Origin of the sequence: Marinobacter guineae (assembly GCF_002744735.1) — a bacterium.
GTDB lineage: Bacteria > Pseudomonadota > Gammaproteobacteria > Pseudomonadales > Oleiphilaceae > Marinobacter > Marinobacter guineae.
In genome coordinates, this window is record NZ_KZ319342.1 from 1 (window position 1) to 56,927 (window position 56,927).

General features: G+C 57.0%; 51 protein-coding genes and 2 tRNA genes. 33 read left to right on the forward strand and 20 right to left on the reverse strand.

The genetic code is table 11. The features are described 5' to 3' along the window. Nucleotides 1-42 precede the first annotated feature (42 nt). A complete protein-coding gene (gene vapC / locus CLH62_RS17600; RefSeq protein ID WP_099619519.1) occupies nt 43-444 on the reverse strand; it encodes a type II toxin-antitoxin system VapC family toxin in 402 nt (133 codons plus the stop codon). Beyond that, nucleotides 441-635 carry a type II toxin-antitoxin system VapB family antitoxin gene (locus tag CLH62_RS17605; protein ID WP_099619520.1) on the reverse strand — a complete coding sequence of 65 codons (195 nt, stop codon included), beginning with the start codon at nt 633-635 and terminating at the stop codon, nt 441-443. The genes vapC and CLH62_RS17605 overlap by 4 nt, the downstream gene beginning before the upstream one ends. 183 nt (nt 636-818) lie before the next feature. Here CLH62_RS17605 and CLH62_RS17610 point away from each other — a divergent pair, with 183 nt between their 5' ends. The 3 genes from CLH62_RS17610 (at nt 819) to CLH62_RS17620 (ending at nt 1,923) form a co-directional block, all read left to right on the forward strand. Continuing rightward, complete coding sequence (locus tag CLH62_RS17610; RefSeq protein WP_228152897.1) at nt 819-1,220, forward strand: reverse transcriptase domain-containing protein; 402 nt, start codon at nt 819-821, stop codon at nt 1,218-1,220. 155 nt (nt 1,221-1,375) lie between these two features. Further along, a complete protein-coding gene (locus CLH62_RS17615) occupies nt 1,376-1,633 on the forward strand; it encodes a type II toxin-antitoxin system Phd/YefM family antitoxin (RefSeq protein WP_099619521.1) in 258 nt (85 codons plus the stop codon). After that, complete coding sequence (locus CLH62_RS17620) at nt 1,621-1,923, forward strand: type II toxin-antitoxin system RelE/ParE family toxin (RefSeq protein ID WP_099619522.1); 303 nt, start codon at nt 1,621-1,623, stop codon at nt 1,921-1,923. The genes CLH62_RS17615 and CLH62_RS17620 overlap by 13 nt, the downstream gene beginning before the upstream one ends. 91 nt (nt 1,924-2,014) lie before the next feature. On the opposite strand, the gene CLH62_RS17625 is transcribed toward CLH62_RS17620, so the two are convergent. Then, nucleotides 2,015-2,947, reverse strand: coding sequence for a formate/nitrite transporter family protein (locus CLH62_RS17625; protein WP_099619523.1), 933 nt, complete (start codon nt 2,945-2,947; stop codon nt 2,015-2,017). A gap of 232 nt (nt 2,948-3,179) precedes the next feature. Between CLH62_RS17625 and CLH62_RS17630 the strand changes: the two genes are divergently transcribed. Next, nucleotides 3,180-3,722 (forward strand): flavin reductase family protein, encoded by a 543-nt coding sequence (locus tag CLH62_RS17630; protein ID WP_099619524.1) that lies wholly within the window; start codon nt 3,180-3,182, stop codon nt 3,720-3,722. Nucleotides 3,723-3,762: 40 nt separating this feature from the next. Here the strand turns inward: CLH62_RS17630 and amrS are convergent, their stop codons facing one another. Next, the gene (gene amrS, locus CLH62_RS17635; protein WP_099619525.1) at nt 3,763-4,860 is read right to left on the reverse strand and encodes an AmmeMemoRadiSam system radical SAM enzyme; all 1,098 of its coding nucleotides are present in this window, start codon (nt 4,858-4,860) and stop codon (nt 3,763-3,765) included. Between the two features lie 131 nt (nt 4,861-4,991). Between amrS and amrB the strand changes: the two genes are divergently transcribed. Genes amrB through CLH62_RS17655 form a run of 4 tightly spaced genes read left to right on the forward strand, consistent with a single transcriptional unit; the run spans nt 4,992 to nt 9,615 of the window. Further along, nucleotides 4,992-5,801 (forward strand): AmmeMemoRadiSam system protein B, encoded by an 810-nt coding sequence (gene amrB / locus CLH62_RS17640; RefSeq protein WP_099619526.1) that lies wholly within the window; start codon nt 4,992-4,994, stop codon nt 5,799-5,801. Beyond that, a complete protein-coding gene (gene amrA / locus CLH62_RS17645; protein WP_099619527.1) occupies nt 5,794-6,354 on the forward strand; it encodes an AmmeMemoRadiSam system protein A in 561 nt (186 codons plus the stop codon). The genes amrB and amrA overlap by 8 nt, the downstream gene beginning before the upstream one ends. Next, entirely contained in the window at nt 6,354-8,756 is a 2,403-nt protein-coding gene (locus CLH62_RS17650; protein WP_099619528.1) for a Lon protease family protein, read from the forward strand. The genes amrA and CLH62_RS17650 overlap by 1 nt, the downstream gene beginning before the upstream one ends. After that, nucleotides 8,749-9,615, forward strand: coding sequence for a universal stress protein (locus CLH62_RS17655; RefSeq protein ID WP_228152898.1), 867 nt, complete (start codon nt 8,749-8,751; stop codon nt 9,613-9,615). The genes CLH62_RS17650 and CLH62_RS17655 overlap by 8 nt, the downstream gene beginning before the upstream one ends. Nucleotides 9,616-9,695: 80 nt before the next feature. On the opposite strand, the gene ftsH is transcribed toward CLH62_RS17655, so the two are convergent. The 3 genes from ftsH to ggt are packed head-to-tail and all read right to left on the reverse strand — an operon-like array spanning nt 9,696 to nt 13,657. Beyond that, nucleotides 9,696-11,606, reverse strand: coding sequence for an ATP-dependent zinc metalloprotease FtsH (ftsH, locus tag CLH62_RS17660; protein ID WP_099619529.1), 1,911 nt, complete (start codon nt 11,604-11,606; stop codon nt 9,696-9,698). Further along, entirely contained in the window at nt 11,603-11,851 is a 249-nt protein-coding gene (locus tag CLH62_RS17665) for a YkoF family thiamine/hydroxymethylpyrimidine-binding protein (protein WP_099619530.1), read from the reverse strand. Before CLH62_RS17665 ends, ftsH begins: the two co-directional genes overlap by 4 nt. Nucleotides 11,852-11,893: 42 nt before the next feature. Then, nucleotides 11,894-13,657, reverse strand: coding sequence for a gamma-glutamyltransferase (ggt, locus tag CLH62_RS17670; protein WP_099619531.1), 1,764 nt, complete (start codon nt 13,655-13,657; stop codon nt 11,894-11,896). A gap of 143 nt (nt 13,658-13,800) precedes the next feature. Between ggt and purU the strand changes: the two genes are divergently transcribed. The 12 genes from purU (at nt 13,801) to pyrF (ending at nt 28,255) form a co-directional block, all read left to right on the forward strand. Further along, the gene (gene purU / locus CLH62_RS17675) at nt 13,801-14,655 is read left to right on the forward strand and encodes a formyltetrahydrofolate deformylase (RefSeq protein ID WP_099619532.1); all 855 of its coding nucleotides are present in this window, start codon (nt 13,801-13,803) and stop codon (nt 14,653-14,655) included. 126 nt (nt 14,656-14,781) lie between these two features. Beyond that, a complete protein-coding gene (gyrA, locus tag CLH62_RS17680; protein ID WP_099619533.1) occupies nt 14,782-17,415 on the forward strand; it encodes a DNA gyrase subunit A in 2,634 nt (877 codons plus the stop codon). A gap of 50 nt (nt 17,416-17,465) precedes the next feature. Further along, nucleotides 17,466-18,548: a 3-phosphoserine/phosphohydroxythreonine transaminase gene (gene serC, locus CLH62_RS17685; RefSeq protein WP_099619534.1), complete on the forward strand. Its 1,083-nt coding sequence runs from the start codon at nt 17,466-17,468 to the stop codon at nt 18,546-18,548. A gap of 2 nt (nt 18,549-18,550) precedes the next feature. Continuing rightward, nucleotides 18,551-19,648 carry a prephenate dehydratase gene (gene pheA, locus CLH62_RS17690; protein ID WP_099619535.1) on the forward strand — a complete coding sequence of 366 codons (1,098 nt, stop codon included), beginning with the start codon at nt 18,551-18,553 and terminating at the stop codon, nt 19,646-19,648. 41 nt (nt 19,649-19,689) lie between these two features. Continuing rightward, on the forward strand, nt 19,690-20,814 hold the full coding sequence (gene hisC, locus CLH62_RS17695; protein WP_099619536.1) for a histidinol-phosphate transaminase: 1,125 nt from the start codon (nt 19,690-19,692) through the stop codon (nt 20,812-20,814). A 1-nt stretch (nt 20,815) separates the two neighbouring features. After that, a complete protein-coding gene (locus tag CLH62_RS17700; protein ID WP_099619537.1) occupies nt 20,816-23,044 on the forward strand; it encodes a bifunctional prephenate dehydrogenase/3-phosphoshikimate 1-carboxyvinyltransferase in 2,229 nt (742 codons plus the stop codon). Then, nucleotides 23,044-23,724, forward strand: coding sequence for a (d)CMP kinase (cmk, locus tag CLH62_RS17705; RefSeq protein ID WP_099619538.1), 681 nt, complete (start codon nt 23,044-23,046; stop codon nt 23,722-23,724). Before CLH62_RS17700 ends, cmk begins: the two co-directional genes overlap by 1 nt. Before the next feature lie 130 nt (nt 23,725-23,854). Beyond that, entirely contained in the window at nt 23,855-25,549 is a 1,695-nt protein-coding gene (rpsA, locus tag CLH62_RS17710; RefSeq protein ID WP_099619539.1) for a 30S ribosomal protein S1, read from the forward strand. A 134-nt stretch (nt 25,550-25,683) separates the two neighbouring features. After that, nucleotides 25,684-25,980, forward strand: a complete 297-nt coding sequence (locus tag CLH62_RS17715; protein ID WP_007154691.1) for an integration host factor subunit beta — start codon at nt 25,684-25,686, stop codon at nt 25,978-25,980. 60 nt (nt 25,981-26,040) lie between these two features. Next, nucleotides 26,041-26,343 carry a LapA family protein gene (locus CLH62_RS17720; RefSeq protein WP_099619540.1) on the forward strand — a complete coding sequence of 101 codons (303 nt, stop codon included), beginning with the start codon at nt 26,041-26,043 and terminating at the stop codon, nt 26,341-26,343. Further along, a complete protein-coding gene (gene lapB, locus CLH62_RS17725) occupies nt 26,343-27,512 on the forward strand; it encodes a lipopolysaccharide assembly protein LapB (RefSeq protein ID WP_099619541.1) in 1,170 nt (389 codons plus the stop codon). Before CLH62_RS17720 ends, lapB begins: the two co-directional genes overlap by 1 nt. Before the next feature lie 32 nt (nt 27,513-27,544). Then, on the forward strand, nt 27,545-28,255 hold the full coding sequence (gene pyrF / locus CLH62_RS17730) for an orotidine-5'-phosphate decarboxylase (RefSeq protein ID WP_099619542.1): 711 nt from the start codon (nt 27,545-27,547) through the stop codon (nt 28,253-28,255). Nucleotides 28,256-28,808: 553 nt separating this feature from the next. Here pyrF and CLH62_RS17735 read toward each other — a convergent pair. Both CLH62_RS17735 and CLH62_RS17740 read right to left on the reverse strand, forming a co-directional pair. Beyond that, nucleotides 28,809-28,884, reverse strand: a tRNA-Asn gene (locus tag CLH62_RS17735). Between the two features lie 70 nt (nt 28,885-28,954). Continuing rightward, nucleotides 28,955-30,139: a pyridoxal phosphate-dependent aminotransferase gene (locus tag CLH62_RS17740; RefSeq protein WP_099619543.1), complete on the reverse strand. Its 1,185-nt coding sequence runs from the start codon at nt 30,137-30,139 to the stop codon at nt 28,955-28,957. A 182-nt stretch (nt 30,140-30,321) separates the two neighbouring features. Here CLH62_RS17740 and uvrB point away from each other — a divergent pair, with 182 nt between their 5' ends. Then, the gene (gene uvrB, locus CLH62_RS17745; RefSeq protein WP_099619544.1) at nt 30,322-32,382 is read left to right on the forward strand and encodes an excinuclease ABC subunit UvrB; all 2,061 of its coding nucleotides are present in this window, start codon (nt 30,322-30,324) and stop codon (nt 32,380-32,382) included. A 171-nt stretch (nt 32,383-32,553) separates the two neighbouring features. Here uvrB and rimI read toward each other — a convergent pair whose 3' ends face one another. After that, nucleotides 32,554-33,666: a ribosomal protein S18-alanine N-acetyltransferase gene (gene rimI / locus CLH62_RS17750; RefSeq protein WP_099619545.1), complete on the reverse strand. Its 1,113-nt coding sequence runs from the start codon at nt 33,664-33,666 to the stop codon at nt 32,554-32,556. 201 nt (nt 33,667-33,867) lie between these two features. On the opposite strand from rimI, the gene CLH62_RS17755 reads away from it, so the two are divergent. Continuing rightward, nucleotides 33,868-35,367, forward strand: coding sequence for a RimK family protein (locus tag CLH62_RS17755; protein WP_099619546.1), 1,500 nt, complete (start codon nt 33,868-33,870; stop codon nt 35,365-35,367). A gap of 11 nt (nt 35,368-35,378) precedes the next feature. On the opposite strand, the gene CLH62_RS17760 is transcribed toward CLH62_RS17755, so the two are convergent. After that, entirely contained in the window at nt 35,379-36,539 is a 1,161-nt protein-coding gene (locus CLH62_RS17760; protein WP_099619547.1) for a cation diffusion facilitator family transporter, read from the reverse strand. A 407-nt stretch (nt 36,540-36,946) separates the two neighbouring features. Between CLH62_RS17760 and CLH62_RS17765 the strand changes: the two genes are divergently transcribed. After that, entirely contained in the window at nt 36,947-37,966 is a 1,020-nt protein-coding gene (locus CLH62_RS17765; protein ID WP_099619548.1) for a quinone-dependent dihydroorotate dehydrogenase, read from the forward strand. Between the two features lie 171 nt (nt 37,967-38,137). Here CLH62_RS17765 and rmf read toward each other — a convergent pair whose 3' ends face one another. Next, nucleotides 38,138-38,350, reverse strand: a complete 213-nt coding sequence (gene rmf, locus CLH62_RS17770) for a ribosome modulation factor (protein WP_099619549.1) — start codon at nt 38,348-38,350, stop codon at nt 38,138-38,140. 301 nt (nt 38,351-38,651) lie between these two features. Here rmf and rlmKL point away from each other — a divergent pair, with 301 nt between their 5' ends. After that, on the forward strand, nt 38,652-40,844 hold the full coding sequence (gene rlmKL, locus CLH62_RS17775) for a bifunctional 23S rRNA (guanine(2069)-N(7))-methyltransferase RlmK/23S rRNA (guanine(2445)-N(2))-methyltransferase RlmL (protein ID WP_228152899.1): 2,193 nt from the start codon (nt 38,652-38,654) through the stop codon (nt 40,842-40,844). A 5-nt stretch (nt 40,845-40,849) separates the two neighbouring features. On the opposite strand, the gene CLH62_RS17780 is transcribed toward rlmKL, so the two are convergent. Together CLH62_RS17780 and CLH62_RS17785 are read right to left on the reverse strand one after the other, a co-directional pair. Then, nucleotides 40,850-41,458: an outer membrane beta-barrel protein gene (locus CLH62_RS17780; protein WP_099619550.1), complete on the reverse strand. Its 609-nt coding sequence runs from the start codon at nt 41,456-41,458 to the stop codon at nt 40,850-40,852. 107 nt (nt 41,459-41,565) lie between these two features. After that, nucleotides 41,566-42,051, reverse strand: coding sequence for a hypothetical protein (locus CLH62_RS17785; RefSeq protein WP_099619551.1), 486 nt, complete (start codon nt 42,049-42,051; stop codon nt 41,566-41,568). 118 nt (nt 42,052-42,169) lie between these two features. Here CLH62_RS17785 and CLH62_RS17790 point away from each other — a divergent pair, with 118 nt between their 5' ends. Next, the gene (locus CLH62_RS17790; protein WP_099619719.1) at nt 42,170-43,459 is read left to right on the forward strand and encodes a M18 family aminopeptidase; all 1,290 of its coding nucleotides are present in this window, start codon (nt 42,170-42,172) and stop codon (nt 43,457-43,459) included. Between the two features lie 55 nt (nt 43,460-43,514). On the opposite strand, the gene CLH62_RS17795 is transcribed toward CLH62_RS17790, so the two are convergent. After that, nucleotides 43,515-43,590, reverse strand: a tRNA-Asn gene (locus tag CLH62_RS17795). A 72-nt stretch (nt 43,591-43,662) separates the two neighbouring features. On the opposite strand from CLH62_RS17795, the gene CLH62_RS17800 reads away from it, so the two are divergent. Then, nucleotides 43,663-44,628: a YheT family hydrolase gene (locus CLH62_RS17800; protein WP_170005827.1), complete on the forward strand. Its 966-nt coding sequence runs from the start codon at nt 43,663-43,665 to the stop codon at nt 44,626-44,628. A 7-nt stretch (nt 44,629-44,635) separates the two neighbouring features. Here CLH62_RS17800 and CLH62_RS17805 read toward each other — a convergent pair whose 3' ends face one another. Further along, nucleotides 44,636-45,265, reverse strand: a complete 630-nt coding sequence (locus tag CLH62_RS17805) for an arylesterase (protein ID WP_099619552.1) — start codon at nt 45,263-45,265, stop codon at nt 44,636-44,638. Between the two features lie 61 nt (nt 45,266-45,326). Between CLH62_RS17805 and CLH62_RS17810 the strand changes: the two genes are divergently transcribed. After that, entirely contained in the window at nt 45,327-46,046 is a 720-nt protein-coding gene (locus tag CLH62_RS17810) for an ABC transporter ATP-binding protein (protein ID WP_099619553.1), read from the forward strand. After that, complete coding sequence (locus CLH62_RS17815; protein ID WP_099619554.1) at nt 46,046-48,532, forward strand: ABC transporter permease; 2,487 nt, start codon at nt 46,046-46,048, stop codon at nt 48,530-48,532. Before CLH62_RS17810 ends, CLH62_RS17815 begins: the two co-directional genes overlap by 1 nt. Before the next feature lie 21 nt (nt 48,533-48,553). Here the strand turns inward: CLH62_RS17815 and CLH62_RS17820 are convergent, their stop codons facing one another. The 4 genes from CLH62_RS17820 to CLH62_RS17835 form a co-directional block, all read right to left on the reverse strand. After that, on the reverse strand, nt 48,554-49,324 hold the full coding sequence (locus CLH62_RS17820) for a substrate-binding periplasmic protein (protein ID WP_099619555.1): 771 nt from the start codon (nt 49,322-49,324) through the stop codon (nt 48,554-48,556). A gap of 180 nt (nt 49,325-49,504) precedes the next feature. Next, nucleotides 49,505-50,692, reverse strand: coding sequence for an iron-containing alcohol dehydrogenase (locus CLH62_RS17825; RefSeq protein ID WP_099619556.1), 1,188 nt, complete (start codon nt 50,690-50,692; stop codon nt 49,505-49,507). Continuing rightward, nucleotides 50,692-51,237: a hypothetical protein gene (locus CLH62_RS17830; protein ID WP_099619557.1), complete on the reverse strand. Its 546-nt coding sequence runs from the start codon at nt 51,235-51,237 to the stop codon at nt 50,692-50,694. The genes CLH62_RS17825 and CLH62_RS17830 overlap by 1 nt, the downstream gene beginning before the upstream one ends. An 80-nt stretch (nt 51,238-51,317) precedes the next feature. Next, nucleotides 51,318-52,595, reverse strand: coding sequence for a M48 family metalloprotease (locus tag CLH62_RS17835; RefSeq protein ID WP_099619558.1), 1,278 nt, complete (start codon nt 52,593-52,595; stop codon nt 51,318-51,320). A 196-nt stretch (nt 52,596-52,791) separates the two neighbouring features. Here CLH62_RS17835 and CLH62_RS17840 point away from each other — a divergent pair, with 196 nt between their 5' ends. The 5 genes from CLH62_RS17840 to CLH62_RS17860 all read left to right on the forward strand — a co-directional run bounded on the left by CLH62_RS17840 (nt 52,792) and on the right by CLH62_RS17860 (nt 56,822). Continuing rightward, nucleotides 52,792-53,544: a DUF599 domain-containing protein gene (locus CLH62_RS17840; protein ID WP_099619559.1), complete on the forward strand. Its 753-nt coding sequence runs from the start codon at nt 52,792-52,794 to the stop codon at nt 53,542-53,544. 6 nt (nt 53,545-53,550) lie between these two features. Continuing rightward, the gene (locus CLH62_RS17845; protein WP_099619560.1) at nt 53,551-54,021 is read left to right on the forward strand and encodes a PaaI family thioesterase; all 471 of its coding nucleotides are present in this window, start codon (nt 53,551-53,553) and stop codon (nt 54,019-54,021) included. After that, on the forward strand, nt 54,018-54,452 hold the full coding sequence (locus CLH62_RS17850) for a PaaI family thioesterase (protein ID WP_099619561.1): 435 nt from the start codon (nt 54,018-54,020) through the stop codon (nt 54,450-54,452). Before CLH62_RS17845 ends, CLH62_RS17850 begins: the two co-directional genes overlap by 4 nt. 249 nt (nt 54,453-54,701) lie before the next feature. Next, nucleotides 54,702-56,597: a molecular chaperone HtpG gene (gene htpG / locus CLH62_RS17855; protein ID WP_099619562.1), complete on the forward strand. Its 1,896-nt coding sequence runs from the start codon at nt 54,702-54,704 to the stop codon at nt 56,595-56,597. Between the two features lie 6 nt (nt 56,598-56,603). Beyond that, on the forward strand, nt 56,604-56,822 hold the full coding sequence (locus CLH62_RS17860; protein ID WP_099619563.1) for a DUF2835 domain-containing protein: 219 nt from the start codon (nt 56,604-56,606) through the stop codon (nt 56,820-56,822). Nucleotides 56,823-56,927 lie beyond the last annotated feature (105 nt).

Here is a 56,927-nt window from a genome sequence, read left to right on the forward strand (position 1 = left end):
TTCCGCCGCATAGCGGCTCCAAACCGGCGCGTGAGCCGGGCGTTATGTTCCTCTCAGAGCAGGCTCAAGTCCAAGGTGATCAACAAAAGGGATAAAGTCGCGATCCAAAAACAGCAGGGGTAGCTCCTTCTCTATGCAGAACGTAGCGATGATCACGTCGGCAGTTTTTCTGATCGTGATGCCCCTTTTACGAAGCACTCGATAATTGTCGGCGCACTTGACTGCCATATCTTTGCCAAACATTTCATATTGATCCAGCGCAAGCAGGCTTTGTTTGGTCTGACGGTATTGTTTGTCGTTGCCGATGCCTTGCAGGATTTCCAGAAATATGAGGTCACCGATAGCGACTGAACCTTGCACTATCGAGGCATCCAGCAGGTCAGTTTGCGGGTTTTTGACTCCGTTGAAATAGTCGATCCAGACGCTGGTATCCACCAGTATCATCGGGCGCTCCGCATTTCATCCAGATTGCCTTCCCACTTGATTTTGCCTCGCAGCTTTCGAATTTCCTGCTGCTTGCTCAGCTGGACCAAAAGTTTCAGACCTTGCTCAACGGCCTCTTTTTTGGTTTCGTAGCCGGAGACTTTGAGGGCTTCGGCCATCAACTGGTCGTCAATGACAATGTTCGTTCTCATGTTGCACCTATGTGTATGGTTTTCGATTTCTATACACAATCTAGCACTTCAGGGAGAGCATAACAATCGGCTGCACAGCGACCGGATTTCTCGCCGCTTTGCGGCTCCAAACCGGCGCGTGAGCCGGGCGTGTGTGCCGGGCATGGCACAGAACTAGGGAGCGGAGCGCCGGGCATCGACGGCATGACCGTGGATGAGCTGCCAGATTATCTGCGCCACCACTGGCTGGAGATTCGGCACCAATTGCTCCAGCAAACCTACCGACCAAAACCGGTCCGGCGGGTCACCATTCCCAAACCAAACGGCGGTTCCCGCCCGCTGGGTGTCCCGACAGTGCTGGACCGCTTTATCCAGCAGGCGCTTGCCCAGGTTATCCAGAAGGATTGGGAACCCCGCTTCCACCCACACAGCTATGGCTTTCGTCCGGGGCGCTCTGCGCATCATGCGGTCCGATACGGACAGCGCTGCGCTTGGGAAGGTCGTAACTGGGTGGTGGATCTGGCCTGGAACACCGCCAAACCGGCCCACGGCCCGGCTGTGCCGGAGCTATGGACTGCCAGAACTGGCAGTGCGGTAACGGGTTGAATCAAGTCACTGAATCGCCGTGGTAGGTGATCCGTATGCCCGGTGGTGTGGGAGGAGGGGCATCGTGAGGTGCCTCCCTATCCCGATTAGTTGTGATTGCCTCACCTGAAAAGTGATACTATAGTGTCACTATTAGTCTGATTCAGGGTGAGCCCATGAAAGTTGAGCTTGTTACGAACCTCAAGCGCCATGCCACAAAGATTCTGGCAGATCTGCGCTTGTCTAAAGAGCCGATATTGATCACGGAGCATGGTCAGCCATCCGCATACCTTGTCGATGTGCAGGATTACGAGTTTATGCAGCGCCGACTTGAGCTGCTTGAGGGGCTTTCACGGGGAGAGCGTGCTGTACTTGAGGGAAGAACGTACAGCCAAAATGAGGCCAGGGAGAAAATGAGTAAATGGCTGAAGTAATCTGGACGGAGCCCGCCCTTCAAGAACTGGATGCGATCGCTGAGTACATTGCTCTGGATAATCCTGCAGCCGCAAGTCATCTGGTCCAGGAAGTTTTCGATAAGGCCGAGCGTTTGGAAGATTTTCCCCAATCCGGACGGAATCCTCCAGAGCTCCCTGATTCGGTATACAGGGAGGTAGTGGTTCCACCGTGTCGCATTTTTTATCGTGAGGATGAGAAGCGGGTTCTCGTCCTCTATGTCATGCGAGAGGAGCGGCAGCTTCGTGCATACATGCTTGGGAACAGCTAACCAGGCGCGTCACTCGGATGCCTTTGTGTCCGCTTCGCTACGTCAAAGTCACCGGTGCGCTTCGGCGTTAAATGTCAAAGCAGTGGCCGATTTACATTTCTTCATGAACCTGGCCATAGGCCAGCATCGCGAACAAACCTGTACCGCCGAGAATGTTGCCGATGAGTACCGGGGAGATATGGTAGATCAAGGCGGTAAAGATATTCATTTCCCCACTGAGCACCAAAGTGAAAATTTCGTTTGACCCGGCAATCACATGGGTAAAGCCACCCGCCGCGATCAGCCAGGTAAATATGACAATAACCAGCACTTCGGAACTCTTCGCCGAAGGCAGCATCCACACCAGAGCAGCTATGAAAAAGCCCGATGGAATACCCCGCAAAAGCGTCTCGGACGGGGTCAGCGTAGCCAGGTGGTGCGATATCTCCAGGATCGCCGCGAGGGCGTCGACGGGAAGGATGCCCCCGTGGACGCCGATGGCGGCGGTAATAAACGTGCCAAACAAATTCGCCGCAAGCACAATTCCCCAAAGGCGCGCGGTGCAATAGAACCGGTTGCCCGTCGGCTGGGCCAGAACCGGCAGCACGACGGTGATAGTATTCTCGGTGAATAGTTGAAGCCGGCACAGGATCACCAGGACAAACCCGAACGAGTAGCCAAGGCTTTCAATCAAGGTCAGGTAGGGGTGATCTGAGCCCAGGTTGGAGCGGATAATTCCCTCGACGAGGACCGAGGTCGAAATACCGATCCCCGCTGCCACACCGGACCACCAGAGCGACATTTTCGGGCGTTGTAGCTCCTCTTCGCCCTCGCGCAGGATGATGGAATAAACAGTCAGCGAAGATAGACCGCCATGTTCGGCTACGGTATCACGCTCTTTCTTAGTCAGTGACTTTTCGCTCGACGTCGGTGTCTGTTCGCGGGATTCGCGATCCTGGGCCTTGGCGCGAGACTCTTGCTCGTCCGAGGCCTCCTTGGCTTTCTTTTCGGAGGAGATATCCTGGTTGGCTTCCCTGTCACTCATTCAACCGCCCTTTAGCCATCCAGAAACGTTTGTGTTGCTGCAAGATCGAGCCTGCTGGAAAGTTGTCTACAGTAATTATGATAGCTTAGATACAGTATTCGGACACAACGCAGGCCAGAGAATGGGAAAACTTCTCGTATAAATGGCCTCCGTTTGAGGCTCGGGGCTGTAATGCTTTTCAGAGGAAGTCCAGAATTGAAATTCATCCGGACGCCGATCGTGAGGAGCTCCCATGATTCAGTTGGAACTGAGCAAGGCTTTTACCCTGATGGAGTCCGGGCCTGTGGTCCTCGTGACAACCCATGATGGAAAGAAAGACAACATCATGACCATTTCCTGGACCATGGTGATGGATTTCACTCCGGTGTTTGCTATCACCACGGGTGAATGGAATTACTCCTTCGCGGCGTTGCGAAAGAATCGGGAGTGCGTTATTGCAATTCCCACCGTCGACCTATTGGATAAGGTGGTTGGCATAGGGATGTGCTCTGGGACAGACACAGACAAGTTTGACAAATTCAGGCTCACACCGCTGCAGGCCAAGCTCGTCAGGCCGCCGCTGATCAAAGAATGCCTCGCCAACATTGAGTGCAAGGTCATCGACATCGTTGAGAAGCACAACATCGTTGTGTTGAAGGCGGTTGCCGCATACACCGATACCGCACGCAAGGAGAAGCGCATGGTTCACGCGGTTGGTGACGGAACGTTCATCATCGACGGGCAAACCATTGACCGGAAAAAGATGATGGCATCCAAGCTTCCACCAGGCGTTTGAAGCTGCCAGAAAGCTACTCAATGGTGGCGACTCAGACAGGTCACACCCGGTGATCACTGAGCCGCACTGGCTGCCTCCGCGCCCCCCAATGCCCCGGCGGGCCTTCAAAGACACCGGCACAGGCGGTACCGCAAGACTTGCAGTGGCCGTCATCGGTCAGGTTCCAGGCGCCTAATACGTACCAGTCGCGGCCAATCAGCAGTTCGCCGCAGTTGTGGCAATAGGTGCTGCCGCCGGAGCTATCATGCACATTGCCGGTGTAGGCGTAGCGAACGCCATTTTCCATGGCAATCTTACGGGCCCGGGTCAGGGTCTCTGGCGGGGTTGGTGGGGTATCCATCATTTTCCAGTCCGGATGGAATGCGGTGAAGTGCATGGGTACGTCCGGTCCCAGCTTCTCCACCACCCACTGGGTCATCTCATTCAGCTCCTGCTCTGAATCATTTTCGCCCGGGATGAGCAGGGTGGTGAGTTCCAGCCATACGCTGGTTTCGTGTTTTATGTATTCGAGGGTTTCCAGAACTGGTTGCAGGTGCCCGCCTGTAACCTTGTGGTAGAAGTGCTCAGTAAAGGCTTTGAGGTCAACGTTGGCGGCATCCATGTACTGATAGAATTCCCGGCGGGGTTCTTCGGTTACGTATCCTGCCGTTACCGCAACCGAGCGCACACCCACTGCATGGCACGCCCTGGCCACATCAATGGCGTATTCGTGGAAAATCACCGGGTCGTTGTACGTAAACGCAACGCTCTTGCAGCCCAGGTTCCGGGCTGCGCGGGCAATGTCTTCGGGGCTGGCCTGGTCGGCCAGTTCGTCGGTTTCCCGGGACTTGGTCATGTCCCAGTTCTGGCAGAATTTGCAGGCCAGATTGCAGCCTGCGGTGCCAAATGAAAGGGTTGGGGTGCCGGGCAGAAAATGGTTCAGGGGCTTCTTTTCGATCGGGTCGATGCAGTAACCACTGGAACGTCCGTAGGTAGTGAGAACCATCGTGTCGTTGAGGCGTCCACGAACGAAGCAAAGTCCTCTCTGGCCTTCGTGCAGTTTGCAAAATCTCGGGCAAAGGTCGCACTGGATGCGGCTGTCATCAAGCCAATGCCAGAACCCGACCTCGCGGCCCTGAAGAACCGGTATATCGCCCACAGTGAAATCCCTCGCGATTTCGCTTCCGAACTGCCTCAAATAATCTATAGTTTCTTCACGAGGGTGTGTCAATTTCTTTAATAGACAGGGCGAGCTCGCCCCCGGTCGCTCTGTTAAGCAGGTGATCTGCTATGTCTGCCAACATACGAAAAGCCGCTGTCGCGGGTATGTTCTATCCGGACGATCCTGCCCAGCTCAGAGCCATGGTGGACGGTTTCCTGAAACAGGTCCCTGTGAAAGGGCCGGCTCCCAAAGCCATTATTGTTCCCCATGCCGGATACCAGTTTTCGGGCCCGGTTGCCGCTAGCGCTTACGCACAGCTTGCACCTCTTCGCGACCGCATACACAGGGTGGTCCTTCTGGGGCCTTCCCACCGCGTACCCCTGAGAGGCATTGCGGCGCCGACTTCGGATTTCTTCGAGACGCCGCTGGGCAATGTCGCAGTGGAGCAGGGTACACTGGCCAGCCTGCAATCCTTGCCCCAGGTTGGTTATCTGGATTCACCTCACCAGCTTGAACACAGCCTGGAGGTGCATTTGCCGTTCCTGCAATCGGTTTTTGACCGCTTCACCCTGGTGCCGCTTGTTGTAGGAGAAACTTCCCCTGAGGACGTGGCCGAGGTGCTGGAAGCACTCTGGGGCGGCAACGAGACCCTGATTGTGATCAGTTCCGATCTGAGTCACTATCACAGCTACCCGGTTGCCCGGGAGCTGGACAGCAATACCACCAGAAACATCGAGACTCTGGACTACCGCCATATCGGATACGATGATGCCTGCGGGCGAAATCCAGTTAACGGACTGTTGTATCTGGCAGAGAAAAAAGGTCTGAAAGTTACCACCCTGGACCTGCGAAATTCCGGTGACACGGCCGGGCCGAGGGACCGGGTAGTCGGCTACGGTGCCTATGCCCTAACCGAAGCATCGGCCCGGCATGCTTGATGAACAGGAACGACAGACTCTGTTGCAGGTGGCTTCAGCCTCGGTTAGCCATGGCCTCGAATTCGGACAGCCGTTGCCGATTGAACCGGAGGATTATCCGGAGAGGCTGGCAAAACCCGGAGCCTGTTTTGTCACACTGGAAATCTCTGGCCGTTTGAGAGGCTGCATCGGTTCTCTGGAGGCCTGGCGCCCCCTTGTTCTGGACTGTGCGGAAAACGCCTTTGCCGCAGCTTTCCGCGACTTCCGCTTTCCCCCGGTTGCAGAGCAGGAGCTGGATCTGTTGGACTATCAAGTGTCGGGCCTGAGTGTGCCCGCACCTCTTTATTTCCAGTCTGAGGATGATCTGCTCTCGCAGTTACGTCCCGGCACGGATGGCTTGGTGCTTGTTCTGGGCGATCGGCGTGCCACCTTTTTACCGTCGGTGTGGGAGAACCTGCCAGAGCCTCGGGAATTTCTTCGTCATCTGAAGCAAAAAGCAGGACTGGCGCCAGAGTACTGGTCCGATGCTATCAAGGCATTTCGCTATACCGTCGAATCCATCAGGAGGATGTAATGCCATTACCCGCCCCGTTGACCGAAGAACAGGTCTACCACGGTTGCCCAACGGAAAAGCTGGATTTTATCACTACGGACGATCTTGAAGATCTGGAGAGGCCCTGCGGGCAGGATCGGGTTCTGAGGGCCCTGGAGTTCGGGGCAAGCATGCAGGCCGGCGGCTTCAATCTGTTTGTTCTGGGGCCTTCCGGGGCTGGTAAGCACGAACTGGTGGAGCGCTTCCTCTCGCAACATGCGGCGAGGCAGCCGGTACCCCCCGACTGGTGCCATGTTTTTAACTTTCAGTTTTCAGACCGTCCGGAAGCCATCCGCTTGCCGGCAGGTGAAGGGCGTCAGTTCAAGAAAGGCATGAGTGACCTGGCCGAGGAATTGCGCACGGCCATTCCGGCGGCCTTTGAGAGCGAGGAATACCAGGCCCGGCTCCAGGAGCTGCAGGAAGAAATGGCAAAACGCCAGCACCAGGGCCTGTTTGAAATCCAGGAGGAGGCAAACCGCAATAATATCGCGATGATCACCACGCCGGCTGGCTTTACGTTTGCGCCCATGCGAAAAGGGGAGGTGATTGACCCGGAGGAGTACAAAACCTTCTCTGATGAAGAAAAGCAGCTGATCGAATCCAAGGTTGAGGAGTTACAGAAGAAACTCCAGCAAACCATCCAGCAGATTCCCAGGATGCGCAAGGAAGTGCGGGAGCGGGTGCACGCCCTGAATGAGGAAATGGTGCAGCTGACTCTGGGCGGGCCCATTGGCGAGCTGCGGGAGAAATGGTTGCATCTCCCGGACGTTGTTGCCTACCTGGATGCTGTCCGGGAAGACGTGGTTGAACATGCGGAAGCCTTCCAGGACAGTGATAATGGCCCCCCGGCCGGCCTGCTGGCCCGCTACAAGGTTAACCTCCTGGTAGATAATGCGGATACCGTGGGAGCGCCGGTTATCTATGAGGACCTCCCCAATCACCAACACTTGACCGGGCAGATTGAACACCGGGCCCACCAGGGCAATCTGTACACCGATTTCACTCTTATTCGCGGCGGTTCCATGCATCGGGCCAACGGTGGGTACCTTATCATCGATGCCCGACGTGTGCTGACCCAGCCAATGGCGTGGGAAAGCATTAAGCGAATACTGTTCTCGGGCGAAATCCGTATTGAATCACTGGAGCGGATTTATGGCCTGGTCAGTACCGTGAGCCAGCAACCGGAGCCGATTCCGGTGTCGGTCAAAGTGGTGCTGCTAGGGGATCGGATGCTGTACTACCTGCTTTCCCATTATGACCCTGATTTTCTGGACCTGTTCAAGGTGGAAGCGGATTTCGAGGACGATCTTGCCCGGGACGATGACAGTTACGAGCTGTATTCCCGCATGATTGCCACCATGGCGAGAGCTCTCGAAATGCGTGCCCTTGAACGCGACGCCGTGGCAAGGCTGATTGAGCATGCCAGTCGTTTGGCGGCGGATCAGCGAAAGTTGACCGCCCATGATCGGGTGCTTCGGGATATTCTGAGTGAAGCAGATCACTGGGCTGGGCAGTCCGGTGCCGATACCGTTGAAGCCTGTCACATCCAGCAGGCTATCGATGAGCGGGAGTACCGTGCCAGCCGGGTTCGGGAGCGGAGCCGGGAGCAGATCAGCCGGGGCATTGTGATGATTGCCACAGAAGGAGAAGAAGTGGCTCAGGTCAATGGTTTGTCTGTGCTCAGGCTTGGTGCTTCCATGTTCGGGCAGCCCACACGAATTACTGCGACGGCGCGCCCGGGGAAAGGCCAGGTTGTGGACATCGAGCGCGAAGCCAAACTCGGCGGCCCTATTCACAGCAAAGCGGTGATGATTCTCTCCCGGTTTCTGGCAAGTCGCTATGCCGGCGAGGGTGACTTGTCCCTGTCGGCCAGCCTGGCTTTTGAGCAGTCTTACGGTGGCGTAGAAGGGGATTCCGCTTCGGTGGCGGAAACCTGCGTGCTGCTTTCAGCCATCTCCCGGGTTCCCCTGAAACAATCCTTTGCCGTGACTGGTTCCATGAACCAGCAAGGCGAGATTCAGGCGGTAGGTGGCGTCAATGAAAAAATAGAGGGCTTTTTCGACGTTTGTCGGGAGGCCGGTGAAATCCGGGGGCAGGGGGTCTTGCTGCCGGCCAGCAATGTGGAACACCTGATGCTCAAGGCGGATGTCCGCCAGGCCATTGCCGAGGGCCGCTTCCGGATCTATCCGGTCTCAGACATCAACCAGGCTATCGAGCTTTTAACGGGCATGGAAGCCGGCGACCCGGATAGCAGCGGCCAGTTCCCGGAAAACAGCTTCAACCGACGGGTCGCTGACCGGCTGGCGAAGTTTGCCGAAGTCAGCAAAAAACGGGATGACGACGGAGACGTGAACAGCAAGAACGGGGGCAGGAACAGTGACTGATGCACCCGATAATCAGGCCGGCCCCGGCACGCCAATGGGGCGTGTGCTGGTACTTCTGGATGGTTCCAGGATGAGCTATGCCGCACTCAATGCCGCTGCAGAGATTGCAGCCCGGACCGGCGCGGAAGTGCTGGGGGTTTTTGTCGAGGAACTGAACCTGTTACGTAGCGCCGGCTATGGTTTTGCCAGGGAAGTCGGTTCCTCGTCGGGCATCAGCCGACCGTTTGATCCGGTTGAGCTTGAACAGCGCCTAGAGAGGCTGGCGGGCCAGGCCCGCCGGACTCTCGCCGGCGTTGTGGCCAATTACGGGGGCCGGCATACCCTGAGTATTGCCCGTGGCAGTGTCGTTGATGAGGTGCTGGCACTGGTCGGACCTCAGGATCTTCTGGTTCTTGGTCGGGTTGGCTGGTCGTCGGCACCCGGGGCACGATTGGGCTCCACCGCCAGAGGCCTGCTCCGCCGGTCTCCGACGAGTGTCTTGTTGTGGTGTGAAAGACAGGTCTCGCCCCAGGGCAGGGTTGTGGTTTTTCTCAACGACCATGATGATGCAAACCGCCGGGCCATCATGGCTGCTGCGCAAGCCGTCAGGCATTCCCTTCAGCCTGTGACTGTGCTGTTGGGCGAGGGTGCTGATATTCCGTCCGACCGGCTGGAACTGATTAAACGGGACCTTGGTGTTGCCGAGTCTGACATGCGGGTGAGGACGCTTCCGGCTACTGATCCTGTGACCATCTCGCAGATTTTACGCCAGGAAAGAGCAACCCAGCTTGTGGTTAGCCGGGAATGCGCACTGCTTCGCCAGCCAGGCGCTGAGCAGTTGTTGGCGTTACTCAATCTGCCGGTGACAGTAACGCCATAAGCCCGCTGGATGTTTCTTTTCAGACCGCTCAGGTGCTTCTGTTCTTTCTCGTGGAGCTTGTGCTGGGTCTGAATCGGCCATCAGGCAATCTTGCGGGCGTCTTCCTTACGCAGGATTTCCTCGATTTCCTCGGCTGACAGGGTTTCCTCCTTCAGTACCGTTCTGGTCAGGGCTTCAAGCTGGTCACGGTGTTCCGCCAGAAAGTCAAATGTCGCTTTTTCCAGCGCCAACAGTTGTGACTGGATTTCCGTGTCGATCAACTCTGCCATTTTCTCACTGAATTCTCTCGGTAGCCCCATTTCCCGGCCCAGGAAAACGTGCTCTTCGCCGATGCTCAGGCCGAGGGGGCCAATTTTTTCGCTCATGCCCCATTGACCGATCATCCGGCGAATCAGTGTCGTGGCTTCTTTCAGGTCATTCTGGGCACCAGTACTCACCTCACCGTAAATGAGTTTTTCGGCACAGCGACCGCCGAGCATCACCTTGATCCGGTCCTTCAGGTAGCTTTCCGTGTAGGTGTAATGATCTTCTTTCGGAGTTTGTTCAGTCACACCCATAGCCATTCCATGGGGAATGATGGTCACCTTGGTGAGCGGATCTGCATTGGGCATGTAATAGGCCATGATGGCATGGCCGCATTCGTGATAAGCCACCGCTTCCCGTTCCTCGGGAGTAAGTTTGGTATCGCGCTCTTCGCCAAGGATGATCCTGTCCCGGGCCAGATCAAAACAATGGGCGTTGACCTCATGAAGGTTTTCCCGGGCCGCTGTCAAAGCGGCCTCGTTCACCAGGTTTTTCAGATCGGCGCCGGAAAAACCGATGGTCCGGGCTGCCAGTTGCTCGAGGTTTACATCGCTGGCCAGTGGCACCTTCCGCACGTGGACCTTCAGGATGGCAGTGCGGGCGTCTTTGTGGGGGCGGTCGAGGGTGATCTTTCGGTCAAACCGTCCCGGGCGGAGCAGGGCGCTGTCCAGAACATCTGGCCGGTTGGTGGCGGCCAGAACCAGGACATTTTCATGGGCCTCAAAGCCGTCCATCTCGGTCAGGATCTGGTTCAGGGTCTGTTCCCGCTCGTCATGGCCGCCCCCCAGGCCGGCGCCCCGGGAGCGGCCGATGGCATCCAGCTCGTCGATGAAGATCAGGGATGGTGCGTCCTTGCGGGCTTCCTGGAACATATCCCGCACCCGGGCTGCGCCTACACCCACAAACATTTCAATAAATTCCGACGCACTAATGCTGTAGAAGGGCACCTCTGCTTCGCCGGCGATGGCTCGGGCCAGCAGGGTCTTGCCGGTTCCCGGCGGGCCAACCAGTAAGACGCCCTTGGGCATAACGGCACCAAGGGCACGGTACTTCTCGGGCGATTTGAGGAAGTCGATAATCTCGGCAATTTCCCGTTTGGCGGACTCAATGCCGGCAACGTCATCAAGGGTGGCGGTGGAGGTTTCCTTGCGGGCTTTACGAGCCTTTGAACGGCCGAAATCAAAGGGGCCTCCGCCCTGGGTCATCCGCTTCTGTGCGGCGCCCCAGAACCAGAACATCAACGCCAGCAGCAGAATCCAGGGCAGGAAGCCTCGAATCAGTTCTTGCCACCAGGTCAGTCCTGAGGGCGTCGCCCTGATGGTTACTTCATGCTCTTCCAGAAGGCTCAGCAGTGATGGATCTTCCATCGGCGGGCGTATGGTGTGGAAACCCGGTGTGCTCGCCTGGGAGGGGCTGTCTGAGCTGAACGACGCAGTGCCACTGTCAGTGAACAGGCCGTTAATAGATTCTTCCTTGAGTGTGACTTCGGCCACCTGGTCGTTCATCACGGCAGTTTTGAAGTCGGAATAGGCCAGTTCCTGAAGCCGTGGCTGCCCGCTGTCCTGCATCCAGAGCACCATCAGAAAGATGGCGGCGCTCAGCCACAGAAACGAGAACTGGTTGGGAATGGCCGGTTGTGGATTGTTCCCTGGCTTCTGCTGATTGTTCGGCCCGTTCGGTGCTGTCATTTCGGTCTCCGGTCGCCCTCCATGATTTTTGCCACGAAGACGGATTTGCCATAAGTCTCGAATGACCATTTCATGGTATCCGAGAGAACCTTCATAACCTCATCATAGTCGCCAAAAAGTTCCGTGCTCATGCGCCCGGGGAAAACTTCCAGCCCGGTTTGCTCCAGCCGGGCGATGAGGTCCCGTATCGGCTGCTTATAGTCTTCTTTCAGGGGGTAACAGCTTAATTGTACAGAAAGATACATAATGCCTCCGGTCAGGTCAGTGACCCTGGTCAATGGCCTTAATCAATAGCCCATGGCGGATGATGTGCTTCGCCTCGGATCCGCACCACCATACAGAACGCCATCCTCATCAATCATAATACTCTGGATGGCGCCCATGGCCGAATTACGGACCACTTTGTGGCCCCGCTCTTCCAGAAGGCGAATGGTGTCCGGGCTGATGCCCTGTTCAATGCGGATTTCATCCGGCAACCACTGATGATGCATGCGAGGCGCACTCACCGCCGTCTGGATGTTCATGCCATGATCAACCACATTCAGGATCACCTGCAAGGTGGTGGTAATGATCCGTGAGCCGCCCGGGCTGCCCGTTACCAGCACATTTTTGCCGTCTTTCTTGACGATGGTGGGCGACATGGAGCTGAGCATGCGTTTGCCGGGCTCAACCTTGTTGGCTTCGCCACCGACCAACCCGTAGGCGTTAGGCACGCCCGGCTTGGCGCTGAAATCATCCATTTCATTGTTGAGCAGAAAACCGGCGCCTTTTACCGTGATTCCGGAGCCATAGCTGAAATTGATGGTGTAGGTGTTGGAGACCGCGTTGCCCCATTTATCAACCACTGAGAAATGGGTGGTTTCGGGGCTTTCATACGCGGCAGGCTGGCCTGGATTGATGTCGCTGGCAGGGCGGGCTTTCCCGGGATCAATGGTTTTACCGAGTTCTTCGGCGTATCCCTTGCTGGTAAGGCCTTCCAGGGGAACGTCTACGTAGTCGGTATCGCCGAGGTATTCCGAGCGGTCGGCGTAGGCCAGTTTCATGGCTTCTGCCATGTGGTGAATCGCATTGGCCGAGTTGTGGCCGAAGTCGGCCATGGGAAAGCCTTCCAGAATATTGAGTATCTGGACAATGTGGGTGCCGCCGGAGGACGGCGGAGACATGGAAAAAATATCGTAACCGCGATAGGTGCCGTGTACCGGAGTGCGGACCTCCGGGCGGTAGTCTTTCAGATCCTCGAGAGTGATCAGGCCGCCGTGTCGGGCCATTTCGTCGGCGATCAGCTCGGCGGTTATACCCTCATAAAAGCCTTTTACTCCGTTATCCGCAATCCGCTGCAGGGTGTCCGCCAGTTCCGGCTGGCGAAAGCGTTCTCCGGGCTGCCAGGCGCTGCCATCTTCTTTATAAAAAGTTTTGAGGGTAGCGGGCCAGCGCTCAAGCCTTCCCCGGGCCTGTTCGAGGCCTTCTGTAAAGCGCTGGGGCACGATAAAGCCTTCGCGGGCCAGTTTGATGGCCGGTGTCAGTGCCTGTTTCAGGGAGATGGTGCCGTGGCGCTCCAGCGCCAGTGCAAGGCCGGCCACGGTTCCGGGAACACCGGCGGCCAGGTGGGTGAAGCGGCTTCGATTGCGGACCACATTGCCGGATTCGTCCTGAAACATCGCTTCCGTTGCTCCGGCGGGCGCTTTCTCACGGTAATCAATCGCTTCCGGCTCCGAGCCATCCCCTCTGGAGATCAGCATGAAACCGCCGCCGCCAATGTTGCCGGAGCGGGGTTGGGTTACTGCCAGGGCAAATCCGGCCGTGACCGCAGCATCAACTGCGTTGCCTCCGTCCCTGAGCACATCGAGCGCCACTTCGGTAGCCAGGGTATGGCTGGTCGCTACCATGCCCTGTTTCGCGGCGACTGGGTGAAACCGTTCTCCCTCGAGAATGGCCTGGCCGAACGCCGGTCCAATAGCGACAAGAAAAGCCAGGGCTGCTGCAATCGAAAGGCGGCCTGAGCGCCCCCTGGCGAGGTTTTTGGTTGTGCGTTGGTAGAGGTCTCTGTCCATGTCTCCATTCCTCGTTTCTGGCGTTCAGATAGGCTATGATAGCCGGTCATTTTCATAGGTGCGTACCGTTAACCTGCCGTTAATCCCGGTGGTGACTCCCCGACGCACCTGCTTTCCCGGATTTCAGTTAAGGAAAGGCTTTCATGGAGCATACCTATCGTCTTGTGATTTCCTGCCCCGATCGGGTGGGAATTGTCGCCAAGGTGAGTAATTTTCTGTCCACATACAATGGCTGGATTACCGAGGCGAGTCACCACTCGGACACCCATACCGGCTGGTTTTTCATGCGGCACGAAATCAAGGCCAGCTCGATTCCGTTTGGCCTGGACCAGTTCCGCGCCGCGTTCGAGCCCATTGCCCGTGAATTCAACATGCACTGGCACATTGCCGATTCGGCTCAGCCAAAGAAAGTCGTCCTGATGTGCAGCAAGGAATCCCACTGTGTGGCAGACCTGCTGTACCGCTGGCACAGCAAGGAAATCAATGCCGAGATTGTGGCGGTGATTTCCAATCACGATGACCTTCGCAGGATGGTGGAATGGCATGAGATTCCCTACCACCACGTGCCGGTGAGCAAGGAAAACAAGGCCGAAGCCTTCGCCCACATCGACGATCTCTTATATAAGTACGAAGTCGATGTAGTAGTGCTGGCCCGGTACATGCAAATCCTCCCGGGCGAACTGTGTGAGAAATACGCGGGCAGGGTGATCAACATTCACCACAGCTTCCTGCCGTCTTTTGCCGGTGCACGGCCTTACCACCAGGCCTATAGCCGGGGGGTAAAACTGATTGGTGCGACCTGCCACTACGTGACCCAGGACCTCGACGAGGGCCCGATCATCGAACAGGACGTCATCCGCATAACCCACAGCGACTCCATTGAAGATATGGTTCGCCTTGGCAAGGACGTGGAAAAGAACGTGCTGGCCCGCGGTCTTCGTTCTCACATCGAAGACCGGGTGATTACCTTCGAAAACAAGACTGTGGTGTTTGATTGAGGCTGCCTTACAGTTGCCCCGGAAAGGGTGCGACTGTGATAGACTTGGCGGCTTGTTGAAGAATAACTATGGGGCTCGGAAACGGCCCCGATACGACTTCCAGATAACGCAAAGGAACCTTTCTCGATGGGTGAGTTAGCCAAAGAGATCCTGCCGGTCAATATTGAAGACGAATTAAAACAGTCCTACCTCGATTACGCCATGAGCGTTATCGTCGGGCGGGCGCTTCCGGATGTGAGGGATGGCCTCAAGCCGGTTCACCGTCGTGTTCTGTTCGCCATGTCCGAACTGAACAACGACTGGAACAAGGCCTACAAGAAGTCCGCCCGAGTGGTCGGTGACGTTATCGGTAAATATCACCCCCACGGTGACTCCGCGGTATACGACACCATCGTTCGTATGGCCCAGCCGTTCTCGCTGCGCTATCCGCTGGTGGACGGCCAGGGTAACTTCGGTTCCATCGACGGTGATAACGCGGCAGCCATGCGTTACACCGAAATCCGTATGGAGAAGATCGCCCACTCCCTGCTGGCGGACCTGGACAAGGAAACCGTCGATTTCGTTGATAACTATGACGGCACCGAGCGGATTCCCGAGGTTCTGCCTACCCGGGTGCCGAACCTGCTGGTGAATGGTTCCTCCGGTATTGCCGTGGGTATGGCCACCAATATTCCGCCCCACAACCTGACGGAAGTGGTTAACGGCTGCCTGGCGCTGATTGATAACCCGGATCTCACCATTGATGAGTTGATGGGCTTCATTCCCGGCCCGGATTTCCCCACCGAGGCCATCATCAATGGCCGTGCCGGCATCGTAGAGGCCTATCGCACGGGCCGTGGCCGTATCTATATCCGTGCCCGGCATGAGATCGAGCACGATAACAAAACCAATCGCGACGCCGTCATCATCACCGAGCTGCCGTATCAGCTGAACAAGGCTCGCCTGATCGAAAAGATCGCCGAGCTGGTGAAAGAGAAGCGCCTCGAGGGCATTACCGAACTGCGGGACGAGTCTAACAAGGAAGGTATCCGTGTGGTGATCGAACTGCGCCGTGGTGAAAACCCCGATGTAGTGGTCAATAACCTGTTCGCCCACACCCAGTTGCAGACGGTATTCGGTATCAACATGGTTGCGCTGATTAATGGCGAGCCGAAAACGCTGAACCTCAAGCAGATGCTTGATGCGTTCGTGCGTCACCGCCGTGAGGTGGTGACCCGCCGGACCATCTATGAACTGCGTAAGGCCCGCGAGCGTGGCCACATTCTCGAAGGTCTCACGGTTGCGTTGGCTAACATCGATGAGATGATCGAACTGATCAAGGCTTCGCCCAGTTCGGTGGAAGCCAAAGAAAAGCTGATGGCCAGAGGTTGGGCCCCGGGCGATGTCCTGGCCATGCTGGAGCGCGCTGGTGAAGACGCCTGTCGCCCGGACGATCTGCCGGAAATCTATGGCCTGCGTAACGGTCTATATTACCTGTCTCCGGAGCAGACCCAGGCGATCCTGGATATGCGTCTGCACCGCCTGACCGGTCTTGAAACCGAGAAGCTGCAGAACGAATACAAGGACATCCTTGAAAAGATTGCCGGCCTGCTGGAGATCCTGGGTGACCCGGACCGCTTGATGCAGGTTATCCGTGAAGAACTGGAAGCGGTTGTTTCCGAGTTCGGTGACGAGCGCCGCACCGAGATCACCAGCTCCCAGCGTGATCTGACGATTGCAGACCTGATTGATGAAGAAGATCTCGTGGTCACCATTTCCCACAGTGGTTACGCCAAGACCCAGGCCGTGGAAGATTACCAGGCCCAGCGTCGTGGTGGCCGTGGCAAGGCTGCGACTTCCATGAAGGATGAAGACTTCGTTGAGAAGTTGCTGGTTGCCAATTCCCACGACACCATTCTGTGCTTCTCCAACCGTGGCAAGGTCTACTGGCTGCGGGTGTTCGAGATTCCGCGAGCCAGCCGGGCTTCCCGTGGTCGTCCAATGGTCAACATCCTGCCGCTGGAAGAAGGTGAGCGTATCACCACCTTCCTGCCAGTACGGGACTATCCGGAAGACCAGTTTGTACTGATGGCCACCTCCGCCGGTGTGGTCAAGAAAACCCCACTGCCGAACTTCTCGCGTCCGCGCAGCAGCGGCCTGATCGCCCTGTCCCTGGATGAAGGCGATACCCTGATCGGCGCTGCCATTACCAAGGGCGATGCTGAGGTCATGCTGTTCTCCACCGCTGGTAAGGCCGTTCGGTTTGCCGAGGGCGCGGTTCGCCCGATGAGCCGGACAGCCCGGGGTGTTCGTGGTATCAAGATGGCGGAAGGTCACCATGTGGTGTCCCTGATTATCCCGCAGGAAGGTGGCGTGATCCTGACTGCCAGTGAGAACGGTTACGGCAAGCGTACCTCCATCGACGAATTCCCCACCTATGGTCGGGGTAGTCAGGGCGTAATTGCCATGCAGTGCTCGGAGCGGAACGGCAACCTGGTAACAGCCCTTCAGCTGTTCGAAGGTGACGAAATGATGCTGATTTCTGACAAGGGCACGCTGGTGCGTACCCGCACAGACGAGGTATCCGTCCTTAGCCGTAACACCCAGGGTGTCCGCCTGATCAAGCTCAGCCAGGAAGATGAACGCCTGGTGGGTGTCGAGCGGATTGCCGAAACCGATGATGAAGAAATCGACGGTGAAGGCGAGGGTGAAAGCGACGCCGAGGCGGCCGACAGCAACCCGGAAGAAGGCGAAAAAGGTGAGGGTGCCGGCGAAGAATAAGCCGGCCCCGCCACAGACAGATTCAGCAAGACTTGAGAGATCACAGCAACATGACCAGGGCGTATAACTTTTGTGCAGGCCCGGCAACCTTGCCGGAAAGCGTGCTTCGTCAGGCGCGGGATGAAATGCTCGACTGGCGCGGCACCGGCATGTCGGTGATGGAAATGAGCCATCGCAGCGACGAGTTTGTCGAGATCGCCGAAACTGCGGAAAAAGATCTGCGTGAACTGGCCGGCGTATCGGACGATTACGCCGTTCTCTTCATGCAGGGTGGGGCGTCCAGCCAGTTTTCCACCATTCCCCTGAACCTGCTGGGTGACAAAGGCTCGGCTGATTATGTGAATACGGGCATCTGGTCCAAGAAAGCCATTGCTGAAGCCAGCCGGTACGGCAAGGTGAATGTGGCGGCCAGTTCCGAAGACAGTGGCTTTACCACGATTCCAGACCAGGCCTCCTGGCAGACCAATGCCGATGCGGCGTACCTGCATTACACGCCGAACGAGACCATTGGTGGCCTGGAATTCGATTTCATCCCGGAAAGCCCTTCGGTTCCGCTGGTGGCAGATATGTCCTCTACGATGTTGTCTCGCCCGGTGGATGTTTCGAAGTTTGGCCTGATCTATGCCGGCGCCCAGAAAAACATCGGTCCCTCCGGCCTGGTTGTGGTCATTATCCGCAAGGATCTCCTGGGCAAGGCCCGCAAGGAGACTCCCACCATGATGAACTATCAGGTGATTGCCGATAATGGGTCTATGTACAACACTCCGGCGACCTACTCCTGGTATCTGGCAGGACTGACCTTCCAGTGGCTGAAAGGGCAGGGGGGTGTGACAGCCATGGGTGAGGTGAACCTCCGCAAGGCCAGGAAGCTGTATGGCTTTATCGACACCAACGATTTCTACGCCAACCCGATTGATCCACGCTTTCGGTCCTGGATGAACGTGCCGTTTACCCTGGCAGATGACGCCCTGAACGGCGAGTTCCTGAAGGGAGCCAATGCCCGTGGCCTGCTGAACCTGGCTGGGCACCGTTCGGTGGGTGGCATGCGCGCGAGCATCTACAACGCCATGCCCGAGGCGGGTGTTGACGCCCTGATTGAGTACATGACTGAATTTGCGAAGGAGCGTGGCTGATCATGAGTGATGAGCAGGTCAGGCTCGCTGAGCTGAGGGACGAGATAGATCAGATTGATCAGAAGATCATGGAGCTGATCAGTGCCCGGGCAACCTGTGCCCAGGAAGTTGCCCACGTTAAAACAACCGCCAATCCGGGGCAGGATGTATTTTTCTACCGCCCGGAGCGGGAAGCCCAGGTGTTGCGCCGTATCAAGGAGCAGAATCCTGGGCCATTGTCGGGTGAGGAAATGGCGCGTCTGTTCCGGGAAATCATGTCGGCCTGCCTGGCGCTGGAAAAGCCCATGCATATTGCCTTCCTGGGTCCGGTGGGTACCTTTACCCAGGCGGCAGCGCTCAAGCATTTTGGCCACTCGGTGATAAGCGTGCCGCTTCCGGCCATTGATGCGGTATTCCGGGAAGTGGAATCCGGCGCCGCCCACTACGGCGTGGTGCCGGTGGAGAACTCCACCGAGGGCATGATCAATCACACCCTCGATATGTTCATGTCTTCGCCCCTGAAAATCTGTGGTGAAGTGCAGCTGCGGATTCATCACCACCTGTTGGTGTCCCCGAAGCACAAAGACCAGGAAATTACCCGGATCTACTCCCATCAGCAGTCGTTTGCCCAGTGCCGTCAGTGGCTGGATACCCATCGCTACGGCATTGAGCGGGTGACCGTGTCCAGCAATGCCGAAGCGGCGCGACGGGCCGGTGCGGAGCCCGGAACGGCAGCGATTGCCGGCGACATGGCAGCGGAGCTTTATGGCCTGGAAAAACTGGCCAACAGCATTGAAGACCGTCCTGACAATACCACCCGCTTCCTGATCATCGGCCGGGAAGAAGTCCCTGCCAGCGGTCACGACAAGTCGTCCATTCTGGTTTCCATGCGCAACAAGCCGGGCGCGCTCTATCAGTTGCTTGAGCCGTTCCATCGCCACGGTCTCAGCCTGACCCGCATCGAAACCCGGCCGTCACCAAGTGGTACCTGGGCCTATGTGTTCTACATCGATTTTGAGGGGCATATGGAGGATGAGCAGGTACGCAAGGTTCTCGCAGAAGTGGAAGACGAAGCGGTTGAGCTCAAACGGTTGGGTTCCTACCCGATCGGCGTTCTTTGAATAGTTTGAATGGTTTGAACAGATAATGCCGAGGATGATTTATGGCCATTGATTACCAGAGTCTGGCGGTCCGGGGCGTGCAGGCATTGTCGCCCTATCAGCCAGGAAAGCCGATTGAGGAACTGGCCCGGGAGCTGGGGCTGAATCCGGCTGAAATCATCAAGCTTGCCAGCAATGAAAATCCGCTCGGACCCAGCGAAAAGGCCCTTTCTGCCGCTCGCAAGGCATTGTCAGAGCTGTGCCTGTATCCGGATGGTAACGGCTTCAATCTGAAGCAGGCGCTGTCGAAGCGCCTGGGCGTGGGGATGGATCAGATCACTCTGGGCAACGGCTCCAATGACGTTCTGGAAGTGATCACCCGCTGTTTTGCCGATGTCGATTCGGAAGTCATTTTCTCCCAGTACGCCTTTGCAGTGTATCCCCTGGTGACCCAGGCTATTGGCGCAAAGGGCGTATCGGTGCCGGCCTGGGACTGGGGGCATGATCTGGGCGCCATGGCCGCGGCGGTCACCGACCGCACCAGGCTGGTTTTTGTAGCCAACCCGAACAATCCCACGGGCACGGTGCACAAGGCCGGTGCCATCGAGGCTTTTCTCGAGAAGATTCCGGCCAACGTGCTGGTGGTGCTTGATGAAGCCTACTGCGAATACCTTACCGGAAACGAGTACCCTGACGGTGTTGAGCTGCTGTCCCGGTTCCCGAACCTGATCGTGTGCCGGACCTTCTCCAAGGCCTGGGGGCTTGCCGCCTTGCGGGTGGGCTACAGCATCAGTTCTGCAGCCATTGCTGACATCCTTAACCGCGTGCGTCAGCCTTTTAACGTAGACACGGTTGCGCTGTCTGCGGCCACGGCAGTGCTGGATGATGAAGACTACCTCCAGCGCTCGCGGGAGGTGAACAGCGCCGGATTGCGCCAGCTTGAGCAGGCATTCGATCGGATGGGCCTGAGTTACATTCCCTCCGCCGGCAACTTTGTTGCAGTGGAGGTGGGGGAGCAGGCCATGGGGGTGTACCAGGCCCTTCTGGCCCATGGTGTGATTGTCCGCCCGATTGGGGGCTATGGCATGCCTCGCCACCTGCGGGTTTCGGTCGGGCTTCCGGAAGAGAACGAACGGTTTATCGACGCGTTGGCTCAGGCCTTGACGTCGTCGGGGTTGAGCGACTGATATGGCGCCTTCCGAACCTTTTTTTAAGCGGGTAGCGGTGATAGGTTTGGGGCTAATTGGCGGCTCACTGGCCAGCGCAATTCGGCGCAATGGTCTGGCCGGCAAGGTAGTTGGTGCGGACCAGCGCAGTGAGGAGCTACAACTCGGGAAGGAGCTTGGCGTTATTGATGAGGCAGCTTCTTCCGTGGCCGATGCCGTCAGGGGTGCCGACCTGGTGGTGCTTGCGGTGCCGGTACGGGCTACCCGTGCGGTCCTGGAGGAAGTTCGTGCCTGTCTTGAGCCTGGCGCCGTACTGACAGACGTTGGCAGTACCAAGTCCAGCTTTGTGGCTGATGTTGAGGCGGTATTTGGCAGCCTTTCGCCACTGGTGATTCCGGGCCACCCGATCGCGGGCTCTGAAAAAAGTGGCATCCGGGCGGCCAATCCGGAACTTTTTGCCAATCACAAGGTGATTCTTACGCCTCCTGAAAACGTCAGTGAGCCGCACCTGGCCAGGCTAAAAGGGTTATGGGAAGGCTGTGGCGCGACTGTGTTGACCATGTCTGTGGCTTATCACGACGAAGTTCTGGCGGCCACCAGCCACTTGCCCCATCTGATTGCCTTTTCCCTGGTCGACACCCTCGCGGGTGAAGACGAGAACATGGATATTTTCCGATACGCCGCCGGCGGCTTCAGGGACTTTACCCGGATTGCTGCCAGTGACCCGGTGATGTGGCACGACATCTTTCTTTCGAACCGCGAGGCGGTTCTTCGGGTAATCGACCATTTTACGCACGACCTGGAACAGCTACGCACGGCCATCGCAAACCAGGACAGTGCGACCCTGCTACGGGTTTTCAGTCGCGCCAAAGCGGCGCGTGAACATTTTTCGAAGATGCTCTCAGGACAGGCTTACGTGACAAAAAACAGTGAAAAGCAGGTAACGTTCCGTCTTCAGCCCGGTGGCGCTATTTCCGGTGATATCCGGGTGCCCGGTGACAAATCCATGTCGCACCGTTCTATTATGTTGGGCGCGCTGGCGGACGGCGTAACCGAGGTTAAAGGGTTCCTTGAAGGTGAGGATAGCCTGGCCACGCTTCAGGCGTTCCGGGATATGGGTGTCACAATCGAAGGCCCGGAGGATGGTTTTGTCCGGATTCGCGGCGTTGGTATGCATGGGCTGCAGGCGCCCCGTGGCCCGTTATATCTTGGTAATTCCGGAACCGCTATGCGTCTGTTTGCGGGCCTGCTGGCGGCCCAGCCGTTCGACTCTGAGCTGACTGGCGACGCCAGTCTCTCTGGCCGTCCCATGGGCCGGGTTGCTGATCCGTTGCGAGCCATGGGAGCGGTGATTGATACTGCAGAAGGTGGTCGCCCGCCACTGAAAATCCGGGGTGGCCAGAAGTTGTCCGGTATCCACTACGAAATGCCGGTAGCCAGTGCCCAGGTCAAATCCTGCCTGTTGCTGGCCGGGCTCTATGCCGAAGGCAGCACATCCGTTACCGAGCCGGCACCCACCCGTGACCATACCGAGCGCATGCTGGCGGGCTTTGGCTACCACGTACACCGTGACGGCGCGACGGCCAGCGTCAGTGGCGGTGGCAAACTGACTGCCACCAACATCGATGTGCCCGCCGACATTTCTTCCTCGGCCTTTTTCCTGGTAGCTGCGAGCATCGCGCCCGGTTCTGACCTGATCCTTCGGCATGTTGGAATGAATCCGACCCGGGTGGGGGTGATCAACATCCTGCGCCAGATGGGCGCCAACATCGAGGTCCTGGACGAGCGCGAAATCGGAGGTGAGCCGGTAGCCGATCTGCGGGTGCGCTCCGCTGAACTTCAGGGCATTGATATCCCGGAAGACCAGGTGCCGCTGGCGATTGACGAATTCCCGGCTCTGTTCATCGCAGCAGCCTGCGCCACCGGCCGCACGGTGCTGCGCGGTGCTGAGGAACTGCGGGTCAAGGAAAGCGACCGGATCCAGGTGATGGCAGATGGCCTTGCTGCCCTGGGTGTGGAAACCACAGTAACGCCGGACGGCATTATTATCGATGGCGGTCAGACCATTGGCGGCGGTACCGTCAACAGCCACGGTGACCACCGTATCGCCATGTCTTTCGCAGTGGCATCGCTTCGGGCCAAAGGCGAGATCACGGTGACCGACTGCGCCAATGTGGCAACGTCTTTCCCGGGATTTGTGGAACTTGCAAAGGGTACGGGAATCAATATCTCAGCCGAGGGGGCTGAATAATGGTGGATAACAACGCGCCGGTGATCACGGTGGATGGGCCCGGCGGGTCCGGCAAGGGCACCATCACCCAGATGCTGGCCAGAAAGCTGGGCTGGCATTTGCTGGATAGCGGGGCCTTATACCGGTTGACGGCTCTGGCCGCTGTCCGCCAGAGTGTTGCCCTTGATGATGAGGAAGGTCTGGCCAAAGTCGCTGCCGGGCTGGATGTGGCATTTGAGCCCACGCCTGCGGGTGAGCCGGTCAGGGTTATTCTGGCTGGCCAGGACGTGACCGCAGATATACGTACAGAATCCGCCGGTGATAACGCGTCGAAAGTGGCTGTCATTCAACCGGTTCGGGATGCGCTGCTGCAGCGCCAGCGGGACTTCCGGCAGGCTCCGGGCCTGGTGGCTGATGGCCGGGATATGGGGACAGTGGTGTTCCCGGATGCACCGGTCAAGATTTTCCTGACGGCAAGCGCCGAGGAGAGGGCCAGAAGGCGCTATAGCCAGTTGAAGGACGCGGGTGTCGATGTTAACATTGACACCCTTTTAGAGGAGATACGGGTTCGTGATGAACGGGATATGAACCGTTCCGCAGCCCCTCTCAAGCCCGCAGATGATGCGCAAGTCATTGATTCTACGGGGTTGGGTATAGAAGAGGTGCTAGACAGGTGTATGGCCGCAGCAGGTCAGGCCTGACTACACCTTTTTGTCGTTGAAATGCCGGATGTAGCGTTATCTGCCAGTCACAGGCTTAATCCGGAACTTATTAACAGACCGTGTTGCTGGTGGCACGGAGTACACTTGCGTTGATCATATAGGACTCATAATGAGCGAGAGCTTTGCGGATCTTTTTGAAGAAAGCCTAAAAGAAATTGACATGCAGCCGGGTTCCATCGTCCAGGGAACCGTAGTTGACGTCGATAACGACTGGGTCACCGTTAACGCCGGACTGAAGTCCGAAGGCGTTATCCCCGCCTCCCAGTTCCTGAACGAAAAAGGCGAGTTGGAAGTTGCTATTGGCGACGTTGTTGACGTAGCTCTCGACGCTGTGGAAGACGGTTTCGGCGAAACCCGTCTGTCCCGTGAAAAGGCCAAGCGTGCAGAAGCCTGGAAGGTACTCGAGAAGTCCTTCGAAGCTGAGGAAGTGGTTAAGGGTATTATCAATGGCAAGGTCAAAGGCGGTTTCACTGTCGATCTGGCCGGTATCCGCGCCTTCCTGCCTGGCTCTCTGGTAGATGTTCGTCCGGTTCGCGACACCGCGCACCTGGAGAACAAGGAACTCGAATTCAAGGTTATCAAGCTGGACCAGAAGCGTAACAACGTGGTTGTTTCCCGCCGCGCCGTTCTGGAAGCTGAAAACAGCGCTGAGCGCGAAGCTCTGCTGGAAACCCTGACCGAAGGTATGGAAATCAAGGGTATCGTCAAGAACCTGACCGACTACGGCGCGTTCGTAGATCTGGGCGGTGTTGACGGCCTGTTGCACATTACCGATATGGCCTGGAAGCGCATCAAGCATCCGAGCGAAATCGTTAATGTGGGCGATGAGATCAGCGTCAAGGTTCTGAAGTTTGATCGTGAGCGCAATCGTGTATCCCTCGGCCTGAAGCAGCTGGGCGAAGATCCCTGGGTTGATATCAAGGGTCGTTATCCGGAAGGCAGCAAGGTTACTGCCCGCGTCACCAACCTGACCGATTACGGCTGTTTTGCTGAGTTGGAAGAAGGTGTTGAAGGTTTGGTTCACGTATCCGAAATGGATTGGACCAACAAGAATATCCATCCGTCCAAGGTTGTCCAGGTAGGCGACGAAGTGGGCGTGATGATTCTGGATATCGACGAAGAGCGTCGTCGTATTTCCCTGGGTATCAAGCAGTGTGTATCCAACCCGTGGGAAGATTTCTCCAGCAACTTCAACAAGGGTGATCGCATCTCCGGTAAGATCAAGTCAATCACTGACTTCGGTATCTTCATCGGTCTGGATGGCGGCATCGACGGCCTGGTTCACTTGTCTGATATCAGCTGGAACGAGACCGGCGAAGAAGCGGTTCGTGAATACAAGAAGGGTGACGAAGTTGAAACCGTTATCCTGTCTGTTGATCCGGAGCGTGAGCGTATCTCCCTGGGTATCAAGCAGCTCGAGAGCGATCCGTTTGCCGAGTTTGTACAGCTGAATGACAAGGGCTCTATCGTGAAGGGCACCGTGTCGGCAGTTGATGCCAAGGCAGCTACCATTGCCCTGAACGACGAAGTTGAAGCGGTACTGAAAGCCTCTGAAATCAGCCGTGACCGTGTTGAAGACGCACGTAACGCGCTGAAGGAAGGCGAAGAAGTTGAAGCGAAGATCATCAGCATCGATCGCAAGAACCGCATCATCAACCTGTCTGTGAAGTCCAAAGATGTTGAGGACGACAAGCAGGCCCTGGACACTGTGCGGACCAAGACTGCCGAAACCTCTTCTGGTGCGACCACCATTGGTGATCTCATCAAGGAGCAGATGCAGCAGCAAAACGCCAACAAGGAATGAATTTCCGGTTGGTATGAAAAAAACGGGCTCTAAGAGCCCGTTTTTTTTGTGTTTTTTTCTGGTTTGGCTAAACTAGGTAGTCATGGGAATCCGGTAACCAACGGCCGAATAATAACGAAAGAGGGAAACGCCTCATGACGAAGTCCGAACTGGTCGAGTTGATTGCGTCCAAGCAAACACAGCTCTCCGTTAAAGATGTCGAATTGGCTGTAAAAACCATCATTGAACACATGTCCCAATCGCTCGCCGATGGTCAGAGAATTGAGATCCGGGGATTTGGCAGTTTTTCTCTTCACCACCGGGCGGCGCGTACCGGTCGCAATCCGAAAACCGGTGAAGCTGTCCAGTTACCGGCCAAGTTTGTGCCGCACTTCAAACCGGGAAAGGAATTGAGAGAGCAGGTTAACGATAGTCTGAAGAAAGGCTTTTAACAGCTGCTCGGGGAACGCGTATAATTTGGGCTCAGACAGCCCCAAGGGAGTGCTATCGCTATGGCAGGGTTGCAGAAGATCGTCATTATTCTGTTGGTTTTGGTCCTGGTTCTGCTGGCGTTGGTGTTCTCGCTTAATAACCAAATGGCCGTGTCTCTCAATTTTCTGCTGTTTGAAACCCAGCCTCATGGCGTAGCCGTGTGGATTATCATGGCCTTTGTTATCGGTGCGCTGGTGGGCGTACTGATCACCACGCTGGCCACTGTCCGTACCTCGGTGTCCCGGCGAACCCTTCAGAAACGACTTGATCGTGCCGAGCAGGCATTGGAGAAATCCAGGGCCCAGAACGACCGGACTCTTTAATGGATATTGTACTTCAGTGGCTGCTGCTGACAGTTGCGGTAGCCGTTGGCTGGCTGGTTGGCCGGCTGGGAAGCAATGAAAGCCGATCCAAGACAACGATTTCGGACGAGGAATCGGTAAAGGATCGCCTCCAGTTCCTCTTTACCAACTATTCCGACCAGGCGGTCGAGAACTTCGTCCAGTCCCTGGCTGTGAACAAGGACACTGTCAGCCTGCACCTCTCAATTGGCAGTCATTTTCGCAACAAGGGTGAAACGGACCGGGCCATACTTATTCATCAAAACCTTCTGGCAAGGCCCGAGCTGCCGCCACGCTTTTCACCCCAGGTGACTCTGGAGCTGGCGCGGGACTATCTTAATGCCGGCCTGCTGGATCGCGCCGAAGCATTGCTGCATCAGCTCATGGGTGACCGGGAATATGGCCGGCATTCCTCCCAGCAGCTGATTGATCTGTACCAACAGGAAAAAGAGTGGGGTAAAGCGTCGGAGGTTGCCCGAACATTGACCCGGGGCGATGCCGACCCCGCCATGTTCAAGGTTCTGGCCTACTTGACTTGTGAGCTTGCTGAGCAAGCATTGAAACAGGACGATCGCTGGGAGGCCCAAAAGTTCGCCCGCGAAGCGCTGGACTACGACCGTTCCTGTGTTCGGGCCACACTGATACTGATGAAGCTGCTGGTTCGCCAGGGCAGCTACCGTGAGGCAGGCAATCAGAGCCTGAAGGTCTTCGATCAGAATCCGGAGTTCGGTCCGGAGGCAGTTGACCGTCTGATGAAGCTTGAGCACGAGCATGGTGATATCGGCCGCCTGGCGAAAAAACTGCGCAAGCTTTACGAAAGTTACCCAAGTACCAGTTTGTTGCTCGCACTGGTCGAATCCGTAGAGCGGGCCTCTGGCCGACCTGCGGCGCTTGATCTGCTCCGGCAGGAACTGGAGCCCCGCCCAAGCGTCCGCGGCCTGTTGCGGCTTGTGGAGATGGCGGGCTATGAAAAGGGCATGACAACAGACGAAGGTAGGCTGGTGAGCCGTATCGGCCATCTGATCCTTGCCAACCGCCCGGTCTACCGATGTGTGAACTGCGGCTTCTCCGGCCGCCAGCTGCACTGGCTGTGCCCAAGCTGCAAACAGTGGGAAACAGTCCGCCCGATCCAGGGCGTTGAAGCCGAATAAACCTTTACCGAATTTCCGCAGGACAATTGAACGTGCAAACCGCAAACGATCCTAAAATCATCGTCGCCCTGGATTTTCCTTCCGAGACTTCCGCTCTGGGACTGGTTGATAAGCTTGATCCGGCCAAATGCCGACTGAAGGTAGGCAAGGAGCTGTTCACCCGCTCCGGCCCCCAACTGGTCGAGGCCCTGCAAAAGCGCGGATTCGATGTGTTCCTGGACCTGAAATTCCACGACATTCCCAACACGACATCAGCGGCGGTTGCAGCAGCAGCGGATCTCGGTGTCTGGATGGTGAACGTCCATGCCTCCGGCGGCGAGAAAATGATGACCGCCTGCCGGGAGCGCCTGGAAACCTTCGGGGCGGATCGCCCACTATTAATCGCCGTCACCGTCCTCACCAGCATGAATGCTGACGACCTGGCCGGTATCGGCATCACCGATTCTCCGGAAGCCCAGGTATCCCGCCTGGCAACCCTCACCAGAAACTGCGGCCTAGACGGCGTCGTCTGTTCGGCCCAGGAAGCGCCGAAGCTCAAAGCCGAGCAGGGCGACGACTTCAAGCTGATCACCCCTGGTATCCGGCCGCTGACCGCCGACAAAGGCGACCAGCAGCGCATCATGACGCCTACGGATGCCGTCAAGGCCGGTTCCGACTACCTCGTGATTGGCCGTCCGATTACTCAGGCGTCGGATCCTCTGGCTGCCTTGGAGGCTATTCACTCAGAAGTGATAGGGCTCTGACTTTGTCCCGTTCTCGAATTCTGCCCTAGCCTTCCAGTGGTGGGGGCTTGGGACTGCTGGCAGGGCTTTCCAAAACACGCTACAAGCACATCCCTGTGCGCTTGTTTCGGGCCATCCATGGCCCTCTACAGTTTTGGAAAGCCCTGCCAGCAGTCCCGCTTTGACCTCCCAGTTGTCCGCTGTTTACTGAACGGCGTAGGTCGTTTTGCGCTGCGCCAGTCCAACCTGAATGTCTGTGCCAATCCAAGCTGCATCTCATCAGGCGCCTTGCGAAAATTTAGCAAATATCTCGTGAGTATATCTTTGAGCGCCGGATCGGTGGTGTGGGGCCGCCCTCCCAAAAATGTCTGTGGCCAAGGATGGCCACAGTCAAGCGCACATGGACGTGCTTGTAGCGGTTTTTGGGAGGGCGGCCCCACACCACCAGCCCCGAATGACAGCAGGCTAGGGCAGGAGCAGGCATCACCACCCAGGGTGGGGTCGAAAGCGTGATACCCAAAAGAAGGCAATAAAAAACCCGCTAACTCAAAGAATTAGCGGGTTTTCAGAATAGTGGCTCCCCGAGCTGGGCTCGAACCAGCGACAAACGGATTAACAGTCCGTTGCTCTACCAACTGAGCTATCGGGGAACGTCGTCATGTGACGAGGCGCGTATATTATGTTGGCTATACCGCCCCGTCAACCCCTGGCCAGAACTTTTTAGCCAAGCGCTTTCTGCAGACGCTCAATGGCCTTGTGCAGGTTGTCCATGCTGGTCGCGAAGCTCAGGCGCATATGGCCCGGGCATCCGAATGCGGAACCTGGAACCAGCGCGACGCCGGCATCGGTCAGCAGTTTTTCGGCGAATTCCACATCATTGCTGACACTGGAATCGGCATCGATGGCGCCCTGGAAGCTTGGGAACACATAAAAAGTTCCGTCGCCGTGCAGGCATTCGACGCCCGGTAGTTGGTTCAGGGCCTCAACCAGCCAGTCGTGGCGTTCCTTGAACGCCTTGACCATCTCACCCACGCAAGCCTGATCGCCATCCAGCGCAGCCTGTGCCGCCGCCTGGGAGATGGAGGCCGGGTTGGAGGTGCTCTGGGACTGGATCTTCTTCATGGCACCGATGATTTTCGCCGGGCCGGCGGCGTAGCCGATACGCCAGCCTGTCATGGAGTAGGCCTTGGACACGCCGTTCAGAACGAACGTTCGGTCATACAGCTCCGGTGTTGCGTTCAGGATGTTGCAGAACGGCTTGCCGGTCCAGAGGATCGGTTCGTACATGTCGTCGGTGGCGATCATGATGTTCGGATGCTTCTTCAGCACTTCGCCAATGGCCTGCAGCTCTTCCAGAGTGTAAGCCATGCCGCTCGGGTTCGAGGGGCTGTTGATCACGAACAGGCGGGTACGCTCGGTAATGGCGTTTTCCAGCTGTTCCGGGGTGATCTTGAAGCGGGTCTCGGCGCCGGTTTCGATAATAACCGGTTTGCCTTCGGCTACCAGGACCATGTCCGGGTAGGATACCCAGTAAGGCGCCGGGATGATGGCTTCGTCGCCCGGGTTCAGTGTGGCAAGTGCGAGGTTGAAAAAGCTCTGTTTGCCACCACTGCTTACTAAGATCTGGTTGGCTTCGTATTCCAGGCCGTTGTCCCGTTTGAACTTCGCAATAATCGCTTTCTTCAGGGCTGGCGTACCATCAACGGCAGTATATTTGGTCTGTCCGTTATTGATGGCTTCAATGGCCGCCTGTTTGATGTGATCAGGGGTATCGAAGTCCGGCTCGCCTGCACCCAGGCCAATAATATCCTGGCCGGCTGCGCGGAGTTCCGCGGCCTTGTTGGTGACTGCGAGGGTGGGAGAGGGCTTGATTGCCTGTACTCGGCTGGAAAGTTGAAGGTCCAAACTTGCGCTCCTTAAAGCTGCGTCTGATAGGGCTGCGACCGCCGGGTGCCAGAGCTGCTGGCTGATTTTCGCCCAGCCGTCGATCGCACTGATGGTATCATGAAGCCAGCATATCGCTAAATTTCTCTAATGGTGGGGCTGTATCGTCCCAGCTACGGTTCTACCGGAGGTTTCCGCCAGTTATGGCCAGTAATCAATCCAGCGTATCCACCAGAGAGGGTGTGTTCAAAGTCGATTCACCGTTCCAGCCTGCAGGCGATCAGCCCAAGGCGATTGAGGGGCTGGTGGATGGCATCCACTCCGGCCTGGCACATCAGACCCTGCTGGGGGTAACCGGCTCCGGTAAAACGTTCACTATTGCCAACGTGATCCAGCAGATCCAGCGGCCAACGATCGTCATGGCCCACAACAAGACGCTGGCCGCCCAGTTGTATGGCGAGTTTCGGGAGTTCTTTCCGGACAATGCGGTAGAGTATTTCGTTTCCTACTACGACTACTACCAGCCAGAGGCCTACGTGCCTTCGTCGGATACCTTTATCGAAAAAGACGCCTCCATCAACGAGCACATCGAACAGATGCGTCTTTCCGCCACCAAGGCCCTGCTGGAACGGCCGGATGCGATCATCGTGGCGACGGTGTCCTCGATCTACGGCCTTGGTGATCCCCAGTCCTACCTGAAGATGATGCTGCATCTGGATCGCGGGGATCAGATCGATCAGCGGTTCATCCTGCGCCGGCTGGCCGAACTGCAGTACACCCGCAACGACATTGAATTCCACCGGGCCAATTACCGGGTCCGTGGCGATGTGATTGATGTGTTTCCGGCGGAGTCCGAGAAGGAGGCCATCCGCATTGAGCTGTTCGATGACGAGGTGGAGAATCTCAGCTATTTCGACCCGCTTACAGGTGAGGTTCTGCGCCGGGTTCCCCGTGTCACCATCTATCCGAAGTCGCACTATGTGACGCCCCGGCAAAAGGTGCTCGATGCGATTGAGCTCATCAAGGTGGAGCTGGACGAGCGCCTGCAGCAGCTGCGGGACAATAACCGGCTGGTGGAAGCCCAGCGGCTTGAGGAACGCACCCGGTACGACATCGAAATGATGATGGAACTGGGCTACTGCAATGGCATCGAGAACTACTCACGCTACCTCTCGGGCCGTCGGCCAGGGGAGGCGCCACCAACGCTGTTCGATTATCTGCCACCCAACGCCCTGTTGGTGGTGGACGAATCCCACGTGACCATTCCCCAGATCGGCGCCATGTACAAGGGCGACCGCTCCCGGAAGGAAACACTGGTGGAGTATGGGTTCCGCCTGCCGTCGGCGCTGGATAACCGTCCAATGCGGTTCGAGGAATGGGAGCGCATTGCACCGCAGATGATTTTTGTGTCCGCGACACCGGGCAACTATGAAGCCGAGCATGCCGGCCAGGTGGTGGAGCAGGTGGTACGGCCCACCGGCCTGCTGGATCCGGAAATCGAGGTTCGGCCGGCATCTACACAGGTTGATGATCTGCTCTCGGAAATCCACGCCCGGGTGAAGGTCAAGGAACGGGTTTTGGTGACCACCCTCACCAAGCGGATGGCGGAAGACCTGACGGACTTCATGATGGAACATGACATCAAGGTCCGGTACCTGCATTCGGACATCGACACCGTGGAGCGGGTGGAGATTATCCGGGACCTTCGTCGGGGTGAGTTTGATGTTCTGGTGGGTATCAACCTGTTACGGGAAGGGCTCGATATGCCCGAGGTGTCGCTGGTTGCCATCCTGGATGCGGACAAGGAAGGCTTCCTGCGTTCCGAGCGCTCGCTAATCCAGACCATGGGCCGGGCGGCGCGGAATCTCCACGGCAAGGCCATCCTCTATGGTGACCGGATGACAGGCTCCATGCAGCGGGCCATTGACGAGACTGATCGTCGACGGGCCAAGCAGGAAGCCCACAACCTGGAACATGGTATTACGCCCCAGGGGCTGAACAAGAAGATTGCCGATATCATGGAAGGTGCCGGCGGTGGTGGTCGCGGACGTCGCCGCGCTGAGCGTCCTGGCCAGAAGGCTGCGGAGGAAGCGGAGCGGTACCGGGCGAGAGTCGGCAACCGGTCGCCCGAGGAAGTCCTCAAGGAAGTGTCCCGTCTGGAGGACGAGATGTACAAGGCGGCTTCGGAACTGGATTTCGAGACGGCTGCACGCCTTCGGGACGATATCTCCGAATTGAAAGAGGCGGCTCTGCGGACTGGCTAGTTGCTGGTTCGGTTCGAGCCTGTGTAGCCTGCTGGTTTGGTAGCTGCGCACTGCAGGGCACCCCTTGCAAAACACGCCCGTGAATACGTCCCTGTAGGGCTCGGTCGCGCCATCCCTGGCGCTCCACGGTTTTGCAAGGGGTGCCCTGCAGTGCTCATTTCAGCTTGGGCGTTATCGCCTGGGTCCTACGATGACAGCCGCCTGTAACGGCTGATTTCTTCCGTATCGGGAAATCTGGCTGAACACTCGTTTGTCGACTGGCAGGTATTGCTTGTCGGCGACGGTTTCCCCGACCTCCACGTCAATTTCCGGGTCGTGAAGGTACACGAACTGGTCGTCGATGGCACATACCGTTACCCAGTGGGGGACGCGGCTGCGGTTCAGTTGCCAGGTGCTGATCAGGATGACCGGTACCCGACCTTCGTGCAGTGCTTCTTCCATGGCTTCCAGGGTGAGCGGATCGTGGTGGAGCTGGATGCCGGTCTGGCCGATGTCGTGTAGAAAGCCCTCATGGACCAGTTCCAGAACCCGTTTCTTGTCCTCGCTCCTGACCGTGTCTTTGAACAGGGCTCCTTCCATGCTGATCCACGCACTGGCTTCAAAGCCCCGGTTCCACGCCGACAGGGCCAGCCCGTGGGGGCCGCAGCCACCGTGGCCAGCAAGCATGAAGATGGTTGTCGCCTCCCGCCATATCCTCAGTTCTTCCAGGGTTGTGAGCGGTTGCTGCTCATCCAGAGTGGCCATGGCCATGATCAGAGCAGCGGGGCCGCAGGAAAAGTCTGTCGTCTGTGGGTAATAGGGCACCGCCGGGAATTCCCGGGACGGCTCATAGAACAGGATCCGTCGCTCAAAACGCAGGGCATTCCCATGGTCTTCATAATAGTCCCGGTAGGTTCCGAACTGGCGATACCCGAGGCGTTTATAAAGATTTATGGCGCCCCGGTTATCCTCCCGGACTTCCAGCCTCATGACGATGCGGCCAGCTTCAGCGGCTTCTTCTTCCGCTTCCCGAACCAGTTTCTCACCTACACCCTGGCCGCGTAAGGCCGGCGATACCGCAATGGAGTAGATTCGGGCCAGCCGGGTGGCAGCGCTCATCAGAACCAGGCAGTAGCCCACCAGTTCCCCGTCGGCTTCAGCGACGATCAGTCGGTCTCTGGGCATGTCCAGAAAACGGCGGAAACTGCGCCGGGACAACCGGTCCTCGGTGAAACACCGGTTTTCAAGCAAAACCAGGGTGTCGAGGTCCTTGCTGGTGGCTTGTCGGAGCTGGAAATCAGGCATGGTAATGCGGCCTTGATAAGATCTGTGTGGGCATGCTGGTGGGCTTCCCTGATCCGGCTATTATGGTAGAGAGTCCTGTATACGCAAAGCGGGTAACTATGCGTAAAAGCACGCATCATGCGCCGATTGTGCGGGTATTGTTACCGGCGTATCGTTGCGGCAGGTAACACAGGCTATAACCTTCAGGGAGGAACGCCTTTAATGTCCCGATTGCTCATTGTAGTGGACCGCGCCAAAGACTGGGCACCTTATTACCCCAGTGAAGACGTTCTGACTTTTGACCAGTATCTTCAGTTCTCGGCACCGCCGGCCAACCGGGTGCGGGTCATCAATTTGTGCCAGAGCGCCAAATACCTGAGCCGGGGCTACTATTGCTCATTGTTGGCGGAGGCCCGCGGCCATCATGTGGTGCCCTCAGTGATGACCCTCAACGACCTGAGTCGCAAGGGGCTTTTTTCCCTGGAGCTGGAAGAGCTGGATGCCAGTGTTATCAACTGGCTGGAAGCTGCCGGTTCGGCGATTGATCCGGCCAGCGATGAGCGGGAAGCGACCCACGAAGTCAAAATCCGGACCTACTTCGGCCAGGCCGAACACCCGGATCTCAAACCTGTAGCCCGCGCTCTGTTTGAGCGCTTCCCGTGCCCGATACTCGAGATAGTGTTCAAGCGCCGCAAGCAGTGGCAGATTGAATCCATGAAACCGGCGGCTCCGGCGGATCTGGGTGAGCATGAGCAGGACGTGTTTGCGGCCGCCCTGGACCGGTTCAGCAGCATGGTTTGGCGAAAGCCGCGCACGCGCCGGCGATACCGCTTCGATCTGGCGGTGTTGGTGAATCCGGATGAGGAAATGCCGCCAAGCGACAAGGTGGCCCTGAAGCGCTTTGAGAAAGCCGGCCGTAAGCTGGGGATCAACGTGGAACAGATCACCCGTCGGGATTACATGCGCCTGCCGGAATACGACGGCCTGTTTATCCGGGAAACCACGGCCATTGACCATCACACCTACCGATTTGCCCGCAAGGCGGATGCTGAGGGCATGGTGGTGATTGATGATCCGGCATCGATTCTGAAATGCACCAACAAGGTATTCCTTGCCGACCTGCTGAAGAACAACAAGGTTCCGACGCCCAAAACGCTGATTCTTTCAAAGGATCAGAAAGATGCCGTTGAGCAGGTGATCACGGACCTGGGTTTTCCGGTGGTCATCAAGATCCCGGATGGAGCGTTCTCCAGAGGTGTCAACAAAGCCGAAGATGAAAAGTCCCTGCGAGCCGGTCTTCGTGAACTGTTCAAGCAGTCGGCCCTGGTGCTGGCTCAGGAGTATCTGTATACGGATTACGACTGGAGGATCGGAGTTCTGGGCGGGCGGGCTATCTACGCCTGTAAGTATATGATGGTCAAAGGCCACTGGCAGATTTACCAGCACGGTGAATCGGCAAGTGAAAGTGGCGGTTTCGAGACCATGCCCACCTATGAGGTTCCTCGGAACGTCATACAGGCGGCGTTGAACGCAACCAGGCTGATAGGTAACGGCCTTTATGGCGTGGATATCAAGCAGTCCGGAAACCGGGTTGCGGTGATTGAAGTGAACGATAACCCGAGCATTGACGCCGGGGTTGAAGACAAGTTTCTGGGAGGGGAACTCTACACCCTGATCATGCAGGAGTTCCTGTCCCGAATGGAGGAGAACCGACGTCGCTAGTGTCCCGTATATCAGGGGCCGGCAACCCATATCCGGACGCTGCCGAACCAGGGGTAGTCTCCGAGCTCCTGGCGGACGTTGTGTTGCGTGAAGATTGTATCTTTGTCCGGCTCGTCCAGGAACAGCTCCAGATGTACCTTGTTCTTGAGGTAATGGAGTCGCAGACGGCTGTGGTGTGGTAGCTCGCCCAGGTGCCGGGAAATAATCCCCCGGATATCTTCCCTTGAAGGCAGGCGCTCTGACGTGGGGGGCTGGTCTTCGTCGTTTTCGGCATCAATGTGAAAGTTGATGTACCTGATGTTTTCGAGCGCATCCCGCATGCCAGAGACCACCTGCATGCCAATCTGATGACCTTCCGATACGCTGATTTCCGGCCGAACCACAAGGTGGATATCCAGCAGGATGTCATGCCCCATACGGCGGCTGCGCAGTTCATGAACGTTACGAACGCCATTGGTGTCCCGGGCGATGGTCTTGAGCATTTCGGTGTCTTCGGGAGAGAGCCCTGTGTCCACCAGTTCCTTAACGCTGTCCCAGGTAAACTTCCAGCCGATGTGAATAATGATGCCGGCGATCACGACCGCCGCGAACACATCCAGCCAGACCATGCCAAGCATCGCCCCGGCGGTGGAGACTAAAACCACAACTGAAGAAAAGGCATCGGTACGGCTATGCCAGGCATTGGCGATAATCAGATCTGATCGTATGGCTTGGCCGACATTGCGGGTGTAACGGTAAATCCATTCCTTGCCCACAACCGACGCGGCGGCAGCTACCAGAACCGGCCAGCCCGGCACAGTGTCTACGCCGCCCTCGATAAGACGCAGTGTATTTTCCCATGCCAGTGCGGCGCCGACGGCGATCAGGATACTGCCAAGTACCAGGGTCCCGAAGGTTTCGATTCGCTGGTGGCCGTAGGGGTGGTCATCGTCAGGCTCCTGGCGGGAAACCTTCATTACCCCGAGAACGACCAGGTCTGACGCAACATCGGTGAATGAGTGGATCCCGTCCACCAGCAATGCCTGGGAATGAAAAAGAGTACCACCAATGACTTTAATGACGCCCAGAATAGCATCAAGAATCATTCCGATAATGGTGACCCGCGACGCCGCCTTCATTTCACCGGCCAAATTTTCGCGGTGTTGTTGTGCGGGGGAGATGGGATCTTGCATAGGGGCACTCCGGATCAGATGACAGGAGGCAGTATAACGTTATTCGGCCCGGTTGTGGCAGGCCTGCTCAAGGCCTGGAATTGCTGCGATTTATACACATCATTGCAGTACTGTGATGCGTTAACATTTTGTACAGGTATTGTCGATAGCAATGCAAAGAATACATAGGTCATTGAAAATAAAGCGAAAAATAACTGGTTAAAAAATGATCAATCTGTAGGCTGGCGCAGTTATCAAGGGATAGCAAACGTTGCCCCGCGATTTTCAACAGGGTTATCCACAGATTCCGTGGAAAAGGTCATGAGACTGCCATCTTACAGTCATTTAGAGCTGATTTTGTTCTGTCCCGGGATGCTGTGGAAAACTTCCGGTATACTCCGCCCACCTGGACTAAGGGAGTTTTTCAGATGTACGGCGTTATCCGCAACCTGCTTTTCCGATTACCACCGGAGCAGGCCCATAATATTGCATTGAACGGTCTTGATGTTGCGCAACGGCTGGGCGTTTTGAGCGCTTTCGCGCCAAAGTTAGATTCATTGCCAGTAAATGTTATGGGGCTGGACTTTCCGAACCCGGTCGGGCTGGCTGCAGGGTTGGATAAAAACGCCGATCATCTCGATGCCCTGGGGGCCCTGGGCTTCGGATTTATAGAAGTAGGTACGGTCACACCACTTGCCCAGCCTGGCAACCCCAAGCCTCGCATGTTCAGATTGCCGGAGCATCAGGCCATCATTAATCGGATGGGCTTTAATAACGAAGGGCTGGAACACCTGCTCGACCGTGTGGATAAACGCCGTTACAGGGGCGTGCTCGGAATAAACGTGGGTAAGAATAAGGATACGCCCAATGACCAATCCGAGTCGGACTACCGAAAGGGCATTTCCGCGGTCTATACACGGGCTGACTACATAACGGTAAATGTATCCTCGCCCAACACGCCCGGGCTTCGTGATCTGCAATTTGGTGATTCTCTGAAAGGGCTTCTGGCGGCGATCAAGGATGAGCAGTTCCAGTGCGAGAAACAGCATGGCCGGTATGTACCTGTCGCCGTGAAAATTGCTCCGGATATGGACGACGAGGGTATCCGGTTCGTCGCAACGGCTTTGAGGGAGACAGGACTGGACGGGGTGATCGCCACTAACACCACTATCAGCCGTGACGCCGTTACGGGTCATCGCCATGCAGACGAAGCCGGCGGTCTCAGTGGTGCGCCTGTTCGCGAGGCCTCACTGAGAGTCATCAAGGGTCTTTACGCAGAACTGGGTGATTCACTGCCGATTATCGGAGTGGGTGGCATTATCGATGGCGAGAGCGCTGCGGAAAAGGTCCGTGCCGGCGCAAAACTGGTGCAGGTGTACACCGGCTTTATTTACCGTGGGCCCGATCTGATTCGGGAGGCGGTGGAAGCCATCCGGCAGGTGAAATGATTTGCGGGCCCTGAAACGAAGATGGGCCCGCTTAGCGGGCCCTTGCGGGGAATGAACCCCGTGGCGCTTCATCGCATGGTACGGGGCGGGAAGCCCCGTTTGGATTGCTCTGAGTACTGCGTCAAATTGTGTAGAAAAAGATCAGATTAAGATTCGGGGTTAATTCAGGCGTCACGCCGTCGTAACGTTCGCCAGTTTATGGATGCCGGATACGCCGGTCATGCCCTCCCATTGATCTGTGCGGCCTTCTCGCCACCCGTTTAGCCATTCCTGGCGAACTTCCGCCTGTTCAAGCGGGCAGCTGTCTTTGGATTTTCCGGACACGCCAGCGAGATAACCCCGCTTGAATGCACGAGCGTACATGTCTCTTTTCTGTCTTTTCATGCCGTTCCTCACTAATGGATTAACAGAACAAGCGTGTACACATCTGCAGTGGCCTTGACGAGTGTTATCCTCTCGGGGATAACCCACTATTGTCAGCTTGAGCCAGAGCAGTCAGGATCCTGTTAACGGAAGGTTTTTTCCTTCCGGAACGACGCGTCAATTACAAGGTAAGTCGAACCTCGCGCTGAAGTACACTATTTATTTCATCTATGTGACGCTTTTTTTATAGTTTTATGAAATAAAGAATGGCGCCGGGATTCGGTAACGGCTGCTATTCCGGAAACTTACCCCCAAGCCGCCAATGAACCAGGAGTTGATCTTGTCCAAATCTGTCTTTTTCGTAACCTGTCCGAAGGGCCTGGAATACCTTCTGGCGGACGAGCTCAACACGTTCGGGCTGGACACCGTGCGCAATGCGCCGGCCGGCGTCTGGGTGGAAGGCCCCCTGGAGGGCGGTTACCGGGCTTGTCTCTGGTCCCGCCTGGCCAACCGGGTGATCCTTCACATAGATGAAGTGGATGCCACCAGTGGCGATGAGCTCTATGACGGCGTAGTGCACATGGACTGGCAGCAGCACATTCCGGTGCAGGGCAGTTTCCGGGTTACCTTCCTGGGGCAGAACGACGCTATCCGCAACACCCAATATGGCGCCCAGCGCGTTAAGGATGGCATTGTTGACAGGTTTCAGGCCAATGGCGGCCCACGGCCCTCGGTGGATGCCAAGAATCCTGATGTGACTATTTCGGCCCGGCTTAACCGGGGGCGGCTGGCCATTGGCATTGACCTCAGCGGTCACAGCCTGCATATGCGGGGATATCGGACCGACAAAGGCATCGCACCATTGAAGGAAAACCTCGCAGCGGCACTGCTGATACGGGCAGGCTGGCCAGAGATCGCCGCCGGCGGCGGCGATTTCGTAGACCCCATGTGCGGTTCCGGCACCCTGGTTATTGAAGCCGCCATGATGGCGCTGGATCTGGCTCCTGGCCGCAAGCAGGAACGGTTCGGGTTTGAGCATTGGCCCGGCCATCAACCCGACCTTTGGCTGTCTCTCCGGCAGGAAGCAGAGCGTCGTGCTCACGAAGGCAAACAGGGCCGCATTCCCAGGCTGGCCGGGTTTGATCAGGACAGCCGGGTGATTGCGACGGCCTGGAAAAATATTCAACGGGCAGGGCTGGAGAGTCAGGTGAACGTTGAGACGTGCCCTGTGGATGCCTTGCAACTCGAAGGAGAGTGGTCGGAGCAGGGACTGGTGCTGACCAATCCTCCTTACGGTGAGCGTCTGAGTGAGCGCAAGGAACTGGGAGCCCTCTATCAGGCCCTGGGCGAAGCGGTGAAACGGACCGTGCCTGGCTGGCGTCTCGGCGTGTTCACCGGTGTGCCGGAGTTCGGTAAGTCCATTGGTCTGCGCAGTTATAAGCAGTATCGGTTGTTCAACGGTAAGTTGCCCGCTCAGCTGTTGTTGTTCCAGGTGGATGAAGTCAGCGCCATGACCCCAAGGGAACCCGACGTTCCCGGTGAGGTGACGCCCCGTATTGCCAACGAGGAGCGCGCCGCTATGCTGCGCAACCGGTTGAAGAAGAACATGAAGACCATCGGCCAGTGGGCGAGAAAACAGGGCATTGGCTGCTACCGGTTGTACGATGCGGATATGCCGGAGTTTGCTCTGGCTATCGATATCTACGAAGGACGGGTGCACGTTCAGGAGTATCTGGCGCCAAAATCCGTGGACGAGCGCTCGGCGCGCGAGCGGCTTGCAGAAGCTCTTGCCGTGATCCCTGAGGCTCTGGATATCGAGCGTGAGAACATGGTGTGCAAGCAGCGCCAGCGCCAGACCGGCACCAGTCAGTACGAGAAACAGGCGGCCAGCGGTGAGTTTTTCAAGGTGCACGAATACGGCTGCGTGCTCAAGGTCAACCTGAAGGATTATCTGGATACCGGGCTGTTCCTGGATCACCGTCCGGTACGGCACTGGATTCAGCAGCACGCAGCAAACAAGCGGTTCCTGAACCTGTTCTGTTACACAGGCGCGGCCACGGTGCATGCGGCAGTGGGTGGCGCCAGCCGGTCACTGAGTCTGGACATGTCGAAGACCTATGTCAGTTGGGCGGAGGACAATCTGGCCCTGAATCGCGCCGACCCAAAGAAACACCGGGTAGAGCAGGCGGATTGCCTGGCCTGGCTTGCGGACCGGAAGACGGCGGATCAGCGATTTGATCTGATTTTCATGGATCCGCCGACCTTCTCCAATTCAGCGAGGATGGCGGGCGTGCTGGATATCCAGAAGGATCACCCGAAGCTGATCCGGCAGGCCATGGCGCGGCTGAGTTCCGACGGGTTGCTGATTTTTTCCAATAATTTCCGCCGGTTCAAGCTGGATGATGAGTTGGAAAATGAGTTCGAGGTTACCGAGGTTACGCAGGATACTCTGGATAAGGATTTTCAGCGCAACGCCCGGATTCACCGGTGCTGGCATATTCGCCATCAGGCCTGATCCAACTAAAACTCGTACCTCAAGCCGCCTGAGAACTGGAATGTATTCACATCCGAACCGGTGTCCTTGAACAGCTTCCCACCTTCAAACACCAGATAGGTGTCGTCCATCACCTCGAAGTCCAGGCCGGCAATCCAGCTTACGCTGAAGCCGCTGTCTGGAAATTCGCCTTCGAGGTCGAGGAACGGTTTGTTGCGGTCTGCTGCCGGATTGGTGATTTCAGCTTCGCCGTGGATGTAGGAAAAGCCGAACTGGCCATAAAGGTTGGCGTAGTCGGTGATGGGATAGTGCAGGCCCATGTACCAGCTGGCGAAGTAGTCGACGGTGAGGGTGAGGTCGCTGTCCGGAACTTCGGCGCCTTTGAATCCGCCGCCGGCGCGGAGTTCGGCGTGGAACAGGTCGGTTATATGGCCGCCGACCACTAGCGTGCCACCGGTGCCCCAGGCGGTTTCCTTGGTTGTTTCACCGATTGTGCGGTGGTTGAAGGTGGTCGCCATCAGGCCGATATAGTGTTTGTCTTCCCTCGACGTTTCCTGGGCCAGTACGGCCTGGGAGGCGAAAAGCAGGGCGGTTACCAATGTGGTGGTTAGGGGCGTTCGCACAACCTTGTTCATTGTTATCGGGCTTCCTGACGTAGGCGAATACGGGCTGATTCTGCCTTGTGTAACCGATTGTTACGTCGACCCGTGTCACACTTCCCTGTGTCGGTCTTGCCCTGTTTTCAGTCTTCGTCGAACAGGCCTTCTTCCCGGGCCATAAGGAGTAGGGCGTAAACTCCGCTCTCCGGCAGTTGCGGTTCCAGACTCTCCTCGAACAGGAGCTGCTGGCGGCGGTCTTCCAGAGTTTCGCTGTCCAGGTCGGTGATGAGTTCGCTGATCGGGGCGATCTCGAAGGGCGCTTCCTGCTCCACCGCGGTGAAAATCAGATCAACCAGGATTTCGTCCGGATCCAGGCCGTCTACATATACGGTCTGGTCTGGCAGGTCCTGGTGCAGTTCCCGGGCCAGTTCGATCAGGGGCACACCCTGTTCCTCAAGGTACAGCAGGTCGATATCGCCCAGGTCGCCGTCCTCCGGGAGCCAGTCGTCGGAGGGGGCAATTACGACGGTTTTCATGCGACCGTCTTCCAGTGACCAGGACATGGCTATGGGGAAGAGGGCATCGTCGGTCTGGCAGTATTCAATATCGAGAAATCTCGGTGCAGGCACGGTGGGCTCCCGGTAGTTGGTTTGTGACCCGGTTATAGGGAATGTCCGTTGACTCAGTATGAGGCTTTGAGGCTTCATGCCATACTGTTATGGCAATTATCTTTCAATCAGGGACATCATGGAACACGCTGAATTTAGCAAAGATTTATTGAAGTTTCTGAACACGTCGCCCACGCCCTGGCATGCCGTGGCGACCATGAAGCAGCGGCTTGATGCTGCCGGTTTTCAGGAGCTGGACGAGCGCGAGGACTGGTCGCTGGCCCAGAATCAGGGTTATTACGTTATCCGTAACGGCTCGTCGATCATCGCCTTTCGCACTGGCAGCAAGGATGTCACCACATCGGGTATCCGCATGGTCGGTGCTCACACTGACAGTCCCTGCCTGAAGGTTAAGCCGAATCCCGAGTTGCGCCGCAAAGGCTTTTTTCAGCTCGGAGTGGAAGTCTATGGCGGCGTCCTGCTCAATCCCTGGTTTGACCGGGATCTGTCTCTGGCTGGTCGGGTTACGGTGCTGGATGAGGAAGGCAAGGTGCGGGATACCCTGGTGGATTTCCGTAAGCCTGTGGCGTTTATTCCGAGCCTCGCCATCCACCTGGATCGGGAAGCCAACACCAATCGAACGGTGAATGCCCAGACCGACCTGCCGCCGGTCCTGATGCAGGTACCCGAAAACGACACGACCAGCTTTGTCGACCTGTTGTCGCGCCAGATTGCCGCCGAATCCGGGCTCAGTGTCCGCAAGGTGTTGGGTTACGAACTGAGTTTCTATGATGCCCGGGAAGCCTCATTCGTGGGTCTGCGGGATGAATTTATTGCCTCCGCCCGGCTGGACAATCTGCTGAGTTGTCACATTGGTCTTCAGGCCTTGTTGACGGCGTCCGGAGACGAGGCAGCACTGCTGGTGTGCAATGATCACGAAGAGGTTGGCAGCATGTCTGCCGAGGGTGCCCAGGGGCCGTTCCTGACCGCCGTTCTGGACCGTTGGGCCGGTGCCGGCAAGGCCCGGGCCATTGCCCGCTCGATGATGGTCTCTGCAGACAACGCCCATGGTGTTCACCCGAATTACCTGGACAAGCACGATGAAAATCACGGACCGATTCTGAATCAGGGCCCGGTCATAAAGGTCAATCATAACCAGCGCTATGCGACCAACAGCCGGTCGGCAGCCGTGTATCGCCACATCAGTGACGAGCTTGGCCTGCCGCACCAGACCTTTGTGGTGCGAAGCGACATGGGCTGCGGGAGCACCATCGGCCCTCTGACGGCTGGAAATCTGGGTGTGACCACCCTGGATATAGGCGTGCCCCAGTTTGGCATGCACTCCATTCGTGAACTGATCGGGACCGAGGATGGCTTCACGCTGTTCCGGGTGCTGGCCGAGTTCATGCAGCGCGAACAGGTTTTCTGAAGCTGAAACGAAAAATGCCGCTGTGTCAGATGAGACAGCGGCATTTCGGAATAAGTGGCTCCCCGAGCTGGGCTCGAACCAGCGACAAACGGATTAACAGTCCGTTGCTCTACCAACTGAGCTATCGGGGAACAGCATCAATCGGCGCGCATATTAAGCGCTTTGATTTGCCGGGTCAACCCCATGATATGAAAGGCTAAAAATTGTACGAAAGTAAGATCCTTCACTACCGACCGCCACCCTGGTTGCGTAATGGCCATGTTCAGTCTGTCTGGCCAACGTTGTTTCGCCGGGTGCCGATGGTAAATCCGGAAACTGAAATCCTGCCTACGCCGGATAACGATGAGCTGCATCTGGACTGGTATCGGCAGGGGAGTAGTCGGCTGGCAATTGTTTCCCATGGTTTGGAGGGGCACAGCCGCCGGCCCTATGTGCTTGGTCTGACCCGGGCTCTCCTCCGTGAAGGCTGGGACGTTCTGGCCTGGAATTTCCGCTCCTGTGGTGGCGTGATGAACCACCAGCCAAGGTTCTATCACAGCGGCGCCACCGAGGATCTGAGTCTGGTAGTAAATCGAGGATTGGCAGACACCTACGAGACTTTGTTCATGTCAGGCTTCAGCATGGGCGGCAACCTGACGCTGCTCTACCTCGGCGAGCAGGGCGAGCAGGTGGACAGCAGAATTTGTGGCGCCGTCGCCTATTCCGTACCCTGCGACCTTGCGGGCAGTGCGGATATGCTGGCTCTGCCCAGTCGGAAGATCTACATGCAGAGGTTTTTGCGGGACCTCAAGGTCAAGATGCAGGAAAAAGCGGAAAAATTCCCGGAGCTGATTGATGTTTCCGGTTTTGATTCAATCCGCAGTTTTCATGAATTCGATAATCATTACACGGCGCCTCTGCACGGTTTCAGGGACGCCCAGGATTACTGGGCCCGGTGTTCGGCGCTTGGCCGGCTGAAAGATATCCGGGTACCTGCCCTGATGGTGAATGCAGCAGATGACCCATTCCTGTCCCCTGAGTGCTTTCCGGAATCCCGCCGCGTGCTCGGTGCCCATGTTGGGCTGGAAGTCCCCCGTTGGGGCGGCCATGTCGGCTTTGTAGAGCATGCCCGTGACGGATTCTACTGGTCAGAGCGCCGGGCACTGGCCTTCCTGCAATCCATGGCCTGAGCCAGCGTCACTTCAGGATCGGCCTGATCACCGGCCAGACGTTTTCCAGCAGCTTGTGCTGGGCCTCTTCCGTGGGGTGAATGCCGTCGTCCTGCATCAGTCCGTCCTGGTTGTAGATACCATCAAGAAAGAAGGGAACCAGGTCAGTGTCATAACGGTCTGACAGTTTCGGATAGATGTCGGCAAACATCTGGGTATATCGCTCGCCGTAATTCGGCGGTATTTGCATGCCCACCAGCACCGCCCGGGCGCCGGAAGCCTGAATCTGTTTAATCATGGAGGCAAGATTGGATTCGATGACATTGGGTGGAAAACCGCGCAGGCCATCGTTGCCGCCCAGTTCGATGATTACAACCTCTGGGTCGTTCTCCTCTATCAGCTCGGGCAGACGGCGAGCACCACCATCGGTGGTTTCTCCACTGATGCTGGCATTTACCACTTCCCAGTCAGCCAGACCGTTGTTATCCAGCCGGTCACGCAGCAACTGCACCCAGGCAGTCTCGGAGGGCACGCCATAAGCCGCACTAAGGCTGTCTCCCAAAATAAGGAGTGTGTTCTGGCTGGCCGCCGCTGGCAGTGCCAGCAACATTGCCATGAGAAAAAGAATTGATCTGACGTACACCAATGCCGTATGCATAGAAAACTTATACACCTTATTCCGTGTTCAGAACCCAGGATCGGGAGATTCCGTGAATCAGATGACCAATGTTAACCCGGAAAGCCAAAGCCCCATGTTACGAGTGGAAAACCTGACTCATCGCGTCAGCCTTGAAACCGATACGCTGACGATCTTGCAGGGGGTCAATCTCGAAATCAATCGGGGAGAATCCGTAGCCATCGTTGGTCGGTCCGGTTCCGGCAAAACCACGTTGCTGGGATTGCTTGCGGGTCTTGATACGCCAAGTGACGGAACGGTTGAGCTGGACGGCTCGGTGATCAGTGAGCTCAGCGAGGACGAGCGGGCGAAGCTCCGCGCCCACCGGGTCGGATTTGTGTTTCAGTCATTTCAGCTGCTGCCAGCTCTGACCGCGCTCGAGAACGTTATGCTGCCACTGGAGTTGGCCGGAATGGAAGCGCCCGAGAAAAGAGCTCGGGAACTCCTTGAACGGGTGGGGCTGGGCGAGCGCCTGACTCACACGCCAAGACAGCTATCTGGCGGTGAACAGCAGCGCGTGGCGATTGCCCGGGCGTTCGCCTCAGACCCCCTGATCCTGTTTGCCGATGAGCCGACCGGCAACCTCGATAACCGCACCGGCGCTGCGGTTTCTGATTTGCTTATGGCACTGAACCGAGAGCAGGGCACCACGCTGGTGATGGTGACCCACGATGAACAGTTGGCTGTCCGCTGTAGCCGACAGTTCCACATTGAAGCCGGGGTGCTGACAGAGCCGGAAGCGGCGCGGGAGCTGGCACACTGATGGCCGCTGCAAAAAAACTGATGTCTGTCCGCCGGGACTGGCGGGAACGGGATGTGCGCGTTGTTCTGGCTGCGCTTATTATTGCCGTGGCTACGGTTGCCACCATTGCACTTTTTGCCAGCCAGCTGCAGCGAACTCTGGTGACCTCGGCCAGTTCCTTCCTGGCCGCCGACCGGCAGCTGGAAGCTGAGAATGGCCGCCCGATCCCGGAGTCCTGGCTGGAGCAGGCAAGGGAGCGTGGTCTGGAAACTGGCCGAATGGTCGAGTTCTCGACCATGGTGTTCGGTGCGGACAACTTCCAGCTGGTGTCCGTCAAGGCGGTGAGTAACGAGTACCCCCTGAGGGGCGATATCGAGATCCAGCAGAACCCTGATGGACCAAGAGAACTGGTAAATCAGGGCCCGGGACCGGGTGAAGTATGGATCAATCCGCGCTTATTGCGCCTGCTGGATCTGGAAATTGGCGACAGTCTGGAAGTGGGAAGCCGAAGCCTGACCGTGTCTGGTCTGCTGATTCGCGAACCGGACGGCGGTTTCCGTCTTTCAGCCCTCGCGCCCCGGGTCATGATGCATGTAGACGATGTGTCGTCTACCGGCGTCGTTCAGGAAGGTAGCCGGGTAGAATTTGTTTATCTGTTTGCCGGCGACGAGGCCGCTCTCGAAGCCTATTACCAATGGCTTCAACCTCGCATGGAGCCCAGTCATGAGTGGGAGGGCGTGCGCGATGGCGAAACCTTCTCCCAGTCGCTGGAGCGTGCAGAACGCTTCCTGTTGCTCGGTGGCAGCCTTGCCGTGCTGCTCGCCGCTGTGGCCGTGGCCGTGGCAAGCCGGCAATACGCGTTATCCCAGCGTGACACCGTCGCTCTGCTCAAGACGCTTGGCCTGAGTGGTGCCGGTATTGGCGGGTTGTATCTCAAGCGCCTCGCGCTCTGGGGGGTGGCCGGAATTGCCGGCGGCCTTTTGGTCGCACTTCCGCTGTATTGGCTGCTGACCCGTATGCTGAGCGAGGTGCTGGAGCGCCCGGTGGGCTTCCAGCTCGACCCTTCAGCTCTGGTACCCGCCTTGCTAACGGCACTGGTGTCCCTGTTTGCCTTTGCCTACCCTCCGGTGCGCCGACTCCGGAATGTTCCGGCCATGCGGGTGTTGCGTAGTCAGCCGGGAGAAACCGGGCGTGAGGCGCTGCCGGATCTGGTTATTGCCATCGTGGCGGTGTTCGGCCTCGTGTGGATGTACGCCGGTGAACTGGCGTTAGTGGTGTCTCTGCTGGGCGGTCTTGCCTTGTTGCTGGGTGCGCTTGGATTGGCAGGGTGGCTGCTGGTAGCGACCCTTCGCCGGGTCCGTGGTGGCGGCAATTCCTGGCGCCTGGCACTTGTCGGTCTTTACCGGCACCGTAAAGCAAGCATGTCGCAGATTGCGGTCTTTGCCATGACCCTTATGCTGGCCGCCACGCTGATCCTGGTACGAACATCTCTGCTGGCAGACTGGCAGGCACAACTGCCCGACAATGCGCCCAATCATTTCCTGATCAACATTGCCCCAGATACGGTCGATGAAATCGATGCGTTCTGGCAGGAGCGAGGTCAGCCACTGGACAAGCTCTATCCCATGGTTCGCGGCCGCCTGACCGAGCTCAATGGCCAGCCGGTGAAGGAGGCCGTCAGCAAGGATGAGCGTATTGGTGCACTCAACCGTGAACTGAACCTCACCTGGATGTCAGAACTGCCTGCGGACAACCGGATCGTGGGGGGCAGCTGGTTTTCGCAGGGGCAGACGGAAGGGGTTTCTGTTGAGTCCGAGCTGGCGGGAAAGCTGGGTCTGGCTTTGGGCGACCAGCTGACGTTCACCATCGGGTCGGAAAAAGTGACGGAAACGGTGACCAGCATCCGAACCGTTCAGTGGGACAGCATGAAGCCAAACTTCTACATGGCGTTCCCGCCTGGCGGCGGTCTGTCGGATATGCCAGCGACCTGGATCACCAGTTTCTATCTTCCCAGGGATAAAAAAGATGCCCTGAATGAGTTCTCCCGACAGTTTCCGACAGTGTCAGTGCTGGAGATTGACAACGTCATCGACCGGATTCAGGAGATTGTCCGGCAGGTTACCCAGGCAATTGAAGCGATTCTGGCGCTCATTCTCGCCGCCGCACTGGTGGTGATGGCCGCTGTGGTCAGTGCCACTCTCCGTGACCGGCAGCGGGAGGGCGCCTTGTTGAGAACCCTCGGCGGTCGACAGAGCCTGCTGGTTCGCAGCACGATGTTGGAATTCGCCTTGCTGGGCGGCTTCGCCGGGGTGTTGGGGGTGGTTGCCGCCGAGGCAGCCGTCTGGGCGCTACAATTCCGGATGTTTGAGGGTACTTTTCAGTGGCACTGGCAAGTTGTTCTGCCGATCCCGCTGATCAGCGCGATTGTCTTGGCACTTTTTGGCCGATGGCAGTTGCGGCCGGTTCTGAGCGTGTCGCCAATGCTGCTACTGAGGCGCCTCGAATAAAGGCCAGGCGCCAACGGGCGTTTAACGGTAATTGGCCAGAATGGCGTCCAGTTCGCCATTCTGCTTGATGCGGGCCAGTTCTTCGTTGAACTGGTCGGTGAAGGTCTGCCAATCACGCCGAAGCATCAGCCGGAAACCATACTCACTGATGCCCTTGCCGGAGGACCGGAATTCGTCCTGCAAGCCCTCGTTGCGCAGAATCCACCTGCCTACCAGCCGGTCCGCGATAGCGGCATCAAACCGGTCGCCGTGGAGTACAAAGGTAAACATGTCGCGGTCGCGGGAAACATCGAATCGACGAATCTTTCCTTCGGCGAAGTAGGTTTCCAGCTGCGGATACAGATACCCCAGGTGGGTAACGACAGTCTTCGAGTACAGGTCTTCGGGAGTGTCGTACGATAACTTTGAGTGTTTGGGAATGAAAAAAACTTCCTCAATGTTCACAATCGGGTCGGTAAACAGGAACTTTTCGGGTTGGTCTGTCCATTCTCGGGCCCGGGGCGTTGCGTCGATGTAACCGTCGAGCAGCATCTGGTCGACCCGCTTTCGGGGAATCTTTTCGGAAACAACAGTGTAGCCAAGCCTTTGAGTAATCAGTGATACCACATCCCACATGATCCCCGAGGGTGCATTTTGGTCAACAATCAGGTAGGGCGGATAGCCGTTAGGTGAAATGTTGAAGTGGAAAACTTTCTGTTCCTGGGCATCTGCAGTACGAAATACAAGCGGAGAGAAGGCGAGAAGCAGAGCGCTGATTGCTACGGGAAGACGGCAGGATCTTCGGTTTTGCATGCGGAGGGCTCTCTACGGAATAGTGCTGTAGGTGGAAGAACGAACCCGGCTTAGATCCCTGCCAGAAGAACTAATTGTCACTCCTTTGTAGGTCAATTTCAAGGATTTGAGGTCTATGTTCAGGCGATCGCAGGAAGGGGCCCGGCGGACGGAGCCCCTTTCATCGGCAATCAGAATGGTTCAGGCCCAGGCGCGGCGAAGCACCGCGCGGGCATCGTCAAGGCTTACTTCCTTCGGGTTGAACATAATGGAGCCGTCATCCAGTGCCATTTCGGCGATGTGATCCAGCTGGTTTTCGGTCACCTTGCCGGTTTCTTTCAGAGTGCGTGGCAGTTGGCATCGCTTGTAGAGGGCATCCCGTAATTTTCGGATCGCAGAAATGCTCGCTTCGGCCCTCCGGCTCGCCGGGGTAGCTGCGAACACCTCCGGCCCTTCGAGGTGCAGCAATAGCTCTCCCAGTGGTTCCCGGATGGTCTCCAGGTTGTATTCCAGCACGTAGGGCAGGTACAGGCTCATGCACAACCCGTGAGGCAGATGGCAGATGGCTCCGGTTGCGTGCCCCAAGGCATGCACGAGGCCTACCATGGAGTTGGAGAAGGCAATGCCTGCCATAGTGGAGGCCTGGGCCAGTTCCAGCCGGCCGTCGCTGTCTTTCGGGTTGTCCATGACCTTCAGCAGGGACTGGCTGACCTTCTTGATTGCCGCCGTGGCATAGGCATCGCTCAGCGGGTTTTTTGCCATGCAGGTGAAAGCTTCGGTTGCATGGGTCATGGCATCCATCGCTGTTGCCGCCGTGATATGGGGTGGCAGGGTCAGCGTCATTCTCGGATCAATAATCGCGGCATTCGGTAGCAGGAACGAGGAGGTGAACGGCAGTTTTACACCCTTGTTTTCATCGGTAATCACGGCCACCGAGGTCACCTCAGAGCCGGTGCCTGCCGTGGTCGGAACCACAAAAAACGGTTTCAGCGGATGTTTGAGCACGCCAGCACCGCTGTATTTGGCGATATCGTCACCGCCCTCGGAAACCAGAATGTTGACCGCCTTGCCTGTATCAATGGCCGAGCCACCACCTATGGCAATGATGGAATCGCATTTTTCCTGGCGGTAGATGCCGGCAATATCGCGTACCACTGTGGTGGAGGAGTCGGGCGGCACGTCATCATAGATTGTGGTGATTTCGAGCCCGCTTTCCTCGCAGGCGGCAATGACCGGCTCCAGCAAACCAGCCGCGCGCACGCCCTTGTCGGTTACAATCATCGGACGTTTGGCGCCCATGCCGGTCAGCTCGTAAGGAATGTGCTCAAGAGCGGCCTTGCCGGCGATCACTTTTACCGGGCAGAAGAACTCATAGTATTTGTTGGTCATTATGCTCTCGCTGTCTCGACGAAATTGGTGGCAACTTTCAGGTAAATGCGCGCGGCACTGATCAGTTTTTTCGGCAGGCGCAGGTCAGCGGGATATTCTTTCACGGCACGCTGGGCAATCAGTTTGGGCAGAATGAAGGATTCTAGGCGATTCAATACCCGGGTCATTCTCACTGCATAGCTGATATCGCCATCTACCAGCATGCGGTCATTGGCGAATGCCACCGAGGTCTTTTCCTGAAACGACAGCACCAGGAAGGCATGGGCAATGTGCTTGAACTGGATGGACAGGTCCACCGGGCGGGGCGCAGTGTTGCCGTGATAGTGAAAGCGGCCCTGGCCAGTATGTTCCACAATCAGCCGCGAGCCGTCCGGCATCACCATCATTTCAAACAGAAAGCCATCGGGTAGCGCCCGTGCTTCATTCTGGACGTTCTCGTCCACCTCACTCACCGCCTGCAGTGCCCGCCCCATCACCTGGAACATCAGTTCCACATAGTAGCGGCGAGCCTGGAAAACCATGGGCTGGATACGTTTCGCTAACATGTCCGTCATCCAATCGTTGTTGATGTCATATGATTTTTAGAGTTATTGCTCTAAAAGTCAATGGACACTATGACGGTAAGTCACTGCGTTAACGCTGTCAGTTTCCGTTTGGCCTCTTCGGCCACCTCACCACCAGCCTCAGCAGCCTTGCTGTAATAGGCAATGGCCTGACTGCGGTTGTTCTGCTTCACCGCAATATCCCCCAGGCGCAGGAAGGCAATGGACGTGGGCACGGTTTCATTGGCTTTGATCAGGTTATCCCGGGCCTTGTTCAGGTTGTTTTGGCGGAGAGCATTCAGCCCGTTGTACAAACGATAGGTGAACATCTCCGGATACAGGCTCACCGCCTTCTCGAAGTCCGCAGTCGCTTTTTCTTCCTCTTTCAGTTCCTGGTAGATGCGCCCGCGGAGCGAGTAGAACATGGCTTCCCTCGGGAGTAAGCGAATGGCTTCATTCACTTTATCCAGTGCCGCTTTCATTTCGTCTTTTGAGGCAAGTTCCATGGCCTTGTCATGGGCATCGTAGGCGGGCTGAAGTGAACGAAGTTTGGCCATTTTGCGATCGTACACGTCCTTGCCCCGGTAGCCGCCCGCACCGATTTTTTTCACCAGTTCCCTGTTTTCCTCCACCCGTTCAGCTGAGGGCGGGTGTGTGGCGAACAGGCCGTTGATGAAACCGGACTCACGGCCTTCGGATAACTCCAGGAAGATTTGCTGAAGTTCCACCGCTGCAGCTGGGTCGTAGCCTGCCTCCTTCATGTAAAGAATGCCGTAGTGATCGGATTCCAACTCGTCGCCCTGGCTGTACTGTGCCAATGCAAGCTGAGCACCCAGCGCGGCACCGCCCATAATCAGGCCGGCCCATTCGTTGTCTGAAAGTGCAAAGCCAAGGCCAGCGACACCGGCGCTGATCAGCATTCCCTGTTGCATCCGCTGAACACTGTGTTTTGCTGCCGCATGAACAACTTCATGGCCCAGAACGGACGCCAGCTGGGCCTCGTCGTCGAGCTCTGTCAACAGGCCCCGGTTGATGGCAATTTTGCCTCCGGGCAGGGCCCAGGCGTTGGGGACGCTGCTGTTCAGTACCACGAATTCATAGGGCAAATCCGGCCGGTCGCTGACCGCCGCCATTTTCTGGCCAACTTCCCGCACGTACAGCGTCAGCTCAGGATCGACATAGAACTGACCGCCCTGAGTCTGCTGGGTGGGTACGTACTGTTCGGCGCCCATTGCGAGTTCCTGGTTCTCCCCGATCAGTGAAAGCTGCTTCTCCCCGGTGACTGGGTTAACGGTACAACCGCTGAGCGTCAAGGCCAGGGCAATTGCAAAAAGGCTGGTTTTGAAAGCGGACAGGTTCACAGCGAACTCCCTTTTGATGATGCAAAGTCAGGCTACCGGTTATTCGGATACCCGATTCCTTAATGGCCAGTTTATAGCACATCGCCGCCTGGCGCTGGATTACCGGATGATGGCCAGCTGTGGTGGCGGGCCGGCCCATGGCGTATTATGAGCCTCTGTTCCCGCACCATTCGTACTTTTGATCCTAGGGCCGCCAATGGGTGATTTACTCGAACTGATTGCATTCCTATGGTTCCTGGTTTGCTGGCTTGGTTATACCGAATACTCAAAGCGCCGGGCCGCAGATCGCGCCTGCTTATCCAACACCCTCGACATGTACCGGGAAGACTGGATGCGGGTCATGCTCCGGCGGGAAAACCGCATTGCCGATGCCTCCGTGGTTGGCAATCTCGAGCGTAACGGCGCCTTCTTCGCCTCCAGCTGCCTGTTGATCCTCGCCGGTATAATCACTGCGCTTGGTTATACCCAGGAAGTCATGGAAGTGTTCAGCACCATGCCCTTCGGAAAACTGCCGACCCGGGAGATCTGGGAGCTGCGCATGGTGGTGCTACTGGTGGTCTTTATTTACGCCTTTTTCAAATTCACCTGGTCGATGCGGATGTACAATTTTGTTTCCGTAATGATTGGTAGCGCGCCGCACCCCGACGACACCAAAACCAGCCCGGCAAGCCGTGAAGCCTTCGCCCGCAGTGCCGGCAACGTCTGTAATCTGGCCGGGGATGCTTTCAACCTTGGCCTGCGCTCGTACTATTATGCACTGGCTGTGGTTGGCTGGTTTATTCATCCGATTGTTTTTATGGCAGCGTCTACCCTGGTGGTCATCGTTCTGTACCGCCGGGAGTTCTGTTCCGAGGCGCTTCATGCCTTGCGAGCCGGTAAGGTTTTTGAGGAACCGGCACCGATCAAGCCTGAAACCGACGCCAAATCCAAAAGCTCATCCACAGGTTGATTCTGAATGAACGACGATACCCGAATGAAGCGGGTCACCCGATTTATCGAAACGCTCACCCAGGCGAAAGAGTTGGGTCTCACCGTTATCGAGGCAACGGAAGGTAGCCTGACACTGTGCCTTCCCTACAGTGACCGGATCATTGGCAACCCGGACAATGGCGTTATCCACGGTGGCGCCATCACCACGCTCATGGACACTACCTCTGGTTGCGTCATTCTGTGCGCACTGGAGGACTTCGAGCTATGCCCGACGCTGGACTTGCGTGTGGACTACATGCGTCCCGCACAGCCCCATAAACCGGTGTACGCCCGTGCGGAAACCTACCGGGTAACCCGAAACATTATCTTTACCCGCTGTGAGGCGTACCAGGAAGGGGGTGAAACCATCGCCAACTGTGTGGCTACTTTCATGCGCATCGGAAAGGATGCCAGCCCAAAGTATTACCGGGACCTGATCACGGGAGGTGAAGAATGACCGATCCGGAAATCCTCCGTTATACCCAGGAAACCGGGGACTTCACCCGGATGCTTGAAAGCATTCCCTACGCGACCTGGATCGGTTTGCAGTGCGAGCGCTTCGGGGATGACCTGATTTTTCGCCTGCCGAGGAAAGAATCCAATCTTGGCAATCCGATCCTGCCGGCAATTCATGGTGGGGTAATTGGTGGCTTCATGGAGATGTCAGCCAATATCTACCTGATCCTGTCCCAGGAGTCCCTGCGTATGCCCCGCATTGTGGATTTCTCCCTCGATTACCTGCGCGCGGGTCTGGACCGTGAAACCTATGCCGAGTGCCGGCTGACTCGCCAGGGCAACCGCGTGGCCAATGTGATGGTCAGCGCCTGGCAGAAATCCCGTTCGCAACCCATCGCAACTGCACGGGCTCATTTCCTCCTCGAAGACTGAGTTCGCCGATGCTCCGGGGGCTTGAAATGCCCAGGTGTGCCCCCAATTCCTGCTCAGACCAGGAAATTTGTGCAGGAGCGGGCGCGGAGGCCGTTCCGAAACACGCTGTGAATACGTCCATGTACGCTCGGCTCCGCCATCCATGGCTCCGCACGGTTTCGGAACGGCCTCCGCGCCCGCTCTTCGAACTATGAGGTAACTCGGGCACACCTAAGTGCCTGCTTATTTGTATCAGGAGACATAAACGCCATGACGGTTGAAGCAAAGAAAGAAACGCTTGGATTCCAGACCGAAGTGAAGCAGCTGCTTCATTTGATGATTCATTCCCTGTATTCCAACAAGGAAATCTTCCTTCGTGAGCTGATCTCTAACGCTTCAGATGCCGAAGACAAACTTCGCTTTGCGGCGCTGAAAGACGACAGCCTTTATGAAAGTGACCCTGAGCTGAAAATTCGTCTGGATTTTGACGAAGAGGCCAACACCGTCACGCTGACCGATAACGGTATCGGTATGACCCGTGATGACGTTGTTCAGAACCTGGGCACTATCGCCCGCTCTGGCACCGCCGAATTCCTGCAGCAACTGTCCGGTGACGAGAAAAAGGACAGCAAGCTGATCGGTCAGTTTGGCGTCGGTTTCTACTCGTCGTTTATCGTGGCCGACAAGGTCGATGTATTTACCCGCCGTGCCGGTGCGCCAGCAGAAGAGGGCGTTCATTGGGAATCCAGGGGCGACGGCGAGTTCACTATTGAACAGGTCAACCTGGAGCATCGTGGCACTCAAATCGTTCTGCACCTCAAGAGCGACGCCAAGGAGTTTGCCAACGGCTGGAAGTTGCGCAGCCTGGTGAAGAAGTACTCCGATCACATTTCCTTCCCGGTAGTGATGAAAGCCGAATCTGAGGAGGGAGAAGAGAAGAAAGACGAGTACGAAACCGTCAACGATGCCACCGCACTCTGGACTCTGCCGCGTACTGAGATCAAGGACGAGGAGTATAAGGAGTTCTACAAGCACATCGCTCACGATTTCGAAGATCCGCTGACCTGGTCCCACAACAAGGTGGAAGGCAAGCTCGATTACACCAGCCTGCTGTACATCCCGGCCCGCGCGCCTTTCGATATGTACAACCGGGAAGCCCCCCGTGGTCTGAAGCTGTATGTGCAGCGTGTGTTCATCATGGACGACGCTGAGCAGTTCCTGCCGCTGTATCTGCGTTTTGCCAAGGGCGTGATCGATTCCAACGATCTGTCCCTGAACGTGTCCAGGGAGATTCTGCAGAATGACAGCACGGTGGAAAGCATCCGTACCGCGGTCACCAAGCGGGTTCTGGACATGCTGTCCAAGCTGGCAAAGAAAGAACCCGAGCAGTACCAGAAATTCTGGGGTGAGTTTGGCACCGTGCTCAAGGAAGGCCCGGCTGAGGATTTCAGCAACCGCGAGAAAATCGCCGGCCTGCTGCGTTTTGCGTCTACTCATACCGGCGAGAGCGCCCAGAATGTATCACTGGATGACTACATTAGCCGGATGAAGGAAGGCCAGAAGAAGATCTACTACATTACTGCAGACAACTTCACCGCCGCCAAGAGCAGTCCGCATCTGGAAGTGTTCCGCAAGAAGGGGATTGAGGTACTGATCCTGTCCGATCGCATTGACGAGTGGATGATGGGCTACCTCAGCGAATACGACAGCAAGCAGTTCCAGGACGTTGCCCGCGGTGATCTGGACCTTGGTGAAGTGGAAACCGAGGAGGACAAGAAGCACAAGGAAGAAGCCGCCGAGGAGCACAAGGATCTGCTTGAGCGGATCAAGAGCGCTCTGAGCGACAAGGTTCAGGAAGTGCGTGTTACCAACCGTCTGACCGATTCCCCGGCGTGCCTGGTGGTGGGTGACTTTGACATGGGTGCGCAGATGAAGAAGATTATGGAAGCGGCCGGCCAGAAAGTGCCGGACAGCAAGCCGATCTTTGAAATCAACGTGGACCATCCGCTGGTTCAGCGTCTCGAAAGGGAGAAGGGCGAGGAGCGTTTCAGCGAGCTCTCGGCGGTACTGCTTGACCAGGCCACCCTGGCCAGTGGCGAGCAACTACAGGACCCGGGTGCCTACGTGACCCGCCTGAACCGTCTACTGCTGGAACTGGCAAACTAAGAGTCTATGCAGCAGATCATTGTGGATGTCAGCATCAGCCCTGATGAGTGGATCAAACTCTATCAGGGCGTTGCCACCGATGTTCGCACCACGGCCCGGGATGGACGCTCTGTCCGTTTCCCGGCCCGTATTCTTTCCCGTTTTTACCTCAGGGACGGTATTCGGGGCAGCTTCCGGATTCTGTTCGACGATGCCGGCAAGTTCACGTCCATAGAACGGCTGTGATTATTTCCGCATCCCTACGCATAAATAAAACCTTCCGATAGAAAAAACCTTCAGTAAGTTTATTCTTAATTAATTGTATCTAGCGTTCTGCCGCACGCTAAGGTT

Excerpts from the sequence above, each read along its gene's own strand:
- CLH62_RS17760 (WP_099619547.1), bottom strand. The coding sequence starts at position 36,539 with ATGCAAGATCCCATCTCCCCCGCACAACAACACCGCGAAAATTTGGCC.
- CLH62_RS17615 (WP_099619521.1), top strand. The coding sequence starts at position 1,376 with ATGAAAGTTGAGCTTGTTACGAACCTCAAGCGCCATGCCACAAAGATT.
- amrB (WP_099619526.1), top strand. The coding sequence starts at position 4,992 with ATGTCTGCCAACATACGAAAAGCCGCTGTCGCGGGTATGTTCTATCCG.
- lapB (WP_099619541.1), top strand. The coding sequence starts at position 26,343 with ATGGATATTGTACTTCAGTGGCTGCTGCTGACAGTTGCGGTAGCCGTT.
- CLH62_RS17830 (WP_099619557.1), bottom strand. The coding sequence starts at position 51,237 with ATGTTAGCGAAACGTATCCAGCCCATGGTTTTCCAGGCTCGCCGCTAC.
- pheA (WP_099619535.1), top strand. The coding sequence starts at position 18,551 with ATGAGTGATGAGCAGGTCAGGCTCGCTGAGCTGAGGGACGAGATAGAT.
- cmk (WP_099619538.1), top strand. The coding sequence starts at position 23,044 with ATGGTGGATAACAACGCGCCGGTGATCACGGTGGATGGGCCCGGCGGG.
- CLH62_RS17720 (WP_099619540.1), top strand. The coding sequence starts at position 26,041 with ATGGCAGGGTTGCAGAAGATCGTCATTATTCTGTTGGTTTTGGTCCTG.
- CLH62_RS17805 (WP_099619552.1), bottom strand. The coding sequence starts at position 45,265 with ATGCATACGGCATTGGTGTACGTCAGATCAATTCTTTTTCTCATGGCA.
- CLH62_RS17765 (WP_099619548.1), top strand. The coding sequence starts at position 36,947 with ATGTACGGCGTTATCCGCAACCTGCTTTTCCGATTACCACCGGAGCAG.
- CLH62_RS17630 (WP_099619524.1), top strand. The coding sequence starts at position 3,180 with ATGATTCAGTTGGAACTGAGCAAGGCTTTTACCCTGATGGAGTCCGGG.
- rimI (WP_099619545.1), bottom strand. The coding sequence starts at position 33,666 with ATGCCTGATTTCCAGCTCCGACAAGCCACCAGCAAGGACCTCGACACC.
- CLH62_RS17605 (WP_099619520.1), bottom strand. The coding sequence starts at position 635 with ATGAGAACGAACATTGTCATTGACGACCAGTTGATGGCCGAAGCCCTC.
- CLH62_RS17850 (WP_099619561.1), top strand. The coding sequence starts at position 54,018 with ATGACCGATCCGGAAATCCTCCGTTATACCCAGGAAACCGGGGACTTC.
- CLH62_RS17780 (WP_099619550.1), bottom strand. The coding sequence starts at position 41,458 with ATGAACAAGGTTGTGCGAACGCCCCTAACCACCACATTGGTAACCGCC.
- CLH62_RS17845 (WP_099619560.1), top strand. The coding sequence starts at position 53,551 with ATGAACGACGATACCCGAATGAAGCGGGTCACCCGATTTATCGAAACG.
- CLH62_RS17700 (WP_099619537.1), top strand. The coding sequence starts at position 20,816 with ATGGCGCCTTCCGAACCTTTTTTTAAGCGGGTAGCGGTGATAGGTTTG.
- CLH62_RS17790 (WP_099619719.1), top strand. The coding sequence starts at position 42,170 with ATGGAACACGCTGAATTTAGCAAAGATTTATTGAAGTTTCTGAACACG.
- ggt (WP_099619531.1), bottom strand. The coding sequence starts at position 13,657 with ATGGACAGAGACCTCTACCAACGCACAACCAAAAACCTCGCCAGGGGG.
- CLH62_RS17610 (WP_228152897.1), top strand. The coding sequence starts at position 819 with ATGACCGTGGATGAGCTGCCAGATTATCTGCGCCACCACTGGCTGGAG.
- CLH62_RS17755 (WP_099619546.1), top strand. The coding sequence starts at position 33,868 with ATGTCCCGATTGCTCATTGTAGTGGACCGCGCCAAAGACTGGGCACCT.
- rpsA (WP_099619539.1), top strand. The coding sequence starts at position 23,855 with ATGAGCGAGAGCTTTGCGGATCTTTTTGAAGAAAGCCTAAAAGAAATT.
- purU (WP_099619532.1), top strand. The coding sequence starts at position 13,801 with ATGGAGCATACCTATCGTCTTGTGATTTCCTGCCCCGATCGGGTGGGA.
- CLH62_RS17665 (WP_099619530.1), bottom strand. The coding sequence starts at position 11,851 with ATGTATCTTTCTGTACAATTAAGCTGTTACCCCCTGAAAGAAGACTAT.
- CLH62_RS17650 (WP_099619528.1), top strand. The coding sequence starts at position 6,354 with ATGCCATTACCCGCCCCGTTGACCGAAGAACAGGTCTACCACGGTTGC.
- rlmKL (WP_228152899.1), top strand. The coding sequence starts at position 38,652 with ATGAACCAGGAGTTGATCTTGTCCAAATCTGTCTTTTTCGTAACCTGT.
- amrA (WP_099619527.1), top strand. The coding sequence starts at position 5,794 with ATGCTTGATGAACAGGAACGACAGACTCTGTTGCAGGTGGCTTCAGCC.
- vapC (WP_099619519.1), bottom strand. The coding sequence starts at position 444 with ATGATACTGGTGGATACCAGCGTCTGGATCGACTATTTCAACGGAGTC.
- CLH62_RS17860 (WP_099619563.1), top strand. The coding sequence starts at position 56,604 with ATGCAGCAGATCATTGTGGATGTCAGCATCAGCCCTGATGAGTGGATC.
- hisC (WP_099619536.1), top strand. The coding sequence starts at position 19,690 with ATGGCCATTGATTACCAGAGTCTGGCGGTCCGGGGCGTGCAGGCATTG.
- serC (WP_099619534.1), top strand. The coding sequence starts at position 17,466 with ATGACCAGGGCGTATAACTTTTGTGCAGGCCCGGCAACCTTGCCGGAA.
- CLH62_RS17840 (WP_099619559.1), top strand. The coding sequence starts at position 52,792 with ATGGGTGATTTACTCGAACTGATTGCATTCCTATGGTTCCTGGTTTGC.
- CLH62_RS17815 (WP_099619554.1), top strand. The coding sequence starts at position 46,046 with ATGGCCGCTGCAAAAAAACTGATGTCTGTCCGCCGGGACTGGCGGGAA.
- ftsH (WP_099619529.1), bottom strand. The coding sequence starts at position 11,606 with ATGACAGCACCGAACGGGCCGAACAATCAGCAGAAGCCAGGGAACAAT.
- CLH62_RS17820 (WP_099619555.1), bottom strand. The coding sequence starts at position 49,324 with ATGCAAAACCGAAGATCCTGCCGTCTTCCCGTAGCAATCAGCGCTCTG.
- gyrA (WP_099619533.1), top strand. The coding sequence starts at position 14,782 with ATGGGTGAGTTAGCCAAAGAGATCCTGCCGGTCAATATTGAAGACGAA.
- rmf (WP_099619549.1), bottom strand. The coding sequence starts at position 38,350 with ATGAAAAGACAGAAAAGAGACATGTACGCTCGTGCATTCAAGCGGGGT.
- CLH62_RS17810 (WP_099619553.1), top strand. The coding sequence starts at position 45,327 with ATGACCAATGTTAACCCGGAAAGCCAAAGCCCCATGTTACGAGTGGAA.
- CLH62_RS17715 (WP_007154691.1), top strand. The coding sequence starts at position 25,684 with ATGACGAAGTCCGAACTGGTCGAGTTGATTGCGTCCAAGCAAACACAG.
- htpG (WP_099619562.1), top strand. The coding sequence starts at position 54,702 with ATGACGGTTGAAGCAAAGAAAGAAACGCTTGGATTCCAGACCGAAGTG.
- CLH62_RS17825 (WP_099619556.1), bottom strand. The coding sequence starts at position 50,692 with ATGACCAACAAATACTATGAGTTCTTCTGCCCGGTAAAAGTGATCGCC.
- CLH62_RS17625 (WP_099619523.1), bottom strand. The coding sequence starts at position 2,947 with ATGAGTGACAGGGAAGCCAACCAGGATATCTCCTCCGAAAAGAAAGCC.
- uvrB (WP_099619544.1), top strand. The coding sequence starts at position 30,322 with ATGGCCAGTAATCAATCCAGCGTATCCACCAGAGAGGGTGTGTTCAAA.
- CLH62_RS17620 (WP_099619522.1), top strand. The coding sequence starts at position 1,621 with ATGGCTGAAGTAATCTGGACGGAGCCCGCCCTTCAAGAACTGGATGCG.